Here is a 57,671-nt window from a genome sequence, read left to right as displayed (position 1 = left end):
CCGCCGCGCGCAGTTCGCCGCGTACGAGCGTGTTGTGCATGTTGTTGAGACGCTCGTCGTGCCGGTGCACCAGCAGGGAGGCGGGGCCCGGTACGGCCGCGCAGTCGGTCGGCACGTCCACGGCGAAGCCGCCGTCCGCGGGCACGGGCCGAGTGCGTGCCAGCACCGGCGCGCCCGTGGCGTCACGGGCGGCGAGCACCGCCCTCGGGTACCGAGCGAGCAGCCCGGCGCCGGGCAGCGGACTGTCCCCCTTGGCCGGCGACTGTGCCGCGGCCGGCATCGGCGGCCGCACCACGACCTGGTCGGGGGTCACGGTGATCAGCAACCGCAGGTAGTACCAGTCCATCACGCGGCGCAGTGGAGGAAGGAAGTACGCCCGGCTGTGCGGCTGCCGTTCGAACAGCATCCGCCAGTAGTCTTCGGTGTCCTGAGGACCCGTCATGATCTCGTCGGAGGACACTCGGCGTGTCCTCCGACGAAGATCTGCTGGGGCTCCTTCAGACCGCTGCCGGTGGGTTCGGAGAAGAGCAGCGCGACGCGGCCGTTACGGCGGATGTTCAGCGCCTTCTGGGCGAACGCGAGGGACGTGCTCAGCAGCAGCGTCCCGTCCGGCCTGCGCCGCAAGGCCGTCGGCCAGGCGAGGGGGTGCCGTCCTGCCCAGGGTGGCGAACTCGCAGGTCCGGTAGGCGTCCAGGACGTAGAGCGGGGCGGAGTCGAGGAGAGGCATCGTGCCCCGGCCAGCGGGGCACGCATGGCGCGACGGTAGGCGGCGTACTGGCGCCGGGCGAGGGCCCGCCACAGCAGCCGGCCGATCAGCGGAACCCGGTCCAGGAAGGAGGCCTGTTCTTCGGGCGTCGCCTCCTCCAGGATCGTGCCGAGCGCTAGCATCCGCTTGTTCTTCGGTATGCCGTCCATGCCCCGCTCGCCGACCAAGTCCCATTCCGGGGCGGTCAGATGCTCGGCGACGAGCGGCAGGATCGACCGCTCCTCCTCGTCGAGGTGGACCAGCAGCGCCGTCCGGTGGGCGTCCAGCGCCAGGGCCAGTTCCTCCCCGGGGATCCGGTCGGCGGACCGCTCCCACACGGGGAGCCACTCGGCGACGGCCGCGAGCGTGCGGTCGATCTCCTCGTGCTGGAGCCGCATCCGGCCCACCAGTTCCTCGTCGTGCGGGGCACGGCGTTGCAGCAGCGGCCAGATCAACTCGTCCTCGGCGTGGTGATGGTGGTGCAGGCCCATGGGTGTAGTCCCGCAACGCCCCGGCGATCCGCGCCGCGCGGGCCGTGTCCCCGTCGGGCACGGCCCGCACCAGCCGGGGCAGCCGCGTCAGCATCCGCAGTGCGGACGAGCGGGAGATCGCGATACGCCTGCCGTTCAGGCGTCAGCCCACCACCCTGCGGATATCTCACACAACCGGCATACCGCGACGATCACACATCGTCAGCCCCCGGCGACAACACGCCTCAAAGGTCAGTAACTGCGTGACAACGCCAACGAACAACGGCGGATGGGAACGCACTCCTGTGGAGGATCGCAGCAGCTCAGGCGCATACCAACTCAAGGCCGAGCACCCATCCAAGTCGCTCCGGGACGAAGAGGTCGTGGGTTCAAACCCCACCGCTCCGACGCAGCTCTCAGGTGGAACAGGCGACGAGCTGCCCGACGACGGAGAAGCGCTGCTCACACTCCGGGCAGGTCGCCTCACCGAAGGCGTAAGTCAGGGCGCGCGCGACTTCCTCATGGCCGTCGGCTAGGGCGAGGTCGTAGAGGCGCCGGCCGAGACCTTCCAGGGTGCGGGGATCGGCCGGATGGAGAGGGAAGGTCTCGACGTCGTCGGAGAGGGCGTAGTCCTCTGCCGTGCTGAAGAAGCCGCGCTCGCCGAGAATCACCCACATCGACGCGCACCCGTCGGGATCGGGGCACTCGATCTCGTATTCTTCGCTGACGACGCCCCAGAACAAGTCCTCCGCCCAGTGGATGTCGCCCTCCAGGTGCAGGACGGCCTCAACCAGATAGCAATAGTCGTTCCGGTCGGCGGTGACCTGCCGCCACCGGTTTGCGGCGTCCAGTAGGCGTGCGACTTCCGATGCATACTCGTGCCGCAGGCTTCGGGTCTCGTACCGTTGGTCGGCCTGTGTGAGAAGGGCGCCGGCCAGGTGGAGGGCGGAGGGTGCCGTGTCGGCTTTGTCAGCCTCTGCTATGTCGGCCAGCGTGCGCAGCACCATCGGATGGGCGGCATCCAGAGAGCCGTTGTGGTAGAGCTCCGTCCAGAGGTCGCTCCAAGCCTGACTGTCCCGGCCTGTGGCTGCACGTTCCAGTAGGGCCTTCAGGCGGTCGAGATCGGCGTTGCCTGCACGGGGAACAGGAGAACTCGTCGTCATTGCCGTATCCAAGCAGGCTGCCGCAAGCGCACTTTCGCCGGTGGGCCGACCGGCCGGGCGAGCCGTTGCAAGTCTGCCCGGTGCCGGAGCTGTTCCGGTGACATCCAACATTGACATCAACGACCACGGACAGTGGTGGCGGCCAGCAGTCATGTGCGGCGCTCGTGCGCACAAGGGGCTGCCATTGCATCGGGCCCTGCCCGAACTTGCGTGTCGGTGTTCGGTGTTGTCCTTCTCCTGCTCGCGCGGGAGGGGCTGTCCGGTTCTTGTGCGGTGCGGGGTGATCAGCGCGGTGCCTGGGTGGGCGCCGTCCGCGATCAGGGTCGTTCCGGTCGCTGCGGCGGGCAGGTCCGATTCGCGTCAGGTGTGGGCGTCGGTCTTGTTGCCCGGCGCGGGCCGGGCCGGGGCGATGGCCGGGCGCGTGTCGGCGTCGGTGATGGCCTGCGTGTTCGCCGGGGACCGGTGGTTGCGGCTCGAGGCGCCGGTCTTCCGGTCACGGACCGGGATCGGGGTGTTGTCCGCGATCCACAGGTGTTCGATGTCTGGCGTCGGCCGTGGCGCGGGCTCCGGGGCGAGCAGCGGGCCAAGCCGCTGGACGGCCCGGCAGACCGTTGCTGAGGAGGTGTCGAACGGTGAGGCGGACTGGCGTGTCGTGGGGTTGGTGCGGTGGTGGGCGGCCACCGGCAGGACCCGGTCCGCCGGCGGGTCGGCGACTGAGAACTCGCCCTGTCTGGCCGGGGGATGGTAGCCGGGCTTGCGGATCGACCATCGGGTTCGCAGGCTTCGCTTCGTACCAGCAGGAAGGAATGTCAGCCATGATCCTCCCGAAGGTCAGGGACCCTCGCTTCGTGACGATCCGCCGCGGTGGGACCCTCACTGATTCGGATCACCATCTCCTCGCCCTTTGGGCGGCAGCTTGCGCGGAGCACGTCCTTGACCTCTTCGAGTCGGCTCAGCCTGAGGACCCACGGCCGCGCCAGGCGATCGAGCATGTCCGCGCCTGGGTGCGTGGCGAGGTCAAGATGATGCAGGCCCGCGCGGCGGGCGGCCATGCGATGGGCGCGGCTCGCGACCTGCGTGGCGCAGCACGGCATGCTGCCTACGCCGCCGGCCAGGCCGCAGTCGTCGCACACGTCGCCGCGCACGAACTCGGTGCGGCCGCCTATGCGGTCAAGGCCGCACGCGCTGCCGTACCAAAAGCCGAGAGTGAGGCCGCAGGGCGACTCGAGTGCCGGTGGCAGCGCGGCCAGCTCCCGGAGGCGATTCGTGAGCTCGTACTTGACGACCAGCGATTGCGCAACGAGATCTGCTGGTCGGTGTTTGACTGCTGAGCGCGCGTCGGGCGCCGGCACCGTCCACACGAAACTGATCGCCGCCGGCGCCGCTCGGTCTCCGGGCTGTCGCAGCTGCGGGAGGTTGGTTGCTGATCCACCGGCACCTTGCCGAAGAAAACGACACCTCACCGACGACGGCCCCGCCGGAACACCTACCGGCGGGGCCTCGCCGTCAGAGTCCGTCGGCATCGTGAACGCCGCCTTCGTCGGCATTTTCAACGCCGCGCAACACCCGCTCCGTTCCCGCATCACCTTGACCGGCTTCGCGAACCGCTCTGCTCGGCTTGCAGGGTCAGCGACTCGGACCCTGTTGATCATGTCCGCAGGGCTTGGGGGTGGTTGGGGGAGTGGTTGGTGGTGTTAGTGGTTGGTGGTGTTAGTGGTTAGTGGTGGTGGGGGTTGGTGATGGGGATGGTGGTGAGGTATTCGGGGGGGAGGTCGAAGGCGTCGGTGAGGGTGGTGAGGTGGGGGGCGAGGTTTTCGGTGAGGTTTTCGGTGAGGGTGGGGAGTTGGTGGAGGTGGGTGGGGGTGAGGTGGTTGTGGGCGAGGAGGTCGCCGGTGTGGGGGCGGAGTTGTTGGAGGAGGAAGAGGTGGCAGAGGGTGGTGATGAGGTGGTGGGTTGGGGGGTGGGTTGTTTGTTGGGTGGCGTTCAGGAAGGCGTCGGCGGCTTGGAGGGTGGCGTGGGCGGAGACCATTTCGAGGGCGGGGGTGGAGGCGTTGTTCCAGCGGCCGATGGGGTTGGTGGCGGGTTGGTTGCGTAGTGCGGTGTGTGCTCGTGTGTGCCAGATGGTTTGGGTGTGGGCGAGCAGGGTGCGTAGGAAGTGGGGGTTGGTGAGTTCTTGGGGGCCGTGGGGGGTGGGGGGTGGGGGGGTGGTGGGGTTGAGGAGGAGTTCGGCGGCGGCTTTGGCCCAGATGACGAGGTTGTCGCCTTCGGCGGTGATGGTGCCTTCGATGTAGTCGGGGAGGTGGGCGAGGTGGTTGGCGGTGAACAGGCCTTGGGCGCCGCAGCGTTCGCGGCATTGGGTGGTGATGGTGCGGGCCTGCCAGGTGATCCATCCTTTGGTGATGGCGGCGAGGCGTTCGGCTTGTTCGCGGGTGTCGTGGGTGTGGGTGGTCCAGGTGTCGAGGGCGGTGCGGTGCAGGAAGGTCATGGCGTAGGCGGTGGCCAGTGAGGTGAGCAGGGGGGCGTGGTGGGTGCGGTGGGTGTTGATGGTGATGCGTTCGCCGGCTTTGGGGCCTTGGATGCGGCGGTGTTCGCCGTAGCGGACGGCGATGGCCAGGGCGGCTCTGGAGGCGCCGACGGCGGCGCCGCTCATGCACAGTTTGCCGGTGGTGACGCGGCCGATGGAGCGCAGGAAGCGTTTGCGGCGGTTGCCGAGGGTGCTGGTGAGGGTGCCTTCGTCGGTGAGTTGTCCGTGGTCGGACTGCAGGAGTGCCTCGCGTGGCAGTTGCACGTGGTCGAAGGCGGTCAGGCAGTGGTCGACGGGGGCGGTGGGGCGCATCGGCAGCCGGCGTACGCGGATTCCGGGCAGTAGCCCGTTTTCGTCGCTGAGCGGGGTCAGGAACAGGTAGACGCCCTCGTCGCGGCCGTTGATCAGCAGGCGGGCGGCGACCACGGCGGTCTTGGGGCCGCCGGTGAGGCTGGTGTTGGGCATGAACTTCTGGGCGCCGGGGTGCGGGGTGTTCAGGACGAATCCGCCGCTGTCGGGGTCGTGGCGGGCGGTGGTCTCCATCGCGGCGCTGTCGTTGCCGTGTTCGACCTCGGTGCACAGGAAGGTGCCGATGCGCTGCATGGAGGTGAAGGGGGACAGGTCGCGCTCTTGGGCCGCCTGGTGGTCCAGGAGGCTGCCGAGGAAGAGGTTGTAGTGGATGCCGGCCACCGTGCACAGGCTTCCGCCGCCGTCCACGATGGCCGTCCATTCGTGCAGGCTCGCCAGCAGGCGGGGGTCGGTGGCCAGGGCTCGGGGTTCCTCGAGGGTGTCGTTGACCAGCCGCAGCCAGTCGTAGGCCAGGGCCGCCTGGTCGGCGGGGGTGCGGCCCGGGCGGTGGCGGAACGTCTGGTTGCGGATCAGTGTCCGCCAGCGGTCGTGGACGCGTGCGCGGTCCTCGCCGAACAGGAGCCGGGCGAGGTCCTGCGCGGGGGAGAGGGCGGGGGCGGGGGCGGCGCTCTTGATCCCCTCGAGGGTGAGTTCCTCGATCGCGCGCAGTTCGCGCAGGCGGTCGGCGTCCAGCCGGCCCCGCGTTCCCGGTTTCGGCGGCACCTCCGCCGTGGGGCCGGCTGTGCCGTCTTGCACGTTCGGCTGGGTTGTCAGAAGGGCCATGACCCTATCCCCCGTCGGTCGCAGATCCGGATGTGGACGTGCTGGACTCCCCAGAAGATACGGACCTACCGGTTTTGTTATCAAGTCAAATGACGGTAAAGCGCGAGCCGTTCCGGAGGATCTTCGAACGCCGTCCGGGGGATCCGTAACGGAATATCCGATTCTGTATCCGTGCGGGCGCGCCGCTATACCGCATGCAAGGTTTTCTTCAGGTCCGGGTCGTCCGCCGGACCGTCCCGGGAATGCCGGTAAACGGGGCATTCCGGGGCGGGTGAGGGGTGTGGTTGATCGGGCGGACGGGGGGTGGCACGATACGAACCTGTCGGTTTATTTTTACTGGAGGCCGACCGGAGCCGATGCGGAGGTGAAGGCCGTGGCGCTGCAGGAGCGGGCCATCAGGACGAGGCGGGCCATCCTTGTCGCCGCCGCCGGGGTCTTCGCCGAGGTGGGCTACGAGGCGGCGACGATCTCGGAGATCCTCCAGCGGGCCGGTGTCACCAAGGGCGCGCTGTACTTCCACTTCCCTTCCAAGGACCGGCTGGCGCAGGCGGTGCTGGCGGGCCAGCTGGAGTCGATCCCGCCTCCGCCGCCGCAGGAGCTGATGCTCCAGCAGGGCATCGACGAGGCCTTCCTGCTCGCGTATCTGCTGTCGGTGGGGGATCCGATGGTCCGGGGCAGCATCCGTTTGACGGTCGATCAGGGGGCTCCGTCCGACGGTCTTGACCGGCAGGTGCCGATGAGCGGGTGGATCGAGCACAACATCGACATCCTGGGCCGGGCGAAGGAGAACGGGGAGCTGCTCCCGCACGTCCGTGTCCCCGAGGCCGCGCGGATGTTCGTGGGGGCGTTCACCGGGGTGCAGGTGCTCTCCAAGATCATGTCCGATCATGCCGATCTGCCGGAGCGGGTCTCGGACCTGCAGCGGCACCTGATGGCGAGCATCGCCGTCCCGGCGGTCCTCATGCAGCTCGACACGGCCGCGGACCGGGGGGAGCGGGTGCACGGCGCGGCGCTGCGGCTGCGCGCGACGGGCGGGCAGGTCCCGGCCGCGGGCTGACACCGGCCGCCGGTGCGGACCGGACCGGGCCGGCCGGGGGCTGACGCCGGCCGCCGGTGCGGACCGGGCCGGGCCGGCCGGAGGTGCGGGCCGGCCGGAGGTGCGGGCCGGCCGGAGGTGCGGGCCGGCCGGGGGCGGGCCGGCCGGGTGCCGGTGGGGACACAACTGAACAGTCGTCGGGGGCGTGGTCGTGGGCGCCCCCGGAGGGGGAGGGCGGGGGACCCCTCCCCTGGGCACGTGCCGTTGGTGCAACACCGACCCAGGGAGAGACGACGTGAGCACGACTGCTGTATGCCCGTACGTCCTGGACGTGAGCGGGCGGGATCTGCCGGGAGAGGCCGCGGTGCTGCGGGCCAAGGGGCCCGCCGTCCGGGTCCAGCTGCCCGGGGGGGTGATCGCCTGGGCGGTGGTGGGGCAGCGGCATGTGGAGCGGCTGCTGACCGACGCGCGGGTCTCCAAGGACGCCCGCCGGCACTGGCCCGCCTTCATCGAGGGCCGCATCACCGAGGACTGGCCGCTGTATCCGTGGGTGGCCAACGAGAACATGCTCTTCGCCTACGGGCAGAGCCACACGCGGCTGCGCCGGCTGGTGGCGGGAGCCTTCACCGCGCGGCGCACCGAGGCCCTGCGCCCCCGTGTCGCCGTGATCACCGCCGAGCTCGTGGCCGCCCTGGCCGCTTTGCCGGCCGGTGGTGAGGTCGATCTGCGGACCGCCTTCGCGGAGGTCCTGCCCATGCGGGTGATCTGCGAGCTGTTCGGGGTCCCGCAGGGCGGGCCGACCGCCGCCCTGTGTGCGGCGCTGCACAAGGTCTTCAGCACCACCCTGTCCGGCCGGGAGATGGAGGCGGCCCGCCTGCAGTCCTTCGGGCTGCTGTCGCAGCTGGTGCAGGACAAGCGGGAGCGGCCCGGGGACGATCTGACCAGTTCGCTCATCGAGGCCCGGGACCAGGACGACCGGCTGAGCGAGGCGGAGCTGCTCGGCACGCTCTTCTTGATGATCGCCGGAGGGCAGGACACGACCGCCGCGCTGATCACCAACGCCGTGGGCGCGCTGCTGAGCCACCCCGACCAGCTCGGGCACGTGCGGGCGGGCAGGGCCGGCTGGCAGGACGTGTCGGCCGAGACGATGCGCGTGCACACCCCCGGCGCCTACTCGCCGATGCGGTTCGCCGTGGAGGACATCGACCTGGACGGGGTCCTCATCCGCAAGGGCGACGCGATCCTGGTCAACTTCGCCGCCGGCGGCCGCGATCCCGAGCGCCACGGCCCGGACGCCGACCGCTTCGACGTGCTGCGCACCGACCGCGACCTGCTCGGCTTCGGGCACGGCACCCACCGCTGCATGGGCGTCCCGCTCGCGGAGGCGGAGGCCGCCGGCGCCTTCGCCGCGCTTTTTGGGCGCTTTCCCCGGATGCGGCTGGCCTGCCGTCCGCAGGAGCTGGAGCCCATGCCCAGCTTCCTGATGAACTCCTACCGCGCCCTGCCGGTGATCCTGGAGCCGCAGGACTGACACGCGCGCGCGAGCGGCGGGACCGCGTCCGCCCCCGGCCGGGGGCGGACGCGATCCCGCCGTTTTCCGTCTCCCGGCCCCCGCCGCCGCAGGGCCGGGGGTTCGTCTCGTCCTGACCGGGGCAACGTCCTCTACAATAAACGTACCAAGCGCGCGGTTTGATATTGTTCTGCGGGTTGAGGTTCCGGATGTGGGGGGCGGGCGGAGCGGAAGCGGATTTCGCGCGTGCCCCGGAGGAGGGTGGAATGGTCAAGCAGGTGAGGGCGGCGCGGACGCGCCAGTCCCTGATCCACGCCGCGGCCGAGGTGTTCGCCGCCGACGGCTACGCCCTCGCTTCCCTGCCCGTGATCAGCAGACGGGCGGGGGTCAGTGCGGGCGCCCTGCACTTCCACTTCGCCAGCAAGGACGCCCTGGCCGCCGAGGTGGAGTCCGCGGCCGCGGACTCGGTGGAGAAACTGGCCGAACGCTGCCGCGAGGGGGCCGGCGCCTCGCTGCAGCTGCTCATGCGCACGATGTCCGGCCTGCTGCTGGCCGTCGCCGACGACCCGGTGGTCAGGGCCGGCTTCAAGCTCAGCGGCGACCCCTCCCGCAAGAGCGGCGCCACCCTGCTGGTCCTGTGGCACCGGTGCGTGCGTGAACTGGTGCTGCAGGCGCAGAGCGCGGGCGAACTCGCCGACGGGGTCTCGCCGGACGGCGCGGCGACCGCGATCGTGGCGGCCACCGTGGGCCTGGAGGTGGCCGGCGAGGTGGGCGAGGGCTGGCTGCCGGCCGAGCCCGTGGAGCAGTTCTGGTCCTTGATCCTGCCGGGGCTGGCGGCCTGCCCCGAGCGGGCTCTGGACTGGGTGTCGCAGGAGGTCTAGGTCCTGGCGTCCGGGCCGTGCGGCGCCGCGGGGCAGGGCGTACGTACCCGGCTCCGCGGGCAGGGGGGCCAGATGCCCGGCGGCGCCGTGGCCGGTCCGCGGCGTCCCCCCGGCCGGGAGGTGCCCCCGCCGCGTCGCCTTGTCTCCTGCGTGCCGTGTCGCCGTGTCGCCGTGTCGCCGTGTCGCCTTGTCTCCTGCGCCGCGCGCCCGCACGCACCCTGCCCCGCCTGCACGCACCCTGCCCCGCCCGCCCGTCCGCACCCTGCCCCGCCCGGTCCGGCCGGCGCCACCCGATCCCGGGCGCCACCCGATCCCGGGCGCCACCCGGTCCCGGCGCCGGGCCCCGGCCGCCAGGTGCGCGCCGCCGGGAGTGTGCCGCGGCCCGGGCCCGGGCCGCTCCCGCGGCGCGCCGGAGAACGGGCGGGGTTTCCGGTTCCCATTGACATACCGCGCGCGCTGTTTTTTACTCGGGGTGCAGGGAAACCCTGCCGACTGCGTCAGAAACGGGGAGACGGCGTGGACATCGACGTACTGGGCGCACTCGCCGTACGGCACAACAGCGTGTCCATCACGCCCACGGCACCCAAGCCCCGCCAGGTGCTCGCCCTGCTGGCGCTGCGGGCCGGGCAGGTCGTCCCGGTGGGGGTCCTGGCCGAGGAGCTGTGGGGAGCCGGGCCCCCGCGCAGCGCCCGCGCCACCCTGCAGACCTACATCCTGCAGCTGCGCGAGCTCATCCGCGCCGCCCTGGAGGGCGGCGGGCACGGCGGGGGCGGCGGGGGTGGCGGGCGCGGCCGGGCCAAGGACGTGCTGCTGACCGTCCCCGGCGGCTACCTGCTCAAGAGCGGCGACGGCGTCAGCGACGTACGGGAGTTCGAGCGGCTGGCCGGCTGCGGGTACCGGGCCATGGACGCCGAGGACTATCCCCAGGCCGCCCGGCTGCTGCGCCAGGCCCTGGAGCTGTGGACCGGCCCCGCCCTGGCCGACGTCCGCACCGGCCCCCAGCTGCGCACCGAGGCCAGACGGCTGGAGGAGAGCCGGCTGTGCGCCCTGGACCAGCGCGTCGAGGCGGACCTGCGCCTGGGGCGCCACCGCGAACTGCTCGCCGAACTCACCGTGCTGATCAACCAGTACCCCATGCACGAGAGCCTGCACGCCCAGTACATGCTCGCGCTGCACCGCTCCGGGCGCCGCGGCGAGGCGCTCGACGCCTACCAGCGGCTGCGCGCCACCCTGGTGCGCGCCATGGGCCTGGAGCCCTCGCCCGCCCTGGCCAAGCTGCAGCGCTCCATCCTGATGTCCGGCCCCGGCACCCTCGCACCCCGCCCGGCGGCCGGCCCCGCCGTGGCCCGCGTGGGCTGACCCGCACCGTGTCCCGGGCCCTGCTGTCCACCAGGAATCGAGCACCGCTCAGCCCCGGCCGTGCAGCGTTGATCACACCTGGAGGAGGGGACCGCGCATGCCGTCGCAGCGAAAGCACCCCGCCCGGCACACCGCGCCGGCCGCGGCCCCCGCGGGCGTCGTCTACGGCCTGCTCGCCGACGCCCCCCGCTGGCCCGTCCTGCTGCCCTCCTACGTCCACGTCGAACGCGTCGACTTCGACGGCGCCCAGGACAGCCTGCGGCTGTGGCACCTGCGCCACGGCCAGGTCCGCTGCGTACTGGCCCGCCGCGTGCTGCACCCGCGCGAGCGCCGCATCGACTTCGAACTGACCGACCCCCTGCTGCCCGGCGCGCCGACGCACGGCAGCTGGAACGTGTCACCCCAGGGCGGCGGCCGCTGCCTGGTGACCCTGTGCCAGGACGCTGCGGCCGCATCCGGACAGGGGCCCGACATGCTCGAGGCACAGGTGCGGGCGCAGCTGGCGGCCGTCGTCGAGGCGGCCGAACGCTGGGACCGTCTCGACGAACTGCTGCTCTCCTTCGAGGACAGCCTCCACGTCACCGGCTCCCCGGAGATCGTCTACGACTTCCTCTACCGCATCGCGGACTGGGCCGACCTGGTTCCCCACGTCGAGCGCGCCGAGGTCACCGAGGACGTCCCCGGGGTGCAAAGGGCCGTCCTGCACACCAGCGATCCCGGCACCGGGGACACCGGCGTGGTGGAGTCCGTCCGGCTGTGTTTCCCGGCCGCCGGGCGGATCGTCCACAAGCAGACCGTGACCCCCGATCCTGTCGCCGCCCACTACGGCGAGTGGTCCCTGGAGCCCGACGCCTCGGGTGTGCGGGTCGCCTGCACGCACCAGGTGATGCTCCGCGAGGCCACGCCCGCCCCGGGCGCCGGCGCCCGCCCGGCCGACGCCCGCCGGCACGTGCGCGAGTGGCTGGGACGCACGAGCACCGAAGCCCTGACCCTGGCGCGGTGGCACGCCGAGAGCGCCCTGCGCCGGCTGCGATGAGCCCGCCCGGCGACGGCGCCGCGGCGATGGTCACCACGACGACGAGGAGATCGGCGATGGCCCCGATCCGGCCGCACCGGCATGCCGGACACCCCCCGGCCCCGCCCCAAACGCCCCCCGGCCCCGCCCCGGCGCCCCCCGGCGCGGCACGGCACGCGGCGCGCCTGGAGGCACTGCTCGGCGACCCCCGCGACCCCGCCAACCCCTACGGCCGCTCCGCCGTGCGGGCCGCGGCGCCCGGCGCCCTGCCCGCCCCGCCACCGGGCCTGCCCGGCCCCGACGACGTGCCGGGCGCCGACCAGCTCGCCCGCGCCCTGCGCCCGCTCCTGCGCCGCGACCTGGCCCTCGCCCACGCCTGGAGCATCCGCCCGCTGCTCGACACCCCGGTGCCGCACCCGGCGGCCGCGCTGCTGGGCCCGGCCGCGCTGCTCGCGGCGGCGGGCAACGTCCTGGGCGGCGCGACCCGCATCGTGGACGGCCTGAGCCGCCACGAAGCCGCCGCCCGGCAGTGGCGTCCGGTCCTGGCCACCGTCTTCGCCGACCTGCTGGCCTGCGAGAGCCTGACCGACGCGGCCCTGCGCGCCTGCCCGGCCCCGGGCCGGGACGCCCCCGCGGCCCCGCGGCACGGCGAGGAGGAGCAAGAACTGCTCGCCGCCGTCACGGCGTATCTCGTGCCGCAGCTCGCCCTCGAACTGCTCGGCGATCTCGAACTGGTGCTGAACGAGTGCGGTTTCGACGGCCGCACCCCCGAACGGCGCACCCTGGCCCGGCTGGTGCGGGACCGGGCGTTCGCCGGGGCCCACCGGGCGGACACCGGTGCTGCCCAGGCCCGCATCGTGCACGGGCTGTTCGCGGCCGGCAGCCCCGGACAGGACGACGGCACACGGCTTGAGGCCCTGCTCCGCGCCCCCCGCACCACCGAGCCACCCGGCACCGGCGCCCCCCGCACCACCACGCCACCGCCCGGTGCCGACGACACCGGCACCGCCGCGCCACCCGACACCGGCACCGCCGCGCCACCCGACACCGGCACCGCCGCGCCACCCGACACCGGCACCGCCGCGCCACCCGACACCGGCACCGCCGCGCCACCCGACACCGGCACCGCCGCGCCACCCGGCACCGGCGCCCCGCGGGCCGCCGCGCCGCCGTCCGGTGCCGACGACGCCGGCGCCGCCGCCGCCGCGCTCGCCCGCCTGGGCCGCCGTCTGGCCGCCGAGCAGCGGGCGCTGCGCACCGCCTGCGCGGTGGCCGCCGTGCACGACAGCGCCGACCCGGCGGCGCGCGCCCTGGCGGACCGCCGGGCCCTGCTGGTGCTGGCCGCCGCGACGACAGCCGCGCGGGAGACGGCCGCCGCGGCCGATCTCCCCTTCCTCGGCGACGCCGGCTGGGCGCTGTCGGCGCTCGGGCGGATCACCGTACGGCTCGGGCTGCCGCTGCCCGCCGGCATGCCCGACACACACCCAGGCGTGTGGGAGGAACTGGCCCGGCGCGCCGCCGACGGCGTGGACTGCGACCTGCACGCGACGAGGCCGGCGTGGTGAGCGCCGGCGGCGCGCCGCACCGGCGCACACCGGCGCCGCCGTTCCCCGCGCCGTTCCCTGCGCCGTGCTACGTGCCCGGCCCCGACGGGCCCTGGGAGCAGGTCCAGGAGCGATTCGAGGACACGGGCCGGGCGGTGGTGCACGCCACCTGGGGGCAGTGGCTGACACCGGCCCTGCTCGACCCCGCACTGCGCACCCTGCTCGGCCGCGACTGGCCCCGCTTTCGCCGGCATCCGGCCCCGGCCGGACGGCTGATCCTCGCCGTCTCCCGCACCGTGCTCAAGCACACGGCCGCCGCGGCCCTCCAGGTCCCCGCCGAACGGCTCGACCTCGCCTGTCTGCCGGGCGGACGCCCCGTGCTGCGCGGCCTGGGCACGGATCTCCAGGTCAGCCTCGCGCACACCGACGAGCTCATCGTGGTCGGCGTCAGCCGCGCCGGAGCGGTCGGCGTGGACGCCGAACCCGCCACACGCCGGATCTCCTTCGACGCCCTGCGCGACCACGTGTGCACCGCCGAGGAGGCCCGGCTGCTCACGGCCCTGCCCGAGGAGGAACGCACCCAGGCCTTCCTGCGCCTGTGGACCCTCAAGGAGGCGTACGCCAAGGCGCTCGGGCACGGCATGCGGCGCCGGTTCTCGGCCATCGGTTTCGAGTGGAATACGACCGGAACCGCCCGGCTCGCCGGGGACACGGCCGGGGAATGGGCCTTTGCCACCCATCTCGTCGAGGAACGCTACCTGGTGAGCGAGGCGCACCGCCCGGGCGAGGCGCACCCCCGCCGGGCCGCGCGGGCGCGGCCGCAGGGGCCGCGCACCCCGCCCGCCACAAACACGCCGAACGGGCCGCCCGGGGCACAGCCGCCGGACGGCGGGCGGGTCCTCGACTTCCCCGCTCACCGCGGCCTTGGACCGCGGTGAGCGGACACACCCGATGGGGGCCGCGGCCGGCCGGCCGGCCGTGCAGAAACGATTCGAAAAGGAGGTCGGGGTGATCGGCAGGGCTGCTGCGGCACAGCTGTCCGGTGTCCCGGGGACCGGATGAGCAGTCATCACCGCCGCCCCGGCGCCGTTCTCGCCGTCGTGCACGAACCGCCGGGCGCCCACGACGGGGCACCGCTCGTCCTCGAACTGTGCGGACCCGACCGCACGGACGCCGAGGCCATCGCCGCCCGCGTCGCGAGGTCTCATCGGGCCTACGACGTCGAACTGGACGCACCGCAGGACGGCACGGCAAAGGCCGGGCGCCCGGACCGCCACCTCCTGCGGCTCACCCCCCGCTCCCCGGCCGCGGCCGGCGCGCCGCTCACCGACGACCTGCTGGCCGACCTGCTGGCACCGCCGGCCGCGGGCACGGTCGCCGTGAGCGGGTATCGGCGGGCGCTGCTGGAGGCGGCGCTCGCCGCCCCGGGCGGCCCCGGCCACTTCGTGGAGCAGGTCTACTGGGACTGGACCGGGCCGCTGGAGCGCACCCGGTTCATCACCGCCTGGCAGTCCCTCACCGAGCGGGAGGCGGTGCTGCGCGCGTCCTTCGACTGGGCCGGCGCCCCGCGCCTGGTGCTGCACGACAGCGCGGGGATCGAGGTCGTCGAGGCCGTCCGCGATGCGCACACCGGCGCCGGCTGGGACGAACTGCTGCGCCGCGACCGCGACCGCGGCTTCGAGCCGTACCGGCCGGGCCTGCTGCGGGTGTCCCTGCTCGATTTGCCGCCGGACGCGGGCGGCGCCGGACAGGTGCCCACCCGCCTGCTGGTGACCTACCACCGGGCGCTGCTCGACGAGCGCGGGGCGCGTCTGCTGGTGCGGCAGTTCTACCGTTCCTACCTCGCCGGCGGCACGCTGCCCGGCGCGGACCGCCGGCCCGACATCCGCGACCACGCCCGCTGGCTGAGGCGCCAGGATCCGGCCGCGGCACGGGAGTTGTGGGCGGCTGCCGCACCGCCCGCCGGCGCCGCCGTCAGCCCCGCCCGTCCCGGCGGGCCGCCTTGCCGGGGCGGGGGGACGGGCAGGATCCAGCGCCGGCTCGGGCCGCCGCAGAGCGCACGGCTGCGTTCCTGGGCCGTCGGCCGGGGCGCGGGGGAGAGCAGCGCCCTGCACGTGGTGTGGGCCCTGCTGCTGTACCGGGCGGCCGGGACCCGGGGGCCGCTGCCGGTGGCCTTCGGCGTGCACGTCCCGGGACGGGACCTGCCGCTGCGGGCCGCCTCAGGCATCCCCGGACTGCTGGGCGACCCGCTGCCGATGACGGTCACCGTGGACCCGGCGGCCCCGCTGGCGGACCTGCTGCTGCAGGTGCGGGACGCGGCGCTCGACCTGACCGCCTACGCATGGGTCTGCACCGACCAGGTCCGCGAGTGGAGCGGGCGCGCCCCGGGATCCCGCCTCACCGAGACGACCGTCCGCTTCGACAGCCACCCCGAACTGCCGGCGAACCTGCGGTCCGAACTCGCGGCGCAGGGCATCAAGGTGGGCGCGCCGCGGAGCGCCGGGGGCGCCACGACCCTGCCCATCACGCTCGTCGCGCACCACGACGCCGAGGACGCCCTGGTGCTGGGCGCCCTGTACGACCGGGCCAGGTTCACCGACACCGAGGCCTCCGGTGTCCTCGCGCAGTGCCTGCAGCTGCTGCGCAGCCTGCCCGACCACCCCGATGCGCGGTTCACCGTCGGTGACGCCCTGCGTCTGCTGGGCACCTGCGCGGTGCCCGTCATGACCGTGCCGGGAGCCGGCGCCGCCGGGCCGGCGCCGGCGGTGCTGCGGGCCGGGGAACCCGGGGCGGACCTCGTGTGCCTGGTCACCGTCCCCGGCGTCACACCCGGTGTCTACGACCTGCTCCTGCGCCGGTACGAGGGGCCCGAACGCATCGTCTCGCTCACCGTCACCGGCGGGCAGGTGCCGTCCGCCGTCCTGGGGGAACTGATCGGTGACGCAGGGCGGCTGACGGTGTGCGGCGCCGGCCCGGCCGGCCGGGCCGCCCACGAGATCGCCCGCCGTGCGGCGCGCTGGACGCGGCAGGCGCCGGCCGTGGTCATGACCGGGGTCGGCGGCGCCGCCGAGAGCGCGCAGGCGCTGTCCCGGGCCCTGCTGGCGGTGCGGGCGCGCAGCGCCTGACCGGCGGCGGCCGCGGCGTCCAGCGGGCCGAGAGCGTTTCTTGAGCACCGTGGCCCAGGGTGGCGCCAGAGGAGGAGGCCCCATGGGCGACCGGGACCGTGGACAGCCGGCTCTGCGCGTCGAGCGCGGCACCGCGACCGAGGAGGAACTGGCCGCGCTGGCCGTCGTCCTGCTGGCCCTGCGCGGCCGGCGGACACCGGTGCGGCCGGCCGGCGGCTCGTGCTGGTGGCTGCGCGGCGAGGACCGCCGCGGGGTGCGCGGCCGGCGGTGAGGTGACCGCCGCAGAGACGAAACGAGAAGACTGGCCGGTCTGTTTGAGGGGAGCGCAGGCCCGGGATCGGGTCCGATCTCTCGGCCCGCACCACGGCCCCGGACGGCGTGTGCCGGTCTGCGGGTGGGTGTACGGGGCGGTAACACGGCCGTCTTTCCAGGGGAGTTGCCCGGTGAACGGCCGTCTTCGAGGGTTGCTGCACTGATGCTGGAAGGTTGTTAAAAACAGGACGATCGGTCTCGTATTGACATACCGTCTGTGCTGTTTTTTAATGTTGGAGTGTCAGCAGCGCACGTGGACAGGGGAGACGGCGTGGACATCGACGTATTAGGTGCTCTGGACGTGAGGGAGAACGGGGTGTCCGTCGCCCCGACGGCGCCCAAGCCCCGCCAGGTGCTGGCGCTGCTGGCGGTGCACGCGGACCGGGTGGTGCCGGTCGCCTCGCTCATCGAGGAACTGTGGTCGGGCCGGCCGCCGCGCAGCGCACGCACCACCCTGCAGACCTACGTGCTGCAGCTGCGCGAACTGATCGGGGCGGCGCTGGAGCACGGCGCCGCACAGGAACCCGCCGCCGGGCCGCAACGCCGCACCGCCAAGGACGTCCTGGTCACCCTGCCGGGCGGCTACCTGCTGGCCGCCGCGGGCGGCACCAGCGACGTCCGCGAGTTCGACCGCCTGGCCGGACTGGGCTACCGGGCCATGGACGCCGGCGACTTCGCGGGCGCCTCCCGCACCCTTGCCGCCGCCCTGGACCTGTGGTCGGGATCCGCCTTCGCGGACGTGCAGACCGGGGCCCAGCTCGCCATGGAGGCCAGGCGCCTGGACGAGAGCCGGCTGTGCGCGATGGACCAGCGCATCGAGGCGGACCTGCGGCTGGGCCGGCACCGCGAAGTCCTCGCCGAGCTCACGGTTTTGACCAGCCGTTACCGCAGCCACGAGAACCTGCACGCCCAGTTCATGATCGCGCTGCACCGCTCGGGGCGGCGCGGCGAGGCGCTCAACGCCTACACCCACCTGCGCACCACCCTCGGCCGCGACCTGGGCCTGGAACCCTCCCCGCGGCTGCGCCGGCTCCAGCACACGATCCTGATGGACGCGCCCGAGAGCGGCCCGGTCCCGGCCCGGGCCGTGCACCACCCGGACGCCGGGGCCCAGATCGCCGGCCGGTAGCCGGCCGCCCCGGCGGCGCCGCGGACCTTCCTGCCCCGCTGCGCCACAGCCTCGTCCTCCCCCGCACGCGGGAGGCACCCCCACCCCCGCCCGAAGGCCGGGGCATCCACGAAGGGACGACCCTGTGACCAGCGAGCCGACGGCAGCGTCCGATGGCCACGCAGACATCCTCGCCGAGCTCACCGCCGTGCTGGCCCATGTCGTGCACGCCGACCCCGACCGGGTCGACCCCGGACAGCCCTTTTCCGTCCTCGGCCTGGACTCCCTGCTCACCGTCGAGTTCGTCTCGGCCATCGAGGGGCACTTCGGCGTCCGGATCGCCGGCGCGGACCTCTACGAGTACGCCACCCCCGCCCTCCTGGCCCGCCACCTGGCGGCCCTGCGCCGCGGCACCGGTGAGGCCCCCGCGGCCCAGGACTCCGGCGCCGCGGCCGCGGTGCTGCAGGTACTGCGCCACCAGCTGGCACAGATCCTGCACTGCGACCCCTGGGAGATCGAAGGCGGCGCCGCCTTCGCCGAGCTGGGCATCGACTCCATCCTGGCGGCGGACTTCGCCGCCGGCGTCAACCGCGCCTACGGCCTGAGCGAACGCCCCGTCACCGTCCACGAGCATCCCAGCCTCGCCGCGATGGCCGCCTACATCGCCTCCCGCACCCGGGGCACACCGGCCCCCGACACTCCCGACACCCCCGACACCCCCGACACCCCCGGCGGCGCACCGGCCGCGCCCGGGCAGCCGCCGGCCCCTGTGGCGCGGACGCGGCCCGCGCTGTCCCGGCAGGAGGTGCTCGCGCTCCTGGACGCGGTGCGCGGCGAGCGGATCGGCGTCGACGAGGCCGCCGCACTCCTGGCCGACCGTCCGGCCTGAACGGGGGCCACCACCCGCGCAGCACCGACAGCCCGCGCCTGCTTCGGCCCCGGCGGCCCCCGCGCCGCCGCCTCGCTGCGTCCGCAGCAGGCGGCGAACCGAGACGGACTGAAACGACACGATGACCATCACCGCACCGGAGCCCCCCGCCACCGGGCCCGCCCCGCACCACGAGACGGTGCCCCCGGTGAAGCTGTGGCTGTGCCCCAACGACGCCCTCCCGCCCGCCATCGCCGCCGTCCTGGCCCCGCACTGGCTCGACGAGCGCGAGAACGAGACCGCGGCCCGGTTCCTCTTCGAACGCGACCGCCGGCAGTACCTCGTCGCCCACACCCTGGTCCGCCGGGCTCTGGCGCTGGAGGTCGGCCTCGGCGAGGCCGAGCTGGTCATCTGGCGCTCCTCCCGCGGGCGGCCCTTCCTGCAGCCGCTGCCCGGCGGCCTGCCCAGAGGCGGCGGCCATCTCGACTTCAACCTCTCCCACGCGGGCGGCTACAGCCTGCTCGGCATCGTCCGCACCCAGCGCGTCGGCGTCGACGTCGAGTGCCTGGACCGGGAGGCGGGCGCCCTGGACACCATCCTGACCACCTTCACCCCCCAGGAGCAGCACTGGGCGTCCCAGGTATCCCCGGGACGCCGGCGCGACCGCCGGGTGCTCAGACTGTGGACGCTGAAGGAGGCCTACTCCAAGGCCCGCGGACTGGGACTCGGGCTGCCCTTCGACGAGTTCGCCTTCACCCTGGACGACGACCGGGGAGTCCTCGCCTTCCAGCCGCCCGCCGACGACCCGAGCGGACGGTGGCGGTTTGTGGAACTGGAACCGGTGCCCGGCGTGCTGGCCGCGGTGGCCCTGCCCGCGGACGAAAGCCCCGCCCCGCACCTGGAACTGCACCAGGGATTCCCCTGGGACCGGGCCGCCCCGCACACCATCACCCTGCCGCAGCCCGTGGGCGCACCGCACGACCAGGTCCGCGGGGGGACCGCCGCGCCGCCCTGACCCGGCGCGCCGCCGCCCCGCAAGCCGGACGGGGAACCCGCAGTCCATCGGATCCGATGAACCCGCAGTCCACCGGATCCATCGGATCCCTCCGTGGAGATCCCCCTCCTCCAGGAGGGGGCGAAAGCCCGGTTCCGGAGCCGGTCCCGGCATGCGTACGGGTGGTCTCGGGCACCGCGCGCATGCGGCGCACCACCTGACGTGGAGCACCGCTGGAGGACCGCTACAGGAAAACGCTCGGGGGGCACGGACACGGCTAGCGTGCCTAGCGGCGGAGATTTCCGGCCACACAAGGAACTGGACAGGGAACTCGACGAGGTGGGGAGGCCACCATGGAGATTCAGGTTCTGGGTCCGTTGAGTGCCGAGGTCAACGGGGGATCCATCGTTCCGACGGCGGGCAAGCCGCGACAGATCCTGTCGCTGCTGGCGCTCTATCCGGGACGGGTCATGCCTGTTCCCACGCTCATGGAGGAACTCTGGGGAACCGAGCCTCCGGCGAGCGCACTGACGACCCTTCAGACATACATACTCCAACTGCGCAGGCGGCTCGGCACGGCCATGGGCCCGGGCGCACCGTCCGGCGCGAAGGACGTTTTGGCCACACGGCACGGCGGATACCTGCTCCAGATCGACAAGAGCTGTGTCGACGTGCACGCCTACGAGGAACTGATCCGGCAGGGACAGTCGGCGTTCGTGGAAGGCGACGACGAGGTGTCCGCAGCGCGGTTCTGCGCGGCACTGGACCTGTGGACCGGCGCACCCCTGGTCGACGTGAAACTCGGTCCCGTCCTGGAGATCGAGGTGATGCGGCTGCAGGAGAGCCGGCTGGTCACCGTCGAGCGGCGCATCGACGCCGATCTGCGGCTCGGCCGCCACGCGCAGCTGATCGCCGAGCTGACCGAGCTGACCGCCCGCCACCCGCACCACGAGGGACTGCACTCCCAGGTGATGGTGGCGATGTACCGCTCGGGCCGGCAGGCCACCGCGCTGGAGGTCTACCGCAGGCTGCGCATCCGGCTCATCGACGAGCTGGGTGTGGAACCCTCCCCGCAGCTGCAGCGCATGCACCAGGCCATGCTGGCCGTGGACCCGCAGCTGGACATGCTGGCGGGACCGCGCCACGGCTCGACGTTCGACCTGTTCGCGGCGTGAGCAACGACGCCGCCCGGCCCCGGCCGGGCGGCCGTTGCGCCCCGGCCCACCGCACGGCCACCGGCCCGTCGCCGGACGGCCGGACCGGCATCCGGTCCGGCCGTCCGGCATTTCTGGTACGGGTACTCAGAGGGCTCGGACGGCCGCCTGCAGCCGGGTCGGCGTTGCCCGCAGGGCCCCCGGTGCGGCGAAGGTGCCCAGGCAGAGAGCATCGTCCACTCGTCCTGCATCCCCGCTCCAGCACGGACGGCCACGATCTACGGGCCGGCCCTGTGGCCGTACCCATGACGGATCGCGAGGAAGGGTCTCTCGTCGTGACGCTGACGCTGACCGAGCCCCTCAGCGGGGCACTGCATGAACTCCTCGCCGCGCGCAGCTTGCGCGAGCGCAACAGGGAACTCGTCCTCGCGCTGGTCGCGGCGGGCAACCGGGGCGAGGTCAACTGTCTCACCCGCCACTGGGCGGGCGCCGCCGCAACGGGCGGACGCACACTGCCCGACGGGCTGGGGCTCACGCTCGAGAGCGTCGTCGCCGACAACGGCGTCGTCGCCCTGCGCGCCACCGCCCGTGCCGAAGGGGCGGTCTGGTCGCTGGCCGCGGAGCTCCGCTTCGATGCCGCGGGCCGGATCCAGCAGTGCCACGACCTGCTCGTGCCGAACACGCCGGCGAGCTGACGCAGTCCCGGACAGGGACCGGCCTGCCTGCCGTGCGGGCGGCTTCGGGCCGTCACCGGCCGCTGCCCGGGCACCGCAAGCGGCAGGCCGGGGCTGGGCCGGGGGCTTGCGGGGCGGGTTGACCGCGGCACCGTCGGCGAAACGGCCGACACCGGTGAACAGCAGGGCATCCGGCCCGCCGAGGACATCCGGGCGCGCCGCCGGCCGGCTCCCGCCTGCCCGAACGGTCCTTGCTCCCGGCGTGCTGCCCGAACCGAGGACCGTTCGGGGGCCGCTGGAGAAAACGGACGGCCCGCACGCGCCGGAGCTAGCGTGAACAGACCGGGGCTCCGGCCTTGCCGGCGCGTGCCCGCCCGCCAGGGCCCGCACGCCGCCCCCCCGAGCCCAGGGGGCAGTTGCTCGTTCCGTACGGGGGTGTCCGGAAAGGGGAAGGCGATGAACGGTGACCGGCCCGCCGGTGTGTGCGCGGTGATCGACCCCGAACAAGGTGAGCACAACACCATGGAACTGCACGGGACACTGGACACCGCCTTTTTCCACCGCGCCCTGCACCGCGTCGCGGAGATCCGCCCCGGTGCCCGGCACGGGGGATTCCGGCTGCTGCGGCACCAGCCCGACCTGCACACCGTCGAACTGTCCGGCACCGAGGCGGCCCCCGCGCCCGCCGCCGTGGGCCTGCTCGCCGACCTGCTCACCGCCGCCCCCGAGCCCTGCCCCGACGGCGGACCGGCCGCCGGATCGGCGGGCCCGCCCTGCCGGACGCTGCCGCGCACCGAACCGCTCACCCCCCTGCAGCAGCAGCGGCTCGCCGACGCCCTGGCCCGGCCCGGCCACCAGGCCGAGCAGATCCTCTGGCGCTGGCACGGCCCCCTGGACACCGCACGCTTCGAAGCGGCCTGGCACGCCGTCGGCGAGCGGGAGAGCGTGCTGCGCACCGCCTTCGTATGGGACCCCCGGCCCCGCGCCGTCGTCTTCGACCGCGCCATCACCGACATCGTCCGCCACCTGGGCACCACGGTGATCCGGCGCACGGCACTGGCGGCCCGCGAACGCGCCCGCGCCTTCGACCTGCGACGCCCACCAGCGGTACGCCTGGCCCTGCTGGACAGCGGCCCCCACGACGCGGCGGCACCCTTCACCGACGTCCTGGTCACCTACCACCGTGCCCTGCTGGACAGCTGGAGCGTGCGGCTGCTGATGCGCGAGTGCTGCCGCGCCTACCTCGCCGGCGGGACCCTGCCCGGCGGCCCGCGCCGTCCCGACCTCGGCGACTGCGCCCGCCTGCTCGGCGCCCAGGACCCCGGCCCCGCCCACGATTTTTGGCGCGGCCCCGCCCACCGGCCCCCCACACCTGCGCCCGGCCCCGCCCGGCCCACGGACAACGGCACCGGCACCGGCACTGGCACCGGCACCGGCGTGCTGCGCGCCGCCCTGTCCCCGGCCCGCAGCACCCGCCTGGCCCACTGGGCGGCACGCTGGGGCGTCGCGGAGAGCAGCGTCCTCCAGGCCGTGTGGACCCTGCTCCTCTACCGCGCCCGCCAGAGCGCGCCCGCCCCCGCGACCATCGAATTCGGCCTGGACTTCCCCGGCCGCGGACTGCTCCTGGAAGGCATCGAGGGCGTCCCCGGCCCGTTCGAGAACGCGCTGCCCCTCACCGTCGCCCTCGACCCGGCACTGCGACTGCCCCGGCTGCTGCGCACCCTGCGCGACCAGGTGATGGACCTGTCCGCCTACGAATGGGCCACCGCCGGCAGAGCGGCCACCGGCACCGGTGCGCCGACGCGGGCCGGCGGTCTGCTCGCCTTCGACTGCGGCCCGCGCCCCGAAACCGCCTACGGCGACGAACTCGCCGCCCACGGCATCCGCCTGGAGGAACAGCAAGCAGCCGCAACGCCCGCCGGATACGCCCTGCGCCTGCGCGCCGGCCACGACACCCACCGCGCGCTCGTCCTGACCTGCGCCTACGACCGCGACCTCATCGACACCGGCACCGCCCGCACCCTGCTGGCACACACCGTGCGCCTGCTGCGTCTGCTGCCCGCCACGGCGAGCGCGGCCACCACCGTCGCCGACGTGCTGGCCTGGATGCCGAAGACGGCCACGCCCCCGGTACCGGACGGCCCCGCCGCCTGGGACACCGCCCCCCTGGTGCTGCTGCGCGGCGCGTCAACACCCACGGCGGCCACCGTGTGCCTGCTCGACGTCCCGGGCGCCCCGCACACCGGGCACCGCGAACTGGTACGGCACTACCGGGGACCCGAAGCCCTGACCGCGCTGCGGCTCACCGCCGGCCGGCAGGCCGCCCAGGCCGACGTCCTCACCCGCCTCGCCCGCTCGGCGGGCCGGCTGGTCCTCGGCGGGTACTCCGGCACCGGCGTTCTGGCCTGCGAACTGGCCAGGCAGGTCACCGCACCCGGAGTGCGCACACCGCTGGTCGTGGTCGGCGGCGCCGGCCACCACCCGGGCGGCCCCCGGAGCCTGGCACGCGCCCTGCAGCGGGCCGGCGCGTCAGCCGCCCGGCCCTGAGCCATCACGCACCCCTGCACCCGTCATGCCCGCACCACCACGGGGAAAGACCGCGAGGGAAAGACCACCACGGGGGGGAAGACCGCTACGGTGAAGACCGCTTCTAGGGCCAGTTGATGTCGTCGTCGGACGACGTGTCACGCATCGGCGCCGGCCGGCCGGCCGGGCCCATGCGGACGGCGCGGCGGGCAGGAACCGCGTGTTTCATCAGACCCTCCGTGGACGCGGACGAGGACAGCTCCCGTGAGCGAGGACGGACCGGTGCGCAGGTACCGGCCCCGGCGCTTGAGACATTGCCTGCAACCGCTCAAGAACCGCTCGAGGAACGCCAGACGAATCCCTGAGGTTCGCACGAACTCCGAGGCACGGCATCTGGCAAAACATTGCCCCGCCCTTGCCCGGCCCCCTAGGCTCGTTGCGGCCCCCGGTGCACCGGGGTGGCACGCCCCGCCCCGCCCCACCGGCCACCCCCCACCCGTCCGTCCCAGGGAATGGTCACATGCTGCGTCAGCCCGCGTTCGGCCGTCGTCTCCGCAAACTGCGACAGGCCCGCGGGCTGTCCCAGACCGCCCTGGCCGGTGACGGCATGTCCACCGGATACCTCTCCCGCCTGGAGTCCGGCGCACGCCAGCCCACCGAACGGGCCGTCGCCCACCTCGCCGAACGGCTCGGCCTGGACGCGGCCGACTTCGAGGAACCCGCCGGCGGCTCACTGGCCCACGCCCTGTCGCTGGTCTCCTCCACCGGCTCCGGCACGGCGATGGAAACGCTGCGCGAAGCCCTGGCGGCCGAGGGACACGAGGCACCGGTGCTGCGCTGGCAGGCCCTGTGGCAGCTCGCCGGGCAGCGGCGCCTCCAGGGCGACCACGCCGGAGAGCGGGAGTACCTGCAGGAACTGGTCCGCCTCGGCGACGCGGTCGGGCTGGTCGCCCTGCGGGTCCGCGGCCTGACCCGCCTCGCCCGCTGCCTGCGCGCGCTGGGCGAGATCACCGCCGCCCTCGACGCCGCGACCGCGGCCCACCACCTCGCCCGCGAGGACGACCTCGACGCGGAGGACCGCGCCGCGGTGCTGCTGGCACTGATCTCGGTGGAGGCCGAAGCGGGCCGGATGCCCGACGCGCGGGCCCACGCCGACGAACTGGTCGAACTCGTCGCGGGCCGCAGCGACGCACTGTGGGCGGAGTCCATGTGGACCGCCGCGGTGGTACGCCTGCGCCAGGGCGACCACACCGCCGCGCAGATCTACCTGGAAGAGGCCCTGGAGAAGTTCAGCAGCCAGGACGACCTCGTTCTGTGGCTGCGCCTGCGGTTCACGGCCAGCCGCCTGTACCTGCAAAAACAGCCGCCGAACGCCCAGGCCGCCGAGCGGTGCCTCACCGACGCCGAACCCGCACTCGCCTTCGTCGGCACCCCCGGCCTGCGCCAGGACCTGCTCGCGCTCAAGGCGGACGTCGCCTTCTTCCGCGCCCGCTACGACGAGGTCCACGCCCTGCTCGGCGAACTCGCCGAGATGGAGCTGAGGATGAGCTACCGCGACCGGGTACGCCTGGACATCCTGCGCAACCAGCTGCGCATCCGCTCCGGTGACCCAAGCGGCATCCAGGGACTGCGGGACCTGGCCGAACAGGCCCAGGCCGGCGCCAACATCGACCTGGCCGCGGACATCTGGCGCATCCTCGCCGAATCCCTGGCGGGCCCCGCCGAACAAAGCGGCCCGGCCCCCTCCGGGACCTGAGCACCCGCTCCGAAAGACTCCCTCACCGCTCGTACAGATCCTCCGCACGCGCCTCGTACCAGCCCTGGGGCACCGCGGCCGCCGCCGGCCACAGGGCCCGGTGGCCGGTGGCGTCGGCCAGCACCACGAAGGCGGCGGACGCGTCGTCGAACGGATCGTCGTGGGCCGCACCGTCCAGCACCCGCAGATTGCCGTACTCGTCCAGCCGGGCGGCCCGGCCGGTACGCCACATCCGGGCGGTGGTGCCCTCCGGGCCGCCGAACGGGTCGGGCAAGAACCGCTCACCGCCCGCCGCGCCCGCCCCCGTGTAGCCGCGGGCCACGCCCGCGCCCGCGATGTAGAGGGATCCGGTCCGGCCCGGGCCCACCGGACACAGCCGCGCGTCCAGGAGATAGGCGCGATGGCCGGGAGCGGGCCGGGCCGGGGCGCCCGGCGTGTGCTCGACCACCAGCCTGGCCTCGGCCCAGCCGCCGCTCACGGTCAGCTCCGCGCCCTCGGTCCGGGCGAGCGAGACCAGCGCGCTCAGCACGTCGTCGGCGCCGCCCAGCACCACCCGCGCCCCCTGCCGGCCAAGCCACCCCAGCACCTCGTGCGGCACATCGCAGGTCAGCGAACCGTCCGGGACGTGCACCCGCGCCCCGCCCACCAGAGCGCCCAGCAGCCCGATCGCCGCGTCCCCGTCCGGGTAGCCGCGCACCAGCCAGGCCGCGTCGGCCCGCGCCGCGACGGTGAGGGCCTCACCGCCCACCGCGACGGTGCCGCCTTCACCGGGCAGCAGCAGGAGCGGGTCCCCGCCGCGCCACGGCCGGGTCCGGTCGGCCTGCGTCACCGGCCAGTGCCCGGCCGGCGCCTGCCGGCCGGCCACGTCCTCACGCACCAGCCGGGCCGCGCCGGGCACGGCCGGCAGCAGCAGGTCCGCGGTCTCGTCGAGCAGCAGCACCACCGGATGCAGCGACTCGGCCAGGTCCAGCGACGGGTCGACCGGCACCAGCGCGGCCCCGGTCTTCACCACCGCCATCGCGGCCACCGCGAACCCCGCCGGTGAGGACAGCGCGGTCAGCACACAGCTGCCGGGACCGGCCCGGTGCTCGATCAGGGCGTGCGCCAACAGGTCGGAACGGGCGTCGAGTTCGGCATAGTCCAGGCCCTCCAGCGCGAGCGCCCCAGGAGCCCGCGCGACCTGCGCCGCGAACAGCGACGCCACGTCCTGGCGCACGAGCGGCACCTGCGCACCGGCCCACACCCCGCTCCCGGCCACCGCTCCGGGCAGCAGCCGCAGCCGGCTCAGCCGCGTGGCGGGTGCCTCGAGGACCGAACACAGGACGGCGGTGAGCTGGTCGGCAAGGGCGGCCGCCGCCTTCTCGCCGAGCGTCTCGTGACGAAAGGAGACGCTGACGGCGATACCGGCCGCCTCGCCCGCAGGACTCTGCCGTTCCGTCAGCGTCAGCCCCCAGTCCGCGGCCGGCACCGCGGGCGTGCACTGCTCGGCCTGCACACACAGCCCACCCGCCTCGAACCGGCCCACGCACTCCTGCACCACCGCCAGCGCGACCCCGCCGGGCAGCGCCGCCAGCGCCGCCTCACCGTCCCGGTAGGCGGCCAGGTCCCGCTCGCGGACCCGGCGCAGCAGCTCGGTGAAGGCCGGATCCCCGCAGGTGTCGACCGTCAGCGCCAGCACCCGCCCGTAGGGGCCCACCGCCTCGCGCAGCGCGGCCGTGTCCCGCGCCGGGACGGGCGCGGCCACGGTGACCGGGTCCTGCGCGCCGAGCCGGCTGAGCAGCGCCACCAGCGCGGCGTGCACCACCATGAACAAGGTGGCGCCCTGCCCGGCGGCCAGCCGGGTGAGCCGCGCGTGCAGTTCCGCGTCCAGGCCCCTGTCCAGGGTGCCGTAGGAGGCAGGCCCGGACCGCGGCCCGCTGCCCGGCAGCACGGCCGGCGGCCGGTCGCCGAAGACCGCGCGGGGCGCCGCGTCCAGCCCGGCGGGACGGCGGTGCGGGCTGCCCCCGCCGGCCCGCGCCCCATAAGCCCGGGCCAGGTCGGCGGCCAGCGGCACATGCGACCACAGGTCCACCGAGTCGGCGGGCAGGGCCAGTTCCAGCAGATGGTCCTCGGCGGCCAGCGCCCGCAGCCGGGTACCGGCCGAGCCCAGCCGGGAGTTGCGCAGCGCCTCATGGCGCCGCCCCAGATCCTCCAGGGCCGCCTCCAGGGCACGCCCGTCCAGCGGACCGCGCAGCCGCAGCGAGAACGCGCGGCTGTCGCCGGCCGTGTCGCCCGGCCCGGTCACCGCCGCCGGCGCGTCGCCGACAAGCAGGGCGAACGCGGCCGGGGTCGGCGCCTCGTACAGCGCCCGGCTGCCCGGGTCGACGCCCAGAACCTCGCGGACCCGGGACAGCAGCCGGGCCGCCGCCAGGGAATGGCCGCCGATACGGAAGAAGTCGGACTCGGCCTGCACCCGGTGCCGGGGCAGACCCACCACCTCGGCGAACAGATCACGCACGATCTCCTGGACCGGCGTGCCGGGCTGGGTGCCCCCGCGGCCGGCCGCGGGGGCGGGCACCGGCAGCGCCGCACGGTCCACCGCACCGGCCCCGTCCAGCGGCAGGGCCTGCAGGACCATCAGCGCGGACGGCACCATGTGCTCCGGCAGCCGCTCCTGCAGATGGGCGCGCAGGACCACCTCCAGATCCACGGTGTCCTCGAAGGCGGCCGGAGTGCCGGCCCAGCCCTCCACCCCGGCACCGGGCGCCGCGCAGGTGCCCGTCACCACACCCGCGGGCACCCGCGCGGGATCGAGGAGGACGATGTCGAGGAGCTCGGGGCTCTCCCCCCAGGTGGGCAGAGCCCGGTAGCCCAGACGCTCGGCCCTCTCGCACAGTGCCTCCGGGCCGGGTGCGGGCGCGTCCTGCGGCGCCAGATCGATGCTCTCCAGCGGATCGAAGAGGGACCGCATCGCCGCGTACTCGTCGTGCACCCGCCGGTTGGGCACCCCGGCCAGGCGCAGCACGGCAGGACGCGCCGCCGCCGCCCGGTCCACAGCCTCCAGCCCGCCGGCGACATCCGCGCCCCAGCGCACCACGGGCGCACCGCGCAGGTCGGCGACCGGCTCGGCGGTGGAGAGCACCACGTCGTAGCGGTAGCGGGTCAGCTCGTTGTGGTGCACACCCCGCTTGATGCGCACGTCGACCGCGCGCACGGCGGGCAGGTCCCGGGCGAGCGCGCCGAACAGGGCGGGGGAGAGGAGCAGTTCGCTCTCCGTGGCCACCTGGCGGCCGATGGCACGGCGCAGCGCCTCCCGGTCGCCCTCGGCGGCGCCCGGCCGGGCCAGCGCGATCCCGGTCTGCAGACAGCGGGCGAGGTCGAGGCTGCGCACATCGCCGAGAAGGAGCGAGCCGCCCGGGGCGAGCAGCGCCAGTACCCGCTCGACGACGGTACGCAGACGGGCCAGGCCCGGGAAGTACTGGATCACCGAGTTGACGACGATCAGGTCGAAGTGGCCGGCGGGCAGCCCGCCGGTGTCCTCGGCACCGCGGCAGTCCAGCCGCACCTTGTCCTTCAGCAACGGGTCCGCCTCCACCCCCGCGGTGAGCGCGGCGACGGCGGCGGGGGAGAAGTCGGTGGCCCAGTACTCGTGGACCTCCTCGTCGCGGGCCAGGTCGGCCAGCAGCAGCCCGGTGCCCACACCGATCTCCAAAACCCTGCGGCGCGGCAGCTCCCGGATCCGGTCGAGGGTGGCGTACTGCCACTCCCGCAGCTCCTCCGGCGGGATCGGCAGGGCGTCGTAACTGCTGTTCCAGCCGGTGAAGTCGTCACCCGGCCCACGGGCCGTGGCACCGGCGTGGAGCGCTTCGTGGATCTCCTTCCACCGGGCGGTCTGCGCGTCCTCCTCGGCGGCCGCCGGAACCACGACGGCCGGCACCACATGCGCCACCAGCCGCCTGCCGCCGTCCGCGCCCTCGTGCAGGGACACCGCGGCGGCGGACACCGCCGGGTGCGCGCTCAGCACCGACTCGACCTCACCGAGCCCGAAGCTCCGGCCGCACAGCTCGACCCGGTCCTGCACCTGCCCGGCCGCCTCCCGCCCACCGCCGTCCCCGTCCGTCCGGCCGTCCGGCCCGGCACCCGACGTCAGGACGGTCCACACCGCGAAGGCGACCGCGTCGAAGGCCGGCCCCGCGCCGTCAGGGCCCGGCCGCACAGGGCCGGCGGAGCGTACGAGGTCCAGCACCGCGCGCTGCGGTACGACGACCCCCTCGACGGCACCGGTGGTGGCGGAGGGGTAGCAGACACACAGGGCGTCGTCCGGGCCGGTTCTCTGCTCGGGCAGAGCGTCGCAGCGCCGGGCGATCTCGGGCGCCTCGGCGTCCAGCGCGAGGACCACCGTGTCCAGACCCGCGTACTCCGCGGCGCCCGCGCTTTCGGTCAGCACCGCGACAGCCGCACTGTCGCGCACGATCAGCCGCCGCCGCTGCGCACGGTCGGCGGGGTCGAGGGGGACACAGACCGCTCCGGCCCGCACGATCCCGAGGAACGCCGTCACCGTCTCCGGGCCCGGCCGCAGCGAGGTCGCCACCCGGTCGCCGCGGCCGATGCCGCGGGCCCGCAGATGGGCGGCGAGACGGTTGGCCGCGCGGCCCAGCTCCCGGTAGGTGAGGCGGCCGCCGGGGCCGTCGTCCTGCCCGGGACGGCGCACCGCGACCGCGTCGGGACGCTCCTGGACCTGCTGCTCGATGAGGTCGGAGATGGACATCGGTACCCGCTCCCTTGTGACAGCGCCTTCCGGCTTGGCAAAACGTTGCCTGAATATTGGCAAGTGCGACCTGAGGTGGCGTCCTGAAGTGGTAGAGCGGCACTGGAGTCGCTGGTGGCGAGGGGCGTTGCCGCCAGGGCCGGGGGTGCGAGGTTGCCAAGGCGCCCGGAGCCGGGGGAGTACCCGGTGATCACCCGGGGGTCCCGCACGCGACGACGTCGCCCCGAAAACGCCGAAGCCCCCGCGCGGCATGGCTGCCTGCGGGGGCGTCACGGGGCGGGCACGGATGCCCGGACGCGGATCAGACGCTGGCGACGGCGGGGGCGACGGGCCAGTCGATGTTGCCGGTCTGGAGGGCGGCGGGGGCGACGGGCCAGTCGATGTTGCCGGTCTGGAGGGCGGCGGGGGCGACGGGCCAGTCGATGTTGCCGGTCTGGAGGGCGGCGGGGGCGACGGGCCAGTCGATGTTGCCGGTCTGGAGGGCGGCGGGGGCGACGGGCCAGTCGATGTTGCCGGTCTGGAGGGCGGCGGGGGCGACCGGCCAGTCGATGCCGTCGGCCTGGACCGCGGAGACCGTCTTCGCCGTCGTCGGCCAGTCGATCGCGTCCGCGGCGGTGGTGCCGGCGGCGGAGAAGGCGGTCAGGGCGGTGGCGGCGATGACGATGCGGGCGATGCGGTTCATGGCGGGCTCCTCGGTGTCAATTTCGTTTTCGTTGCTTGGCAACCTTCTGCCAAGAAGATTGGCAAGCAAAGCTCGCAAATTGGTCGGGAATGGGTCGATTCGGACTCAAGGTGCACGCCAGGAACACTTCAGGAGGCGGTTCCGCGCCATGGATTTGCCTAGAAAAAGCCGCCTTGAGCTGCGGAAATGAGAATTCTTGGCAGAGCCGGAAATGCTCTGGCAACGCTTGGCAATTCCTGGAGAACCGGGCTGGACGCGGCCGGGATCCCCGCCGTCGACCCCGCACTAGAGCCGCACCTGAGCCGCTGCTGCCCGAGGTTGCCAAACTTCCGACACTCAAGGCAAGGTGTTGCCATTAAGTAGGCAATCATTTGCCTCACCTGTGGGGGGAGGCCCCTGAAGTGAACGAGAAATCCCACGGTGACCGCAGGATCCACCTCAATGCGGCCGGTGCCGGACGCATGCCCGCGGCCGTACGGGAGGTCCTCACCGAGTGGACGCGTTTCGAGGACCGCTACGGGCCCTACGAGCTGGACGAACGTCTCGAGGACGTCCTGCACCGGCAGATCCACGAGCACCTGGCCGCCCTGCTCGGCGCGCCGCCCGGGGACACCTTCCTGTGCACCGGTGCCGCCGACGCGTTCGCCGCCGTGCTGTCCCGGCTGCCGCTGGGCCCGCGCGACCGCGTCTGGGCGACTCCCTACGAGTCGGCCGCCAACCTCAGCGCCGTCTTCGCGCTGCGCGCGCGCACCGGCTGTCGGCTGGAGGTCGTACCGCTGGGTCCCGACGGCGACCTCGACCTGGAGTGGATGGCACGGCACATCGGCGACGACGTCGCCCTGGTCTGCGTCCCCTACGTGCCCTCGGGCTGCGGCATCGTCCATCCCGTCGAGGACATCGGGCGCATCCTCGCCCCGCACCGGTGCCTGTACGCCGTCGACGCCTCGTACGCGGCAGGGCAACTGCCCGTGGACGTCGCCCGCATCGGCTGCCACCTGCTGACCGGGGACGGCTGGAGGTTCCTGCGCGGCCCGTACGCGGCCGGATTCGCCGGCGTGGCACCGCGGTTGCGTGAGGCCCTGGCCCCGCACGGCGGCCTGCCGCTTCTGCCGCCGCACGGCGCCGCGGCCGCCGCGCTGAACGAGGCCCTGGTCCTGAACGCGGCCGTGTCCGCGCGCACCGACCTCGCTCCCGGCCTGCGCGCCGCCGTCGAGGACACGGCCGGCACCGAACTGATCGCCCCCGGACGCCTCCAGAGCGGCATCGTCACCTTCCGGCACGAGGACGTGCCGGCCGCACTGGTGCGCCGCCGGCTCGCGGACCGCGGCGTGGTCGTGTGGAAGACGGTCGCCGAGGAGGTCCCGCTGTACCTGCCGAAGCGGGGTGTCGTCACGGCCGTACGCGCATCCGTCCACCACGACAACTCGGCGAAGGACATCGAGGTGTTCGCCGACGCCCTCAAGGACGCCGTGACCGGGACGCGCCCGCTCCCCGCGCCCGCCCGGCACCCGCAGCCGCCCGCACCGGCACCGCACACGGTGGTGTCCCGGCCGGCCGCGGCCGGGATCCCGCGCGCGCGGGCGGCAGGCCGCAGGCACCTGACCCTGGTGACGGGCCGGCCGCCGGACACCGGCCCGCTCCGGCCCGGCGCGTGAGCGGCACGCACACCGGCCGGCCGGGCCGGCCGGCGGCGGACGCGAGCGCCCTTCGGCGTCCGCACCCGCCGCCGGCCTCGGGCACACGCACCACCCGGTGCGGGGCGACCTCGCCGTGCCGTGCCGTGCCGTCCGCCGGCGGGAACATCCAGGGCGGCCGCCGGCCGAGCCGCCGCACCAGGCCCGGCAGGAGGACTCCCGGGCCTCGTCGTAGTTCAGGCGGCCGTGGCCCGATGTTCGAGCAAGGTGCGAGCAGTCTCCAGGCGCATCCCGAGTCCGGTCGTGTTCCCTCCAGGTGCGGTCACTGAACGGCAGCGGCCCCGAAGGAGGTTTCGGATGGCTCTGCGCGACGTTTTCCCGTCCCTCGACGAGACCGACGCCGTCGCTTCGCCGGCCGCGTCCCGCCCGGCGGGCGAGGGCGTCCTCGACCCGGGGAAGGCCGCGGTCCTCAACACCGACGAGGAGGCCGCCGACGCCCCATGACCGTCCTCAGCCAGATCGACGAGGCCTGAGCAGCACGGCAGGCGGCCGCCCGCCGCAGCCTCCCGGCACTGCCCCCCAAACGGCAGCAGCCCCCGAGCCCACACCCCAACCGCAGACGGCGGCCCGAACAGCGGACACGAGCGGAGGCTTGAGACCATGACCGTCGAGCTTGTGGGCACCGCCGAACACGCCCTGCCCGGCCCGGAGTTCGCCACCCTGTACGCACAGGCGCAGCGGTTCTACGCGCACCAGATGCGGCTCCTGGACGCGCACGACACCCAGCGCTGGGCCGAGACCTTCACCGAGGACGCCCTTTTGCACCCGCTGTCGCTGCCCGAGCCGGTACGGGCGCGCACCGCGCTGGACCGCTATGTGCGCACCGGCGCCGCCCGGCAGCGGCGGGCCGGCAGCCGCCTCGACCACTGGGTCGGCATGCTCGACGTGCAGCCGCAGACGGACGGGTCGCTGCACACCCGCTGCTCGGCCCTGGTGTACGTCACGCCGAACCAGGACGGCCCCAAGGGCAAGGTGCTGTACGTCTGCGTCATGCAGGACGTCCTGGTCCGCTCCCGGGGCGAGTGGCGCATCGCGCACCGCCGGGTGACCCGCGACGACCTGGCCTGAACCGGGGCCGGCGAACACCACTGCAGCCGAGCTCGAAGTTCCCTACGGCCAAAGGGACGTGAGGCCGAAGGCCGCCTGGAGTCGGGCAGGTACATCCCCTCCCCGTCCGCGCCCGCCCGCCGTCCTCGATAAGGACGGGCGCGTCGACGTGCAAGGGATCGGTCCAGGAGGACTCGAGAGCGGTTCGAGGTCCGCTCATGACGGCGGCCGCCACGGGCCACACGCCGCTATCGTCGGCATTCCCTGGTCCGGGCCCCCGGGTCGCAGGACCGGACGCCGGAGCGTCTCGTAAGGGAGTGCCCCATGCACAAGGCGGAAGAACCGAAGATGCGCCTGTTCGTGTTCCACCACTCCGGCGGTTCGCATCTGGCGTACCGCGGCTGGTCCTCCGGCTTCCCCGCCCACTGGGACGTGCAGATCCCCGACGCACCGGGCCGCGGCCCCCGCGACCGGCGCCCCGCACTGAGCGACGCGGGCGCCCTGCTCGACCACTTCCTGCACGAGCTGGACACCCGACTGACGGGCCACTACGCCTTCTTCGGACACAGCATGGGCGGACTCGTCGCCTACGAACTGACCCGCCGCCTCCTGGACACGGGCCGCACACCGCCCCTGTGGCTCGGCATCTCCGCACGCGGCACACTGCACCCCGACGGCGACCCGGTGCGCCGGCACCTGCTGACCGACGCCGAACTGCGTCACGAGCTGGCGACGATGGGCGGCACACCCTCCGAGGTCATGGACCACGACGAACTGTGGGAGCTGTTCGAGCCGACCATCCGCGCCGACCTGCGCATGAGCGAGACCTGGCGCACCCCGCCCCTGACCGCGCCGCTGCCGGTGCCCCTCTCGGTGTTCGGCGGCACCCGGGACCAGGTGGCGCCGCCGCACCGCCTGGACGGCTGGGCCGAGACCAGCGAGCACTTCCTTGGCCAACACCTGTTCGACGGCGGCCACTTCTACTTCCAGGACCACCTCCCCGAGGTCGCCCGGCAGATCCAGGACGACGTGCGCCGCGCCCTGCTGACCACCCGCGCCCCCTCCGCGACGCCGCGATGACCCTCCACGGCCTCGCCGCACCGGCCCCGGCCCGCACCGAGACGGCCAAGACGACGGCCAGGACGACCGAGGCGACCGAGTTCCGGCTGCTCGGCCCCGTGGCCGTGTACGACCGGCAGACCGGGACGGGCATCACGCCCTCCGGCCCCAAACAGCGGGCCCTGCTCGCCACGCTGGTCGTCCACGCGGGCGAACAGCTCTCCGTGGACCGCCTGGTGGAGGAGCTGTGGGGCGACCGGCCCCCCGCCAACGCGCCGAGCGCCCTGCACACCCACGTCGCCCGGCTGCGCCGGCTGCTGCCCGCCCCGGGCCACGAGTGGATCAGCACCCTGCCCACCGGATACCTGCTGAGCCTGGGCAGGGCCTCGACCGACGTGGCCCGCTTCACCCGCCTGTCCGGCCAGGGCCGGGCGGCCGCCCCCCAGGACCCCCGGCACGCGACCCGACTCCTCGGCCAGGCACTCGCGCTGTGGCAGGGCGCGGCCCTGCAGGACAGCTCGCACGGCCCCCTGTGCACGGCCGAGGCGGACCGCCTGGAGGAGCAGCGCCTGACCACCCTGGAAGCCCTGTACGAGGCGAGCCTGAACTGCGGCAGACACACCGAGATCGTCGGCGACCTGGAACGCCTCACCACCGCCCACCCGCTGCGCGAGCGCCCCTACGACCTGCTGATGGTCGCCCTGTACCGGTGCGGCCGGCAGTCGGAGGCCCTCGGCGTCTACGAACGCGCGCGCCGCCGTCTGGTCGGCGCGCTCGGCGTGGAACCGGGCCCCGCGCTGCGGTGCCGCCTGGAGGCGATCCTCAACCACTGCCCCACCCTGACCCCCTCGCGTCCGCACCATCCGGACCTGGCCACGGAGGCCGCGCGCCTCCAGGCCCGGATCGACCAACTGGTCAGGGAACAGGCGGACTTGATGCGCAGAATCCAGGAACAGGACGCGGGCCGCTGACACCGCGGCCGGCGCCGCCCGGTGCTCCGGGCCGGCAGCGATTCCCCCAGGGGGTCAGAGCAGTCCGGTGAACGCGGCGAAGACGTCGTCGAGTTCGCTGGTGTGCACGGTGAGCGACTCGGGCGTGAGCGCTGCCGCGTCGAGGACCGCGAGCACGGAGCGCAGCGTCTGGACGCCGGCGTCCGCGGGGACCTGGAGGGTGCGTGTCTCGGGGTCGCTCCACGCGCCGCCGAAGCAGGCGCCGGCACGCTCCAGCGCGATCGCGTCGGCGAACCGCAGGCGGATGACGGCGGCGGGCGGCTCGTCGAGGGGCTCGGGCCACAACCCGCCGTCACCGGGCTCACCCTCGCCAGGCTCGCGGTCGCCGTCACCGGGCTCGCCGTCGCCGGACCCGGACCCGGACCCGGGGTCGGCGGCCGGCCGGTCCGGCCCGGGCGCCCGGTAGGCCGGCAGGAGGCTCAGGGCGGAACGGGCCGGTGGCGCCGTGTACTCGGGCCCGTCGAAGGAGAGCTCGCCACCGGTTGCGTACCCGCCGACGTCATCGTCGTCGTGCCAGGGTTCCGCCTCGGTCAGGGCGTCCAGCAGGACGGACCTGGCCTCGGGCGGCAGGCAGGCGGCGAGCCGGCGCGCGCACTGCCGGGCCTGGTCCCCGTCCGCCTTGGCCACGGTGACCAACTCGTGGACGAGGACCGCCGGTTGCGGGGCGCGCCCGGAGTGCGCCGGCTGCCAAGGGGTGCCGGCCGGCCCGTCGGCGTGCGGTTGCTGTCGCTGTTGCCACTGCTCGTTCATGGCAGGACCTCCTCCTCGTCCGGGTCCGGCACGATCACCGTCCCGATCCCGTCGTCGGTGAACATCTCCAGCAGGACCGAGTGCGGGATCCGCCCGTCGATCACCCGGGCCGCGCCCACCCCGCCCCGTACGGCCTTCAGGCAGCCGGCCATCTTGGGCACCATGCCCTCGCTCAGCTCCGGCAGGAGTTTCTCCAGTTCGCCGGCCGTCAGCCGCGGGATGACCTCGGCACTGTGCGGCCAGCCCGCGCACAGCCCCGCCACGTCCGTCAGCATGACCAGTGTCTCGGCCCGCAGCGCGGTCGCCAGCGCCGCCGCCACGGTGTCGGCGTTGACGTTGTAGACCAGGCCGTCCTCGGCGCTGCGGGCGAGCGGCGAGACCACCGGGATCCGGCCGCCGGCCAGCAGGCCGTCCAGGGTGGTGGTGTCCACGCCGGTGATGTCGCCGACCCTGCCGACGTCGACGGGCGCCCCGCCGATCCACGGCACGTGCCGCACCGCGGTCAGGGTGTCGGCGTCCTCGCCGGTCATGCCGACGGCGAGCGGGCCGTGACGGTTGATCAGCCCGACCAGCTCGCGCTGCACCTGGCCGGCGAGGACCATGCGCACCACGTCCATCGCCGCCGGCGAGGTGACGCGCAGGCCCGCCGCGAACTCGCGCTTCATGCCGCGCCGTTCGAGCTCGGCGTCGATCTGGGGGCCGCCTCCGTGCACCACCACGGGCCGCAGCCCGGCGTAGCGCAGGAAGACGACGTCGCGGGCGAAGGCCGCCGTGAGGTTCTCGTCGACCATGGCGTGTCCGCCCAGTTTGAGGACGACCGTGCGGCCCTGGTGGCGGGCCAGCCACGGCAGGGCGTCGCCGAGGGACCGGGCCTTGACCTGGGCCTGGTGCACGCTGACGGTCATGAGACCCTCGCCCGCCGAACGAGCCCGCCGACCGGGGAATTGGCGCTCATGGGGTCACGACTCCTTCTGTGGGGGCCCCGGTCACGGGCTGGACCCCATGACCGGTGGACATGCGCTGGAAAGCTGCATGAAAGGACTTGGCTGTGCTGCGGGTTCTTGGGACGGTGAACGCCGGCCGGCCCGAGGAGGTGGCGCCGCGGTCGTCGCGCGCGGGTTCTCGAGTGTCCTGCCGCGGGGTCACGTCCTGTCAACGGGACAGTGGCTCGGCCTGCCGCTTCAGGCGGCCGAGCGCGCGGCCCGCGCGGTGCCGGTACGGCTCAGCTCCTGCCCGGTGCGCCGCAGCACGATCGAATCGGCGATCTCGCCGCTGCGCACCGCGATGTTCGACAGCAGGGCCGAGGACAGGCCGTGGGTGTGCTCGGTGCCGCCCTGGAGGTAGACCCCGCTGGTCAGCCCTGACGCGCTGACGAGGCGGTAGTCGCGTTCCACCTGGTGCCGGCCCGCCGTGTCGCGCAGGAAGTGCCGGTCGAAGTCGCCGAGCAGGCGGGCGGGGTCCAGACCGTCGTAGCCGGTGGCGAACACCAGGGCGTCGACGGCGAGTTCCTCCGTCCGGTCGTCGAGCAGCGAGCGCAGGCTCACCCGTGTCTCGCTCCCGGCGCGCTTGACGTCGGTGACCCGGGTGAGGTTGCGAAAGTGCAGGCGCCGGCTGTCGCGCACCCGCTCGTCGTAGGAACGCCGGTACAGGTCCCGGATGACGTCGGAGTCGACCACCGAGTAGTTGGTGTTGCGGTGGTAGCGCCAGAAGGCGTCCCGTGCCTGCTCGGTGCCGAAGTAGTGGTCGTCGACCGCGCCGGGGTCGAACACCTGGTTGGCGAAGGGCGTGTCGTCGGCGATGGCGTAGCCGTAGGAGGGTACGACCGCGGAGACCTGGGCGTGCGGCAGTTCGTCGTGGAAGAACCGGGTGATCTCGGCCGCGCTCTGGCCGGCGCCGACCACCGCCACGCTCTTGAGGTCCCTCGGGTCCTGCGCGTCGAACCGGCTGAGGAACTCCGAGCTGTGCCACACCCGTTCGTCGGACGTCACGTTGTCCGGCAGGCGCGGCACCAGGCCGGTGGAGATGACCACGTTGCGTGCGGCGACCACCCGGGTGGTGCCGTCGCCGCTGCGCACCTCGATCTCCAGGAGGTCGCAGGCCGGTGCTCCGGCCTCGGGGACGGACCGGATCGAGGTGACCTCGGCGCCGTAGGTGACCCGGTCGCTCAGATCGGCGGCCGCCCACTCCAGGTACTGGTGGAACTCCTGGCGGGTGGGGAAGAAATCCTGGTTGTTCACGAACTGCACCAGCCGGTTCGAGGCGTGCAGGTAGGAGACGAAGCTGTAGCGCGACAGCGGATTCCTGTACGTCGCCAGGTCCTTGAGGAACGAGATCTGCATGGTCGTCGACGGCAGCAGCATGTTCCGGTGCCAGCCGAAGGCGGGCTGCCGCTCGAAGAAGTGGGCTGTGACCGGATGCTGGGGAGTGCTGGCCCCGTGTTCTTCCAGAGCGATTGCGAGCGACAGGTTGGACGGGCCGAACCCGATACCGACCACGTCGTAGACCTCTTCGCTCTGCCTGCCCGTTGTCTCCATGTGAATGCTCCCGATGCGTCTGGAAGTCAACCGGTGGCCCACAACGCCTTCCGGCCTGGCAAAACCTTGCCATGATGTTGGCAACTCGATCCTGAGGTCTGGTCTCGTGACGCTGGAGTGGTGGCGGAGTCGCTGGTGAGAGAGGTGAGTTCGCCGTACGGCGGCGGGAAGACCATTGCCGGGAGCCCGCCACACGGAGGCTGTCCGCCGGCCCGCGGTGCCGAGAGGACGAAGGCGCCGGGGGCGGACCGCGTACTCGGGGGCGGGCGGGGAAAAGGGGAAAGCGGCGTGTTTCCCGAGCGTTTCTCGAAGAGGAATCGAAGACCGCTGGAAGACCCCTTTAGGCCTTCTCCAGGCCCTCGGCATGTGGAAGCATTGTCCTGTCGGCGGGACGGCCGTACGGTCCTGGGAATCCTCGACACAGGCCGATTTCCGAAAAGGAGAATGCGAATGTTCGTGCCCAGCTTTTATCGCGAGCCGAATAATTCCTGGATGGCGGATCTGATCCGTGACAACCCGCTGGCTCTCGCGGTGACGAACGGCAGTCCCGAGGACGGTCCCTTCGCCACGCACCTGCCGGTCATCTTCGACCCCGACGCGTCCGGCCACGCCGGCGGCGAGCTGACGGGGACCACCCTGCTCGGGCACATGAACCGGGCCAACCCGCACTGGGCGGCGCTGCGGTCAGGCGACGTGCTGCTGCTGACGTTCACCGGCCCGCACGCGTACGTGTCACCCACGGTGTACGAGAAGACTCCGGCCGCCCCGACGTGGAACTTCACCGCGGTGCACGTCCGGGGCGTGGTGGAGAGGATCGACTCGACCGAGGAGACGCTGGGCGTGGTGCAGTCCACCGTGCGCGCCTTCGAGGGGGCCTTCGGCGACGGCTGGGACATGACCGAGTCGCTCGGCTACTTCCGCCAGATCGTGCCCGCCGTCGGGGCCTTCCGGTTCACGGTCACGGGGGCCTCGGGCATGTTCAAGCTCAGCCAGGAGCAGCCGGGCGAGGTGCGCGAGCGGGTACAGGCGTCGTTCGGGCAGAGCGGGTGCACCTACAAGCGCGAGGTCGCCGGGCTGATGAACCGGCTGCCGTGAGACGCCGGTGGCCCCGGCGCCGAAGACTTCAGGCGCTGATGGCCACCGGCCGGCTCCGCTGCTCGGCGAGCCCCTTCACGTCCTGCACGCCCCTGTCCTGCACGCCCTTGAGCCCGGCGGCCTCGGGGCGCTCCGCCGGTGTGCCGGGCGCCTCCAGGGCGGTCGCGGCCGCGCTGTCCAGCGTGGTCATCACCCACTGCTCGAAGTCGATGCCCAGCTGCTGGGCGGCCTGGTGCCACCACTCCAGACGGCTGCCGGGAACCTCCAGGCGGCGGCCCGGCCGGGCGGGAGCGGCCGGCTGCTGATCGCCCTGGCGTGCGGCGCGCAGGGCGCCGCGCAGCTGCTTGGTGGTCCACTGCCGCTGTTCGGCGCGGTCGAGCCAGAGCTCCTGGTCCGTGACCGGCATGGAGGCCAGTTCGGCGTGGTGCTGGAAGCTCAGGGCGGGGCGGCGCCGGCCGAGGTCGAAACGCCGTGAGACCCACGCGTAGTTGCGCAGAGTCTGGTACGACAGGTTGGCGGCGCGTATCCCGCGCTGGTAGCGGTCGGTGTAGTGGTCCTTGCCGTACACCATCCAGTCGCCCAGCCACCAGGAGGAGGAGTCGACGACGTCGGCGAGCTGCCGGCCGGCCCGCTCCCACTCGTCGTAGGCCATCTTGGCGGGCATCTGCAGGCCCACCTTGGTCGTCAGCACCGGCACCCGGCGCGGCGCGGACGCCGTGGCGCGTGCCTGCCGCGGCGTCACCTGCGAGGCGGTGGTCGCGGTGCCGCCGTGCGGCCCCGCGGTCTGACCGGCCTGATGCGCCATCATGCCTCCTGAGAACGGTGCATATAACCGTCGATAAGCGTCGCAGGACAGCCTGGGGTGGCACCGGAGCGGCACTCGAACGGTTGCACATCGAACCTTTTTTGCCGAATAGTGCCCGCCTTTCTCACCGGGAAATGCGGCAATCTCGCCGGGAAATGCGGCGGTCGCGGATCGGCCGCACGAACGCCGGAAGACCGGAAGATCGGAAGACCGGAAAGAAGACCGGCAAGGGGGGCGGTGGACGGGTGTTTTCCGAACGGAAGAGGCGGCGTACTCCGGCCCGGTGCCGGTGTACGCCGCCCTGGGCGGAACGAGGGTGCGGACGTCGCCCGCCGCGCGGGGTGTCAGTTCGCGTCCCTGTCGAACGTCGAAGCCGACCAGAAGTAGCCGAGCACCGCGAGGCCCAGGCACCAGGCCAGGGCGATCCACCCGTTGTTGCCGATCTCGGTGCCCAGGAGGAGACCGCGCAGCGTCTCGATGGCGGGGGTGAAGGGCTGGTACTGGGCGATCGGCTGGAACCAGCCGGGCATGGAGTGCAGCGGGACGAAGGCGCTGGACAGCAGCGGCAGCAGGATCAGCGGCATGGCGTTGTTGCTGGCGGCCTCCGCGGTCGGGCTGACCAGGCCCATGCCGACCGCGATCCAGGTGAGCGCCAGGGCGAACAGGACGATCAGGCCGAACGCCGCCAGCCATTCCAGGACGCCGGCGCCGCTGGAGCGGAAGCCGATGGCCACGCCGACGGCGGCGACCAGGACCACGCTCATCACCGACTGCAGGACGCTGCCGATCACATGCCCGATGAGGATGGAGCCCCTGTGGATGGCCATGGTGCGGAAGCGGGCGATGATGCCCTCGCTCATGTCGGTGGAGACGGACACCGCGGTGCCGATCACCGTGGAGCCGATCGTCATCAGCAGGATGCCGGGCACGATGTAGGCGATGTAGGCGGAGCGGCCCGCGCCGCCGCTCATCGCGTTGCCGAAGATGTAGACGAACAGCAGCAGGAGCATCACGGGGGTGAGCAGCAGGTTCAGGGTGAGCGAGGGGTAGCGGCGGGCGTGCAGCAGGTTGCGGCGCAGCATCGTGGACGAGTCGCGCACGGCGAGGGAGAAGGAACTCATCGCAGGGTCTCCTTGGGCTGGTTGGGCAGCTTGCCGCTGTCGGTGAGGGCGAAGAAGACGTCGTCGAGGTCGGGGGTGTGCACGGTCAGTTCGTCGGCCTCGACGCCGGCCGCGTCCAGGCGGTCGAGGACGGCGCGCAGTTCACGCTGGCTGCCGTCGCTGGGCAGGTGCAGGGCCAGTGCCTCGTCGTCACGGGATACGTCTCCCAGCGTGGCGGCGGCGGACCGGTAGGCGGCCGGGTCGGTGAAGCGCAGCCGGACGTGTCCGCCCGGGATCAGCCGCTTGAGCTCCTCCGCGGTGCCCTCGGCTGCGATCTTTCCGTTGTTCAGCACGGCGATGCGGTCGGCGAGCTGGTCGGCCTCCTCCAGGTACTGGGTGGTGAGGAAGACGGTGACGCCGTCGGCGACGAGTTCGCGGATTATGCCCCACATGGTGTGGCGGGAGCGGGGGTCCAGGCCGGTGGTCGGTTCGTCGAGGAAGATGATGCGGGGGCTGCCGACCAGGGTCATGGCGATGTCCAGGCGACGCTTCATGCCGCCGGAGTAGGTGGAGGCGGGCTTCCTCGCGGCCTCGATGAGGTCGAAGCGCTCCAGGAGTTCGGCACTGACGCGCCGGCCCTCACTCTTGGGCAGGTGGTGCAGGTCCGCCATGAGGAGCATGTTCTCCTCGCCGGTGATCAGGCCGTCGACGGCGGAGAACTGGCCGGTGACCCCGATCGCGGCACGTGCCGCCTGTGCCTGGGTGGCGAGGTCGTGGCCGCCGACGTGGATCGGGCCGGAGCCGGGGTCGGGGGAGATCAGCGTGGAGAGGATCTTGACGGCGGTGGTCTTGCCGGCGCCGTTCGGGCCGAGCAGGGAGAAGACCGTTCCTTGCGGGACGGTCAGATCGATGCCGTCGAGAACGGTCTTGTCGCCGTAGGACTTGCGCAGCCCGTTCGCCGCGATGGCCACAGTGCTCATGAGGGGTGCTCCTTCGGGGGTGCGGGCGGTCACAGGCCGCGGGCGGTGATGTCGCCGTAGACGGTGGTGGCGTACACGTCCAGGTCGCACGTGCCGGTGTTGCGCAGGGAGTTGTCGATGCGGCCGTAGCCGGTCTCGGCGTCCAGGGAGGCGGAGACGCCGGGGGCGGCGCCCACCGTGATGTCGCCGTGCTGGACGGCGAGGGTGACCGTGCCGCGCACGGCCTCGCCGATCCGGATGCCGCCCTTGTGGACGCTGATCTCGGCGGGGCCGCCGAGGCGGCCGACCGAGACCTCGCCCTCGTGGACGGTGAGGTGGGTGCTTGCGGCCTCGTCGATCTGGACCGAGCGGTGGCCGCCCTCGAAGGCGACGTCGCCGAGGCGTCCGACGCCGCGGAACTCGGCGGCGACCGCCTTCGCCTCGACCCGGGAGCCGGCCGGAAGCTGCACGGTCACCTCGACGGACCCGGAGTGCCCGAGGAACGGGTGGGGCGCCTCGGTGGCCGCGATGCGCAGGACACCGTCGCCGAAGACGGTCCTGATCTCCTCGACCGCCTTCACGTCGCGCTTCTTGGCCGGGTCGGCGGGCCGGACCTCGACCACGGTGTCGGCCCGGTCGGCGGCGACGAACCGGATGCGTCCGGCGGGGATGTCCACCTCGGCGCGGATGGGGGCGGGGGTGTCGAACTTCTGCGTCGCGTACGCGGTCTTCTGCATCGGGGGCTCCTTGGACTCGTGTTTTCCGATGCAGAAAACGCTACGTTGCATTCAATGATGTGGCAACAAGTCTGTTGCGCACTGTATCCATCACTGCAGCTCAACGCTGTTTAATTGTTGCAATGGATGTGAATATAATGCAACGTCACCAACCTGGTTAGTTGCAATGGAGTGAGAGTGAACGCTCCGCGGTGGCATCGGCCCCGGCACGGACGTCGCCGCGCACCCCGGCACGGACGTCGCCGCGGACCTCGGACAGCGCCGCCCCGAACCCCTCGAGGAAGGTGTCCACCTCGCGGTCCGACACGATCAGCGGCGGGGCGAGCCGGATGACGTCCGGCACCGCCGCGTTCACCAGCAGACCCCTGTCCTGGGCGGCCTGCTGCACGCGTGCCGCCAGGTTCCCCTCCAGCACGACGCCCACCAGCAGGCCGGCGCCGCGGACTTCACGCACCAGCGGATGGTCCAGGTCCCGAAGGCCACGCCGCAGCCGCCGCCCGGCCCGGACCACCCGCTCGAGGATGCCGTCCCGCTCGATGGTGTCCAGGACGGCGAGGGCGGCCGCGCACACCACGGGGTTGCCGCTGAAGGTGGAGCCGTGCGTGCCGGGCGTCAGCAGATGCGCGGCGGCGCCGAAGGCGAGCGTCGCGCCGATGGGCAGACCGCCGCCCAGGCCCTTGGCGAGGGTGACGACGTCCGCCTCGACGCCTTCGGCCTGGGCCGCGAACCAGTGGCCCGTGCGCCCGATGCCGGTCTGCACCTCGTCCAGGACCAGGAGGGTCCCGGTCGCCGCCGTGATCTCGCGGGCCGCCCGCAGATAGCCGGGCGGCGGCACGACCACGCCGTTCTCCCCCTGCACGGGCTCCAGCACCAGCAGCGCGGTGTCCTCGGTGACGGCGGCACGCAGGGCCACGGCGTCCCCGAAGGGCACATGGGCGACCTCGCCCGGCAGCGGCAGGAAGGGGCGCTGTTTGGCACTCTGACCGGTCAGCGCCAGGGCGCCCATGGTGCGGCCGTGGAAGCCGCCGGTCGTCGACACCATGTGCGTGCGGCCGGTGAGCCTGCCGATCTTGAAGGCCGCCTCGGTGGCCTCGGCGCCGGAGTTGGAGAAGTACACCCGGCCCTCGCGGCCGGCGAGGGCCAGCAGGCGTTCGGCCAGGCGCACGGTCGGCTCGGCGACGAACAGGTTCGAGACGTGCCCGAGGGAGGCGATCTGCGCGCAGACGGCCCCTACGACCGCGGGATGGGCGTGGCCGAGCGCGTTGACCGCGATGCCGCCGAAGAAGTCGAGGTACTCGTTGCCCTCCGCGTCCCGGACCCGGCAGCCCCGGCCCTCGACGAGAGGCAGCCGGGGGGTGCCGAAGTTGTCCATCATGACGCCCTGCCAGCGGCCGGTCAGCGCCGCGTTGGCCGCCCCGCCGCTCTCCGCACCCGCACCCGAACCGGTGCCGGTGCTGTTGCCCGCGGCGGTGCCGCCGTCCGGCACGACCGCCGTGCCCGCGCGTTCGGAAAGGCTCATCGAGGCTCCTTCGTGGATACCCCTGGCTTCAGCCGGGGGAGGAAACGAAGCTCCTGCGGAGCAGGGCAGGGAAAGCCGGTTCGCCCTCTGGGCGCAACGGCGTTGTCAGTGGCGGCCAGTACGTTGGCCACGTGTATCTGAGGTATTCCTTCCGGATCGACCCGACGCCGGGTCAGCGCACTGCGCTGGCCCGTACGTTCGGCTGCGCCCGGGTGGTCTACAACGATGCGCTGGCCGCCAGGAAGTCCGCCTATGCGGTGGACAAGTCGCGTATTGCGACGGGTGTTCTGGCACGGCGGGTGATCACGGAGGCGAAGCGGACGCCCGAGCGGGCGTGGCTGGCCGAGGTGTCCGTGGACGCTTTGCAGTCCTCCCTGCGGGACCTGGATACGGCGTATGCGAACTTTTTCGCGTCGGTGTCGGGGAAGCGGAGTCGCCGTGTGGGCCTGCCCCGGTTCAAGTCGAAGCGGGAGGCACGGCAGTCGGTCCGGTTCTCGAAGAACGGGTTCCGGTTGCGGGACAACGGCCGTTTGAACCTCGCGAAGATCGGTGATGTGCGGGTGCGCTGGTCGCGTCCGCTGCCGTCGGCTCCGGCGTCGGTGACCGTGATCAAGGATCCGTCGGGCCGGTACTTCGCGAGTTTCGTCGTTCAGGTCGAGTTCGAACCGCTTGTGCCCGTCACGGCCGAGGTCGGCGTCGACCTCGGCCTGACCCACTACGCCGTTCTCTCCGACGGCAAGGTGATCGACAATCCGCGCTTCCTGCGCCGCGCCGAGCGGAGGCTGAGGAAGGCGCAGCAGACCTTGAGCCGCAAGGTGAGGGGATCCGCGAACCGGGCCAAGGCCCGCATCCGCGTCGCCCGTGCTCACGTCCGGGTGGCCGACGCGCGCAGAAACTGGTGCCATCAGAGTGCTTCGAGGCTGGTCCGCGATAACCAAGCGGTCTACCTCGAAGACCTGGCGGTCTCTGGCCTCGCACGCACCCGCATGGCCAAGTCCGTCCACGATGCCGCGTGGGGCACGTTCCGCCGCGTGCTGGAGGACAAGGCCGCTCGAGCCGGCCGTCACGTCGGTGTCGTCTCCCGCTGGCTGCCGTCGTCCCAGACGTGTTCGGTGTGCTGGGCCGTGGACGGGAAGAAGCCGCTGTACGTACGCACCTGGCGGTGCAGCGGCTGCGGTACTGAGCATGATCGTGACCTCAATGCGTCGCGTGTGATCCTCGCCGCCGGACAGGCGGAGAGGCTAAACGCCCCTGGAGGGCCGGTCAGTCCTGGTGCGGAAAACCCGCGCCAGGCACGGCCCGTTGAACGGGGAACCCACCCGAAGCCCCAGCCGGTGACCACCGGCAGGCAGGCGGGAATCCCTCTCCTTTAGGAAGGGGAGGATGTCAAGAGGCGTACTCGCTGTTCTCGTGGACGTAGTCGGCGGTGAGGTCGTTGGTCCAGATGACCGCGCGGTCCGTGCCGGCGGCGAGGTCCACGGTGATGTGGACGTCGCGGCCGCTCATGTCCACCAGCGCGCGGTCCTCGCCGATGCCGCCGCTTCGGCACACCCGCACGCCGTTGATGGCGACGCCGAGCCGGTCGGGTTCGAAGGCGGCGGAGGTGGTGCCGATGGCGGACAGGACCCGGCCCCAGTTGGGGTCCTCGCCGTGGATCGCGCACTTGAGGAGGTTGTTGCGGGCGATGGAGCGGCCCACCTCGACCGCGTCGTCCTCGCTCGCGGCGCCCGTGACCTCGATACGGATCTCCTTGCTCGCGCCCTCCGCGTCCCCGGTCAGCTGCCGGGCCAGGTCGGCGCAGACCGCGTGGACGGCCTGCGCGAACTCGCCGTACGCGGGAGCGATTCCGGCGGCACCGGAGGCGAGCAGCAGCACGGTGTCGTTGGTGGACATGCAGCCGTCGGAGTCGACCCGGTCGAAGGTGACGCGGGTGGCGTCCCGCAGCGCCCTGTCCAGGCAGGCACCGTCCAGGTCGGCGTCCGTGGTGAGCACGGCCAGCATGGTGGCGAGCCCGGGGGCGAGCATGCCCGCGCCCTTGGCCATGCCGCCCACCGTCCACCCGTCCCGGGTGACGGCGGCCGTCTTGTGCACCGTGTCGGTGGTCATGATCGCGCGCGCCGCGTCCTGGCCGCCGACCGCGGACAGCAGCGCGACGGCGCTCTCGACGCCGGGCAGGAGACGCTCCATCGGCAGCGGCACGCCGATGAGCCCGGTGGAACACACCGCCACCTCACCGGAGTCCAGGCCGAGCAGGCCGGCGGCCCGCTCGGCGGTGGCCTGCGTGTCCTTCAGGCCCTGCGCTCCGGTACAGGCGTTGGCGCCGCCGGAGTTGAGGACGACCGCGCGGATCCCGCCGTCCGCCAGGATGTGCCGGGACCACTGGACGGGGGCCGCCTGCACACGGTTGGAGGTGAAGACACCGGCCGCGGCACAGCACGGCCCGTCGTTGACCACCAGCGCCAGATCCGGGCTGCCGTTGTTCTTGATTCCCGCGGCGGTGCCCGCCGCCCTGAAGCCTCGTGCTGCGGTGACGCTCACTGCATCTCCTCAATCGGCGCGCCGCGTCAGCGGCTGATGTCCGTGCCGCCCCGGATCACGGTGCGACTCCGGTCGTGGAAAGCCCCAGCTCCTCGGGAAGACCCAGGGCGATGTTCATGCTCTGCACGGCGCCGCCCGCGGTGCCCTTGGTGAGGTTGTCGACGGCGCTGACCGCGATGATCCGGCCGACCGCCGGATCGAGGGCCACCTGGACCTGGACGGCGTTCGACCCGTACACGGCCCCGGTACTGGGCCACTGTCCCTGCGGCAGCAGCCGGACGAACGGCTCGTCGGCCAGCGCCTTCTCGTACGCGGCCCGCACGTCCTGGACGCCGGTGCCGGGCCGGGCCGCGGCGGAGCAGGTGGCCAGGATGCCGCGCGGCATGGGGGCCAGGGTCGGGGTGAAGGAGACGGCGATTCGGTGGCCCGCCACGGCGCTGAGGTTCTGCACCATCTCCGGGGTGTGCCGGTGGCCGCCGCCCACGCCGTAGGGCCGCATGGACCCCATGACCTCACTGCCGAGCAGGTCCGCCCGGGGTGACTTCCCGGCCCCCGACGTGCCCGACGCCGCGACGACCACCGCCTCCGGCCCGGCGATACGGGCCGCGTAGGCGGGAAAGAGCGCCAGGGACACCGCCGTCGGATAGCAGCCCGGCACCGCGATGCGCCGGGCACCCGCCAACTTCTCGCGGGCGCCCGGCAGTTCGGGCAGTCCGTAGGGCCAGGTGCCCGCGTGCGGGGAGCCGTAGAACCTCTCCCAGTCGGCCGCGTCCGCGAGACGGAAGTCCGCCCCGCAGTCGACGACGAGCGTGTTCTCGTCCAACTCCCGTGCCACGGCGGCGGACTGGCCGTGCGGCAGGGCGAGGAAGACGACGTCGTGTCCCCGAAGGGCCTCGGCGGTGGTGGGCCCCACCTCCCGTCCGGCCAGCGCGGCCAGGTGCGGCTGGAGGGTGCCCAGCCGCTGCCCCGCGCTGGAGTGCCCGGTCAGGGCGCCGATCCGCACCTCGGGGTGGGAAAGGAGCAGACGCAGGAGTTCGCCCCCCGCGTACCCGCTCGCTCCGGCCACGGCTGCTCGCACTGTCATCTGCTCTCCTGGTGGGACGCGGTCGGGTTGCCTCGTGGCGTCAGCCGGACGTCTGCTCGCAGAACTCGGCGTTCAGGATGGGCAGGATCGCCGACGCGTCCCAGTCGCCGTTGTAGTTGAAGGTGAGTTCATGACGGCCGTCCTCGGTGAAGGCGGCCAGCGTCAGCGACCCCACCACACCCCCGTCGTGGTACCAGATGTCGCCGCAGCTCATCGTGAGCTTCTCGATGCCCAGCCCGTAGGACGTGATCGGCAGGTCGGGGTTGACGACGGTCGTCTTCAGCTCCTTCAGCTGCTGCGCCGGCAGCAGCTTTTTGCCCAGCAGGGCCCGGTAGAACAGGTTCAGGTCGTGGGCGCTGGAGATGATGTCGCCGTCGCCCCAGTTCTGGGAGCCGTTCAGCTCGGTGACGTCGTCGATCCGCTCCGGCTGGGTGCTGTAGAAGAGCTTGGAGTAGCCGCGGCCGCTGGGCCGGGGCAGGTCGCTGCCGGTGCCGGGGTTGGACGTCGACGTCAGCCCCAGCGGCTCGATGATGCGCTGGCGCACCTCGTCCTCGTACGGCCTGCCGCCGACCTTCTGGACGATCAGTGCCGCCAGGACGTCGTTGGTGTGGGAGAACGCGTGCCGGGCGCCGGGCTGGAACAGCGGCGCGTGGGAGAAGGCCACCTGCAGACGCTGCTGGGCCGTCAGGGTGTCGTAGCGGTGCTGCAGGAAGCTGTCGCCCATGGTGTACGTCTGGTAGTACGGCACGTCGGCGAGGTAGTCGAACAGCCCGCTGGTGTGGTTCAGCAGCTGCCGGACGGTGATCAGGGCGCCGTCGTTGCCGTTGCCGCTCACCACGCCGGGCAGGTAGCGCTCGACCGGGTCGTCGAGGCCGATCTTCCTCTCCGCCTCCATCTGGAGCAGGACCGTCGCCACGAAGGTGTTGGTGATGCTGCCGGTGCGGAACCGGTCGTTCTTGCCGCGCGGCGCGCCCGTCTCCCGGTTGCCGACGCCCGCCGCGGTCTTCCAGACACCGGCGGCGTCCCGCGCCTCGGCGCTCACGCCGGGGACACCGGCCGCGACGGCCGCCTCGATCGCCGCCTGCGTGCTCTGGTGGCCGGCCGCCCCCGCGGCCGTGTCACCCGATGCCCGGGCGGGACCCGTGAGGACGGTGGCCGTCAGGGCCACCGCCGCCAGGCCGACCACGCCGGCTCTTGGCCTGTTCCGCATCGTCATCGTCGTTTCCCCGTCTCTTCGTCTCGTCCGCACATTGGCTGGATCCGTACAGGTGCGGTTCGTGGCGGCACCGTAGGTCACCTGGCTCGCGGGCAACTCGTGCGGCGCCACCACGGCCGGGAAGGCGCAGGTGCACTGCCCTCCGACCGCCCGCCGCCCTGCCCCGCCGACGGCCGGAATTGATCGTTCTACCGGTGCGCGCAAGGGAGTTCGGCGCACCCCGGGTGTGGCCGGGTCGTACGTCCGTCGCCGCGCGCCGCGCGGCGCGGGGGAGGGGCGAAGGGCTGCGCCCGGCCCGCGTCCGGCGCCGGGGCCGCGTCCCGTGCCATCCGCGGCCTCAAACGGGCCCGGGGCGAGTCCGCGGGCACGCCGTCGCCCGGTGCCCGGCCGACTCCGGTGCCAGGGCGTCGCCGGGTGCCCGGCCGAGTCCGGGATCAAGGCGTCGCGGGGGCCCGGTCGAGTCCGGGCGGGGCGTCGTCGGCTGCCCGGCCGGGTCCGGGGCGGGGTGCTGCGGGCTGCCCGGCCGGTCCGCGGACCGGCATCACCCGGTGCCCGGCGGCTCCGTGGGCGCGGCATCGTGGCACACGAAACCGGCCCGGTACAGAGGATCACCGCGGGGCGCGGGTGCGGGCGGACGGCAGGGGGCCGACGGGGCCGCCGCCCTTGTAGCGCCGACGGCGTGCTCCCTACGGTTTTGAGGCATCGCCGGGGCCGCCACCGGCGCCGGCTGTCCTGTCGACCGGACAGCGCGGGTGTCCCGTCGACCGGACGGGCACCGGCCGGCGGACCCGCGCCCGGTGCCCCGCGCACCCGGCCAGGCGATTTCCCATCCCGAGTCACCCCCTGACCGACAAGGACGGTGCCCAGTTGAGCACGAACCCCTTCGATGACGCGGACGGCCGTTTCTACGTGGTCGTCAACGACGAGGAGCAGCACTCCCTGTGGCCGGTGTTCGCCGAGGTGCCCGCGGGCTGGCGTGTGGTCTTCGGTGAGGCGGCCAAGGCCGAGTGCCTGGAGTACGTCGAGCAGAACTGGACCGACCTGCGGCCCAAGAGCCTTCAGGAGGCCATGGCGGCGGACTGACCGCCGCCGCTCCCGCGACCCGGCCGGCACGACGCTGCCGTCCGCCCCGGACCGGTCCGCGCCCAGGAAGACACTTCGAGTGGGGAGTTGAAGGTTGTGACGGGGGCTGTGAGAACCGCGGGCAGGCACCGGCCGGGGCCCGTGGACGCCGGCCGTGCGCCGGCGCAGGGCGACGTCCTGTCCTTCGTGGGGTCGCAGGCCACGGTGCAGAAGTCGGGGATGGTCTTCCCCCCCAACCTGCCGGAGCGGTCCTGGGAGCGGATCGGCGCCAACCTGCGCGAGCTCGTGAACTCCTCCGCGTGGTGGCTCGCCGACTGGCTGCTCTACGGTGAGGCCACCTACGGGTGGCGGCGCTACAAGGAGGCGATCGAGCGCACCGGGCTCGACTACCAGACCCTGCGCAACTACGCGTGGGTGGCCCGGCGGTTCGAGCACCACCGCAGGCACGACGGCCTCAGCTTCGCCCACCACGCCGAGGTCACCCGCCTCTCGCCGCCGGAGCAGGACTACTGGCTGCGCAGGGCCGAACAGCAGAAGTGGTCGCGCAACGAACTGCGCAGGGCGCTCCGCGCCGGCCTGGCCGCGCAGAGCGACGAGGCCGGCGACTCCCCGGGCACGGACACCGGGAAGCGGGAGGTGCCCCGGCCCGTCGAGCCGGCCGCCACCGAGCAGCACCGGCAGGTCACCACGCTCACCATCGAGCTGTCCGCCGACCAGCTGGAGCACTACTCCCGGCAGGCCGCCGCACACGGCCTGCCCGTCGGCCGGTGGGTCACCCAGACGCTCGACACCACCGACCGGCACGACGCCGACCGGCGCACCACCGACCGGCGCACCGCCTGAACAAGCAGCGCGCACCGACGCACCGCCCGAAGCCGCCCCGCACCGCCCGAAGGCGCCGGCACACCCCTACCGCGCGGCGGGCCGGCGGCTCGTCCGACCGGACACCCCTCTGGACACCCCTCATATCGGAGTCAGTTGATGATCCTTCAGGGAAAACGGGTCGCCCTTCCCCCGGCGCCCGTCGTCCACCAGCAGTTCGAGGCGCACGCGCAGGCCACCCCCGACGCCGTCGCCGTCGTCTGGGCCGGCCGGCAGGTGACGTACGCCGAACTGGACGCGAGGGCGAACCGGTTCGCGCACTTCCTCACTGCGCGCGGACACGGCCGGGGCGCGAAGGTCGGCGTCTGCCTCGACTACTCCATCGACCTGCTCGTCGCCATCCTCGGCACACTGAAGGCGGGCGCGGCCTACGTGCCGTTCGACCCGGCCTACCCGGCCGCCAGGCTCCAGCTGCTGCTGGGCCAGGTCCCCGGCCTCGCCCTGATCGTGGCCTCCCCGGCGACGGCCGCCATGGTCGCCTCGGCGGCCGTCGACGTCGTCGACCTCGACGAACTCGGCGAGCACCTGGCGGACCTGCCGGAGACCTCTCCCGGCGTCCCCGTCACGGGCGACGACATCTGCTACGCCGTCTTCACCTCCGGCTCCACCGGTACGCCGAAGCTGACCGCGGTGCGCCACGAGGGCTGGTTCAACCTGATGAACTGGCTGAAGCTCGAGTACGGCCTGCACAGCGGCTCGGACAACCTCGTCGTCAGCGCGTTCGGCTTCGACCTCTCCCAACGCGCGCTGATGACACCGCTGTTCTGCGGCGCCACCCAGTACCTGCTGGCCAGCCGCAACTTCGACGCCATGCTGGCCTACCGCGTCCTGCGCGAGCACGACATCCGCGTGGTGCACTGCGCCTCCAGCACCCTGTACGTACTGATCGACTGGGAGAACGCGCGCGGCGGCGACGCCCTCACCCGTCTCGACTACGTCCTGTTCGGCGGGGAGGCGCTCAAGCCCGAGCGGCTCACCGACTGGATGCGGCGCGAGGGCAACACCTGCACCCTGCTGCACCAGTACGGCGTGGCCGAGTGCACGGACGTGGCGACGTCGTTCGACCTCGCCGGGTACCGGACGGGCGAGCACGACATCGCCCCGGTCGGCCGGCCGGCGTACAACACCGACATCCACCTCCTCGACGAGCGACTGCGCGGTGTCGAAGCGGGGGAGGAGGGCGAGATCTGCATCGCCGGGGCCGGTGTCGGCGCCGGCTACCTGGGCGCCGCCGGCCCCGAGAACGCCAGGTTCACGACGGTCGAGGTCGACGGCGCGCCGGTCAGGCTGTACCGCACCGGCGACCGCGGCCGGGTGAGCGAGGCCGGTGACCTCGTCGTCGCCGGGCGGATGGACGCACAGGTGAAGGTGCGCGGCATGCGCATCGATCCCACCGACATCGAACGCGCGCTCGGCAGGCTGGCCGAGGTGCGGGAGGCCGCCGTGGCGGTCACCCACACCGACGCCGGCGAGGCCGAGCTGACCGCGTTCGTGGTACCGGAGGCGGGCGCTCTCGCCGAGGACGCCGTGCGCGCCCGCCTCCTTCAGGCGCTGCCGCGGAACATGGTCCCGGCCAGGTTCATCGACATCGCGGCGATCCCTTTGAGCCCGCACGGGAAAGTCGACCGCGCGGCGCTGGTCGACGCCCTCAAGAACCGAGGACAGTGATGACTGCCGACAGCGTGCACGCCATCTGGCGCCGGGAACTGAAGCGCGAGGACATAGCGGCCGACGACGACTTCTTCGCCCTCGGCGGCCAGTCCGTGATCATGGTCAGGATCCAGGGCGCCTTCCTGGAGGAACTGGGCGCCGAGGTCCCCATGGACCAGATGTTCCTCCACCCCACGGTGGCGTCGATCTCCGCCTACATCGAATCCCTGCCGCCGCATCGATAGCCGGCCGGCCCCACGAGGATCTCCCGGCCCGCGGGCCGCGTTGCGTGCAAAAAACTATCTGGTCAGAGAGGCGCGCCATGTACGACGTGATTGTCATCGGTGCCCGTTGTGCGGGTTCGCCGACGGCCATGCTCTTCGCCCGGCAGGGCTACCGGGTCCTGCTGCTGGAGAAGGCACGGTTCCCGCAGGACACGCTGTCCTCGCACTACATCCACATGCAGGGCATGGGACTGCTGAACCGGTGGGGACTGCTCGGCAAGCTCCGCGACGCGGGCTGCCGGCCCATCACCCGCCAGAGCTACCAGGGCCCCGGGGTGCGCATCGAGGGCTTCTCCCTGCCGGTCGACGGCCTGGACCACACCTACGCCCCCCGGCGCTACGTCCTGGACCCGCTGCTCGCCGAGGGGGCCGTCGAGGCCGGCGTGGACTTCCGGGAGGGCTGCGCGGTCAAGGACCTGGTGTGGCAGGACGACCGGGTCACCGGCGTGCGCTACACGACACCCGAAGGCACCGAGACCACGGAGCGGGCACGCCTGGTCGTCGGAGCGGACGGCATGCGCTCCCTGGTGGCCCGCAAGACGGGCGCGCGCAACGTCATCGAGCACCCGCGGGTGAGCTGCACCTACTACAGCTACTGGGAGAACGTCCCCTCGCACTTCGAGCTGTACGAGCGGCCCGGCCGCTGGATCGGCGTCATCCCCACCAACGACGACCTCACGCTGCTGATGACCTACTTCCCGCAGGACCTCTACAACGAGGTCCGCAAGGGAGTGGAGCCCTTCTACCTCGACTCCTTCCGCACGACCGCGCCCGAACTGTACGAGCGGATGCGGGCGGGCCGGCGGGTGGAGCAGATCTACGGCACGGGCCACCAGGAGAACTACTTCCGCAAGGCCTACGGCCCCGGCTGGGTGCTGGTCGGCGACGCGGTCAACCACAAGGACTCCATCACCGCCCGCGGCATCACCGAGGCCTTCGCCCAGGCCCAGTCCCTCATCGACCACGTCGGCACGCAGCTGCACGACGACGCCGCGCTGCGCACCGCGCTCAAGCGCTACGAGAACGACCTGAGCGGCGAGGCCCTCAGCCACTACCAGGGCGCCCTGAACGTGGCCGAGCTCAAGCCCGAGGGCCGCGTGGAGATGCTGCAGCAACTGGTCGGCCACCAGGAGCACATCGACCGCTACTTCTCGACCCTGTCGGGGGCGTGCTCCATCGACGACTTCTACAACGACGAACTTCTGGACCTGCTCGACCTGAGCTGAGTCGCGGCCCGCTCCCTCCTGGTTCTGCCGATTTGGAGAAACACAATGATCCCGTTGTCGTTCGCGCAGCGCCGGCTGTGGTTCGTGGACCGGTTCGAAGGCCCCTCGCCGACCTACAACGGCGCCTTCGCCCTGCGGCTGACCGGTGAACTGGACGCCGGCGCGCTGCAGGCGGCGCTCGGTGACGTCGTCGACCGGCACGAGGTCCTGCGCACCGTGATCGTCGAGGGCGACGACGGCGTCCCGCACCAGCAGGTGCTGGCGTCGGGGGAGAAGCCCTTCGACCTGAGGGTCCTCGACGTCACCGAGCAGGACCGGGCGGCGGCCGTCGAGGAGGCGGCCACCGCCACCTTCGACCTGGCCGCCGACACCCCGATCCGCGCCCGGCTGCTGCGGTGCGCACCCGACGAGCACACCCTGGTCGTCGTCGCGCACCACATCGCCGTGGACGGGGAGTCCTTCGGGCCGCTGTTCCGCGATCTCACCACCGCCTACGCGCTCCGCGCCGAGGGCAGGGCACCCGAGTGGGAGCCGCTTCCGGTGCAGTACGCGGACTACACGCTGTGGCAGCGCGACGTGCTCGGCGACGAGTCCGACCCGGACAGCCTCTCCGCCCGCCAACTGGCCTACTGGGGCAAGGCGCTGGCCGACCTCCCGCAGCCGCTGGCCCTGCCGACGGACCGCCCGCGCCCGCGGGTGATGAGCCCCGACGGCGACCGGATCCCGTTCACCATCGACCCCGACCTGCTCGGCGCCGTGGAGAAGCTGGCCACCGGGGCGGACACCACGGTGTCGATGGTCATGCACGCGGCGCTGGCGGTCCTGCTGCATCACCTGGGATGCGGCGACGACCTGTCCATCGGCGCCCCGATCACCGACCGCACCGACGAGGAACTGCGCGACCTCGTCGGCTTCTTCGTCAACACCTGGGTACTGCGCGTCGACCTCTCCGCCAACCCGACCTTCCGCGCCCTGCTGGAGCAGGTCCGCGACCGCTCGCTGGCCGCCTACGACAACCAGGACATGCCCTTCGAGCGGCTGGTGGAGCTCCTCAACCCCGACCGCTCCACCGCCTACAACCCCTTCTTCCAGGTCATGCTCTCCTGGCAGCCGCCCGTGCCGCCGCTCGAGCTGCCCGGCCTCGGCGTCCAGGTCGAACGGCTGGAGACCGGCACCGCCAAGTTCGACCTGTTCTTCGACCTCCTCCCGGACAGCTCCGGCGGCGCCCGGTGCCGGCTGGAGTACGCCACCAGCCTCTTCGACCAGGACACCGCCGACGCCATCGCACAGCGGTTCGTCCGCGTGCTGGGCCGGCTCGTGGCCGACCCCGAGCGCGTGATCGGCACCGTCGACGTCCTCGACACCACCGAGCGCGAGCACCTGCTCGCCCGCACCGACGACACCCTCGCGGCGGCGCCCGCGGCGACGATCCCGCAGCTGTTCGAGAACCAGGCCGCCCGCACCCCCGACGCCCCCGCGCTCGCGTGCGACGGCCGGATGCTGACCTACCGGGAACTGGACGAACGGGCCGACGCGCTCGCCCGGGAACTCATCCGGCGCGGCGCCGGCCCCGAGGACCTGGTGGTCCTCGCGCTGCCGCGCACCGAGGACCTGGTGATCGGCCTGCTCGGCATCCTCAAGTCCGGTGCGGGCTATCTGCCGCTGGACCCGCAGTACGCCCAGGGACGGGCCCACAGCGTGCTGTCCGAGGCGGCCCCGCGCTTCGCGGTCACCGACACCGCGACCTGGCAGGAGATCCCCGCCAACACCATCGACACCGTCGTCCGCCTCGACCGGCACGCCGACTGGGAGCCCGCCACGGGCGCCCCCGACGACACGGCCCGCCGCGCGCCGCTCGGCCCGGACAACCTCGCGTACGTGATGTACACCTCCGGCTCCACCGGCAAGCCCAAGGGCGCGGCCATCACCCACCGGGGCGTCGTCGACGGCGTACGGGAACTGGTGGACGTCCTCGGCACACCGCCCGGGTGGCGGATGCTGGCCGGCACCTCCGTCAACTTCGACGTCTCCGTCTTCGAGCTGCTGACCACCCTGACCACCGGCGGCACGGCCGA

Annotated in this window: 48 protein-coding genes (2 of these 48 running past the window's edge); 30 read left to right on the top strand and 18 right to left on the bottom strand. The window is 73.0% G+C overall.

Annotated features, from left to right (window positions below):
• From OG780_RS01065 to OG780_RS01050, 4 genes are all read right to left on the bottom strand, one after another.
• On the bottom strand, window positions 1-460 hold the 5' portion of the coding sequence (locus tag OG780_RS01065; protein ID WP_328443699.1) for a hypothetical protein. The gene continues 200 nt to the left of window position 1, outside the view; the window shows 460 of its 660 coding nt (coding positions 1-460); it begins with the start codon at window positions 458-460; the stop codon falls past the left edge of the window.
• The gene (locus OG780_RS01060) at window positions 439-1,236 is read right to left on the bottom strand and encodes a hemerythrin domain-containing protein (RefSeq protein ID WP_328443697.1); all 798 of its coding nucleotides are present in this window, start codon (window positions 1,234-1,236) and stop codon (window positions 439-441) included. The genes OG780_RS01065 and OG780_RS01060 overlap by 22 nt, the downstream gene beginning before the upstream one ends.
• 395 nt (window positions 1,237-1,631) lie before the next feature.
• On the bottom strand, window positions 1,632-2,378 hold the full coding sequence (locus tag OG780_RS01055) for a hypothetical protein (RefSeq protein ID WP_328443696.1): 747 nt from the start codon (window positions 2,376-2,378) through the stop codon (window positions 1,632-1,634).
• Between the two features lie 360 nt (window positions 2,379-2,738).
• On the bottom strand, window positions 2,739-3,059 hold the full coding sequence (locus OG780_RS01050; protein ID WP_328443694.1) for a hypothetical protein: 321 nt from the start codon (window positions 3,057-3,059) through the stop codon (window positions 2,739-2,741).
• A gap of 134 nt (window positions 3,060-3,193) precedes the next feature.
• On the opposite strand from OG780_RS01050, the gene OG780_RS01045 reads away from it, so the two are divergent.
• Window positions 3,194-3,709 carry a putative immunity protein gene (locus OG780_RS01045; RefSeq protein ID WP_328443692.1) on the top strand — a complete coding sequence of 172 codons (516 nt, stop codon included), beginning with the start codon at window positions 3,194-3,196 and terminating at the stop codon, window positions 3,707-3,709.
• A gap of 386 nt (window positions 3,710-4,095) precedes the next feature.
• Here the strand turns inward: OG780_RS01045 and OG780_RS01040 are convergent, their stop codons facing one another.
• On the bottom strand, window positions 4,096-6,033 hold the full coding sequence (locus OG780_RS01040; RefSeq protein ID WP_328443690.1) for an acyl-CoA dehydrogenase family protein: 1,938 nt from the start codon (window positions 6,031-6,033) through the stop codon (window positions 4,096-4,098).
• A 373-nt stretch (window positions 6,034-6,406) separates the two neighbouring features.
• Between OG780_RS01040 and OG780_RS01035 the strand changes: the two genes are divergently transcribed.
• The 16 genes from OG780_RS01035 (at window position 6,407) to OG780_RS00960 (ending at window position 25,895) form a co-directional block, all read left to right on the top strand.
• Window positions 6,407-7,090: a ScbR family autoregulator-binding transcription factor gene (locus tag OG780_RS01035; protein WP_328443688.1), complete on the top strand. Its 684-nt coding sequence runs from the start codon at window positions 6,407-6,409 to the stop codon at window positions 7,088-7,090.
• A 274-nt stretch (window positions 7,091-7,364) separates the two neighbouring features.
• Window positions 7,365-8,600: a cytochrome P450 family protein gene (locus OG780_RS01030; RefSeq protein ID WP_328443686.1), complete on the top strand. Its 1,236-nt coding sequence runs from the start codon at window positions 7,365-7,367 to the stop codon at window positions 8,598-8,600.
• Window positions 8,601-8,845: 245 nt separating this feature from the next.
• A complete protein-coding gene (locus OG780_RS01025; protein ID WP_328443684.1) occupies window positions 8,846-9,460 on the top strand; it encodes a ScbR family autoregulator-binding transcription factor in 615 nt (204 codons plus the stop codon).
• 516 nt (window positions 9,461-9,976) lie between these two features.
• The gene (locus tag OG780_RS01020; RefSeq protein WP_328443682.1) at window positions 9,977-10,819 is read left to right on the top strand and encodes an AfsR/SARP family transcriptional regulator; all 843 of its coding nucleotides are present in this window, start codon (window positions 9,977-9,979) and stop codon (window positions 10,817-10,819) included.
• A 97-nt stretch (window positions 10,820-10,916) separates the two neighbouring features.
• A complete protein-coding gene (locus OG780_RS01015) occupies window positions 10,917-11,855 on the top strand; it encodes an SRPBCC family protein (protein ID WP_328443680.1) in 939 nt (312 codons plus the stop codon).
• Between the two features lie 56 nt (window positions 11,856-11,911).
• Window positions 11,912-13,399, top strand: coding sequence for a hypothetical protein (locus OG780_RS01010; RefSeq protein WP_328443678.1), 1,488 nt, complete (start codon window positions 11,912-11,914; stop codon window positions 13,397-13,399).
• Window positions 13,400-13,470: 71 nt separating this feature from the next.
• Entirely contained in the window at window positions 13,471-14,316 is an 846-nt protein-coding gene (locus tag OG780_RS01005) for a 4'-phosphopantetheinyl transferase family protein (protein WP_328443676.1), read from the top strand.
• Between the two features lie 120 nt (window positions 14,317-14,436).
• Window positions 14,437-16,503, top strand: coding sequence for a condensation domain-containing protein (locus tag OG780_RS01000; RefSeq protein WP_328443674.1), 2,067 nt, complete (start codon window positions 14,437-14,439; stop codon window positions 16,501-16,503).
• Between the two features lie 82 nt (window positions 16,504-16,585).
• Window positions 16,586-16,774: an acyl-CoA carboxylase epsilon subunit gene (locus OG780_RS00995; RefSeq protein WP_328443672.1), complete on the top strand. Its 189-nt coding sequence runs from the start codon at window positions 16,586-16,588 to the stop codon at window positions 16,772-16,774.
• 312 nt (window positions 16,775-17,086) lie between these two features.
• Entirely contained in the window at window positions 17,087-17,944 is an 858-nt protein-coding gene (locus OG780_RS00990; protein WP_328457812.1) for an AfsR/SARP family transcriptional regulator, read from the top strand.
• 124 nt (window positions 17,945-18,068) lie between these two features.
• Window positions 18,069-18,812, top strand: a complete 744-nt coding sequence (locus tag OG780_RS00985) for a phosphopantetheine-binding protein (protein WP_328443670.1) — start codon at window positions 18,069-18,071, stop codon at window positions 18,810-18,812.
• A 121-nt stretch (window positions 18,813-18,933) separates the two neighbouring features.
• The gene (locus tag OG780_RS00980; RefSeq protein WP_328443669.1) at window positions 18,934-19,806 is read left to right on the top strand and encodes a 4'-phosphopantetheinyl transferase family protein; all 873 of its coding nucleotides are present in this window, start codon (window positions 18,934-18,936) and stop codon (window positions 19,804-19,806) included.
• A gap of 332 nt (window positions 19,807-20,138) precedes the next feature.
• On the top strand, window positions 20,139-20,960 hold the full coding sequence (locus OG780_RS00975) for an AfsR/SARP family transcriptional regulator (protein WP_328443668.1): 822 nt from the start codon (window positions 20,139-20,141) through the stop codon (window positions 20,958-20,960).
• 314 nt (window positions 20,961-21,274) lie between these two features.
• Window positions 21,275-21,634 carry a hypothetical protein gene (locus OG780_RS00970; RefSeq protein ID WP_328443666.1) on the top strand — a complete coding sequence of 120 codons (360 nt, stop codon included), beginning with the start codon at window positions 21,275-21,277 and terminating at the stop codon, window positions 21,632-21,634.
• Between the two features lie 435 nt (window positions 21,635-22,069).
• Complete coding sequence (locus OG780_RS00965; RefSeq protein WP_328443664.1) at window positions 22,070-24,160, top strand: condensation domain-containing protein; 2,091 nt, start codon at window positions 22,070-22,072, stop codon at window positions 24,158-24,160.
• Between the two features lie 499 nt (window positions 24,161-24,659).
• The gene (locus OG780_RS00960) at window positions 24,660-25,895 is read left to right on the top strand and encodes a helix-turn-helix domain-containing protein (RefSeq protein ID WP_328443662.1); all 1,236 of its coding nucleotides are present in this window, start codon (window positions 24,660-24,662) and stop codon (window positions 25,893-25,895) included.
• Window positions 25,896-25,917: 22 nt separating this feature from the next.
• On the opposite strand, the gene OG780_RS00955 is transcribed toward OG780_RS00960, so the two are convergent.
• Window positions 25,918-30,642 (bottom strand): AMP-binding protein, encoded by a 4,725-nt coding sequence (locus OG780_RS00955; protein WP_328443661.1) that lies wholly within the window; start codon window positions 30,640-30,642, stop codon window positions 25,918-25,920.
• Between the two features lie 301 nt (window positions 30,643-30,943).
• Complete coding sequence (locus OG780_RS00950) at window positions 30,944-31,324, bottom strand: hypothetical protein (protein ID WP_328443659.1); 381 nt, start codon at window positions 31,322-31,324, stop codon at window positions 30,944-30,946.
• Between the two features lie 401 nt (window positions 31,325-31,725).
• On the opposite strand from OG780_RS00950, the gene OG780_RS00945 reads away from it, so the two are divergent.
• From OG780_RS00945 to OG780_RS00925, 5 genes are all read left to right on the top strand, one after another.
• Window positions 31,726-32,979 carry an aminotransferase class V-fold PLP-dependent enzyme gene (locus OG780_RS00945; protein WP_328443657.1) on the top strand — a complete coding sequence of 418 codons (1,254 nt, stop codon included), beginning with the start codon at window positions 31,726-31,728 and terminating at the stop codon, window positions 32,977-32,979.
• A 336-nt stretch (window positions 32,980-33,315) separates the two neighbouring features.
• Entirely contained in the window at window positions 33,316-33,462 is a 147-nt protein-coding gene (locus OG780_RS00940) for a hypothetical protein (protein ID WP_328443655.1), read from the top strand.
• A gap of 156 nt (window positions 33,463-33,618) precedes the next feature.
• Entirely contained in the window at window positions 33,619-34,086 is a 468-nt protein-coding gene (locus tag OG780_RS00935; protein WP_328443653.1) for a nuclear transport factor 2 family protein, read from the top strand.
• A gap of 303 nt (window positions 34,087-34,389) precedes the next feature.
• On the top strand, window positions 34,390-35,145 hold the full coding sequence (locus OG780_RS00930; protein WP_328443651.1) for a thioesterase II family protein: 756 nt from the start codon (window positions 34,390-34,392) through the stop codon (window positions 35,143-35,145).
• Entirely contained in the window at window positions 35,142-36,095 is a 954-nt protein-coding gene (locus OG780_RS00925) for an AfsR/SARP family transcriptional regulator (RefSeq protein ID WP_328443649.1), read from the top strand. Before OG780_RS00930 ends, OG780_RS00925 begins: the two co-directional genes overlap by 4 nt.
• Before the next feature lie 54 nt (window positions 36,096-36,149).
• On the opposite strand, the gene OG780_RS00920 is transcribed toward OG780_RS00925, so the two are convergent.
• The 3 genes from OG780_RS00920 to OG780_RS00910 form a co-directional block, all read right to left on the bottom strand.
• On the bottom strand, window positions 36,150-36,884 hold the full coding sequence (locus OG780_RS00920) for a hypothetical protein (protein ID WP_328443647.1): 735 nt from the start codon (window positions 36,882-36,884) through the stop codon (window positions 36,150-36,152).
• Window positions 36,881-37,789, bottom strand: coding sequence for an acetylglutamate kinase (gene argB / locus OG780_RS00915; RefSeq protein WP_328443645.1), 909 nt, complete (start codon window positions 37,787-37,789; stop codon window positions 36,881-36,883). Before argB ends, OG780_RS00920 begins: the two co-directional genes overlap by 4 nt.
• Before the next feature lie 276 nt (window positions 37,790-38,065).
• Window positions 38,066-39,418 carry a lysine N(6)-hydroxylase/L-ornithine N(5)-oxygenase family protein gene (locus tag OG780_RS00910; protein ID WP_328443643.1) on the bottom strand — a complete coding sequence of 451 codons (1,353 nt, stop codon included), beginning with the start codon at window positions 39,416-39,418 and terminating at the stop codon, window positions 38,066-38,068.
• Between the two features lie 450 nt (window positions 39,419-39,868).
• Here OG780_RS00910 and OG780_RS00905 point away from each other — a divergent pair, with 450 nt between their 5' ends.
• The gene (locus OG780_RS00905) at window positions 39,869-40,513 is read left to right on the top strand and encodes an FMN-binding negative transcriptional regulator (protein ID WP_328443641.1); all 645 of its coding nucleotides are present in this window, start codon (window positions 39,869-39,871) and stop codon (window positions 40,511-40,513) included.
• 28 nt (window positions 40,514-40,541) lie between these two features.
• Here the strand turns inward: OG780_RS00905 and OG780_RS00900 are convergent, their stop codons facing one another.
• The 5 genes from OG780_RS00900 to OG780_RS00880 all read right to left on the bottom strand — a co-directional run bounded on the left by OG780_RS00900 (window position 40,542) and on the right by OG780_RS00880 (window position 45,489).
• Window positions 40,542-41,321 (bottom strand): LmbU family transcriptional regulator, encoded by a 780-nt coding sequence (locus tag OG780_RS00900; RefSeq protein WP_328443639.1) that lies wholly within the window; start codon window positions 41,319-41,321, stop codon window positions 40,542-40,544.
• A 341-nt stretch (window positions 41,322-41,662) separates the two neighbouring features.
• Window positions 41,663-42,439 carry an ABC transporter permease gene (locus OG780_RS00895; RefSeq protein ID WP_328443637.1) on the bottom strand — a complete coding sequence of 259 codons (777 nt, stop codon included), beginning with the start codon at window positions 42,437-42,439 and terminating at the stop codon, window positions 41,663-41,665.
• Window positions 42,436-43,398: an ATP-binding cassette domain-containing protein gene (locus OG780_RS00890; RefSeq protein WP_328443635.1), complete on the bottom strand. Its 963-nt coding sequence runs from the start codon at window positions 43,396-43,398 to the stop codon at window positions 42,436-42,438. The genes OG780_RS00895 and OG780_RS00890 overlap by 4 nt, the downstream gene beginning before the upstream one ends.
• Before the next feature lie 29 nt (window positions 43,399-43,427).
• The gene (locus OG780_RS00885; RefSeq protein WP_328443633.1) at window positions 43,428-44,114 is read right to left on the bottom strand and encodes a hypothetical protein; all 687 of its coding nucleotides are present in this window, start codon (window positions 44,112-44,114) and stop codon (window positions 43,428-43,430) included.
• A gap of 157 nt (window positions 44,115-44,271) precedes the next feature.
• Complete coding sequence (locus OG780_RS00880; RefSeq protein ID WP_443062289.1) at window positions 44,272-45,489, bottom strand: acetylornithine transaminase; 1,218 nt, start codon at window positions 45,487-45,489, stop codon at window positions 44,272-44,274.
• Window positions 45,490-45,764: 275 nt separating this feature from the next.
• Here OG780_RS00880 and OG780_RS00875 point away from each other — a divergent pair, with 275 nt between their 5' ends.
• Window positions 45,765-47,006 carry an RNA-guided endonuclease InsQ/TnpB family protein gene (locus OG780_RS00875; protein WP_328443629.1) on the top strand — a complete coding sequence of 414 codons (1,242 nt, stop codon included), beginning with the start codon at window positions 45,765-45,767 and terminating at the stop codon, window positions 47,004-47,006.
• A 13-nt stretch (window positions 47,007-47,019) separates the two neighbouring features.
• Here OG780_RS00875 and argJ read toward each other — a convergent pair whose 3' ends face one another.
• From argJ to OG780_RS00860, 3 genes are read right to left on the bottom strand one after another with little or no spacing between them, the layout of a single operon-like run.
• Window positions 47,020-48,171 carry a bifunctional glutamate N-acetyltransferase/amino-acid acetyltransferase ArgJ gene (gene argJ, locus OG780_RS00870; protein WP_328443627.1) on the bottom strand — a complete coding sequence of 384 codons (1,152 nt, stop codon included), beginning with the start codon at window positions 48,169-48,171 and terminating at the stop codon, window positions 47,020-47,022.
• Window positions 48,172-48,226: 55 nt separating this feature from the next.
• Window positions 48,227-49,255 carry an N-acetyl-gamma-glutamyl-phosphate reductase gene (gene argC, locus OG780_RS00865; protein WP_328443625.1) on the bottom strand — a complete coding sequence of 343 codons (1,029 nt, stop codon included), beginning with the start codon at window positions 49,253-49,255 and terminating at the stop codon, window positions 48,227-48,229.
• A 40-nt stretch (window positions 49,256-49,295) separates the two neighbouring features.
• A complete protein-coding gene (locus tag OG780_RS00860; protein ID WP_328443623.1) occupies window positions 49,296-50,471 on the bottom strand; it encodes a serine hydrolase domain-containing protein in 1,176 nt (391 codons plus the stop codon).
• Between the two features lie 867 nt (window positions 50,472-51,338).
• Here OG780_RS00860 and OG780_RS00855 point away from each other — a divergent pair.
• The 6 genes from OG780_RS00855 to OG780_RS00830 all read left to right on the top strand — a co-directional run.
• On the top strand, window positions 51,339-51,554 hold the full coding sequence (locus OG780_RS00855; protein ID WP_328443621.1) for an MbtH family protein: 216 nt from the start codon (window positions 51,339-51,341) through the stop codon (window positions 51,552-51,554).
• 141 nt (window positions 51,555-51,695) lie between these two features.
• The gene (locus tag OG780_RS00850; protein WP_328443619.1) at window positions 51,696-52,397 is read left to right on the top strand and encodes an LmbU family transcriptional regulator; all 702 of its coding nucleotides are present in this window, start codon (window positions 51,696-51,698) and stop codon (window positions 52,395-52,397) included.
• Between the two features lie 138 nt (window positions 52,398-52,535).
• Window positions 52,536-54,104, top strand: a complete 1,569-nt coding sequence (locus OG780_RS00845) for an amino acid adenylation domain-containing protein (protein ID WP_328443617.1) — start codon at window positions 52,536-52,538, stop codon at window positions 54,102-54,104.
• On the top strand, window positions 54,104-54,331 hold the full coding sequence (locus tag OG780_RS00840) for a phosphopantetheine-binding protein (RefSeq protein WP_328443615.1): 228 nt from the start codon (window positions 54,104-54,106) through the stop codon (window positions 54,329-54,331). The genes OG780_RS00845 and OG780_RS00840 overlap by 1 nt, the downstream gene beginning before the upstream one ends.
• A 77-nt stretch (window positions 54,332-54,408) precedes the next feature.
• Entirely contained in the window at window positions 54,409-55,596 is a 1,188-nt protein-coding gene (locus OG780_RS00835; protein ID WP_328443613.1) for an NAD(P)/FAD-dependent oxidoreductase, read from the top strand.
• A 45-nt stretch (window positions 55,597-55,641) separates the two neighbouring features.
• Window positions 55,642-57,671, top strand: the 5' portion of a protein-coding gene (locus OG780_RS00830) for a non-ribosomal peptide synthetase (protein ID WP_328443611.1). The gene runs 5,737 nt beyond the window's last position; only the first 2,030 of its 7,767 coding nucleotides appear in the window; it begins with the start codon at window positions 55,642-55,644; the stop codon falls past the right edge of the window.

Source organism: Streptomyces sp. NBC_00386, assembly GCF_036063235.1.
GTDB lineage: Bacteria > Actinomycetota > Actinomycetes > Streptomycetales > Streptomycetaceae > Streptomyces.
The sequence above is the reverse complement of the archived record's forward strand: the minus strand, read 5'-3'. Positions and strand labels throughout refer to the sequence as shown.

Excerpts from the sequence above, each read along its gene's own strand:
- OG780_RS01060 (WP_328443697.1), bottom strand. The coding sequence starts at position 1,236 with ATGGGCCTGCACCACCATCACCACGCCGAGGACGAGTTGATCTGGCCG.
- OG780_RS01055 (WP_328443696.1), bottom strand. The coding sequence starts at position 2,378 with ATGACGACGAGTTCTCCTGTTCCCCGTGCAGGCAACGCCGATCTCGAC.
- OG780_RS01045 (WP_328443692.1), top strand. The coding sequence starts at position 3,194 with ATGATCCTCCCGAAGGTCAGGGACCCTCGCTTCGTGACGATCCGCCGC.
- OG780_RS01040 (WP_328443690.1), bottom strand. The coding sequence starts at position 6,033 with ATGGCCCTTCTGACAACCCAGCCGAACGTGCAAGACGGCACAGCCGGC.
- OG780_RS01025 (WP_328443684.1), top strand. The coding sequence starts at position 8,846 with ATGGTCAAGCAGGTGAGGGCGGCGCGGACGCGCCAGTCCCTGATCCAC.
- OG780_RS01015 (WP_328443680.1), top strand. The coding sequence starts at position 10,917 with ATGCCGTCGCAGCGAAAGCACCCCGCCCGGCACACCGCGCCGGCCGCG.
- OG780_RS01010 (WP_328443678.1), top strand. The coding sequence starts at position 11,912 with ATGGCCCCGATCCGGCCGCACCGGCATGCCGGACACCCCCCGGCCCCG.
- OG780_RS01000 (WP_328443674.1), top strand. The coding sequence starts at position 14,437 with ATGAGCAGTCATCACCGCCGCCCCGGCGCCGTTCTCGCCGTCGTGCAC.
- OG780_RS00995 (WP_328443672.1), top strand. The coding sequence starts at position 16,586 with ATGGGCGACCGGGACCGTGGACAGCCGGCTCTGCGCGTCGAGCGCGGC.
- OG780_RS00980 (WP_328443669.1), top strand. The coding sequence starts at position 18,934 with ATGACCATCACCGCACCGGAGCCCCCCGCCACCGGGCCCGCCCCGCAC.
- OG780_RS00975 (WP_328443668.1), top strand. The coding sequence starts at position 20,139 with ATGGAGATTCAGGTTCTGGGTCCGTTGAGTGCCGAGGTCAACGGGGGA.
- OG780_RS00965 (WP_328443664.1), top strand. The coding sequence starts at position 22,070 with ATGAACGGTGACCGGCCCGCCGGTGTGTGCGCGGTGATCGACCCCGAA.
- OG780_RS00960 (WP_328443662.1), top strand. The coding sequence starts at position 24,660 with ATGCTGCGTCAGCCCGCGTTCGGCCGTCGTCTCCGCAAACTGCGACAG.
- OG780_RS00955 (WP_328443661.1), bottom strand. The coding sequence starts at position 30,642 with ATGTCCATCTCCGACCTCATCGAGCAGCAGGTCCAGGAGCGTCCCGAC.
- OG780_RS00950 (WP_328443659.1), bottom strand. The coding sequence starts at position 31,324 with ATGAACCGCATCGCCCGCATCGTCATCGCCGCCACCGCCCTGACCGCC.
- OG780_RS00940 (WP_328443655.1), top strand. The coding sequence starts at position 33,316 with ATGGCTCTGCGCGACGTTTTCCCGTCCCTCGACGAGACCGACGCCGTC.
- OG780_RS00935 (WP_328443653.1), top strand. The coding sequence starts at position 33,619 with ATGACCGTCGAGCTTGTGGGCACCGCCGAACACGCCCTGCCCGGCCCG.
- OG780_RS00930 (WP_328443651.1), top strand. The coding sequence starts at position 34,390 with ATGCACAAGGCGGAAGAACCGAAGATGCGCCTGTTCGTGTTCCACCAC.
- OG780_RS00925 (WP_328443649.1), top strand. The coding sequence starts at position 35,142 with ATGACCCTCCACGGCCTCGCCGCACCGGCCCCGGCCCGCACCGAGACG.
- OG780_RS00920 (WP_328443647.1), bottom strand. The coding sequence starts at position 36,884 with ATGAACGAGCAGTGGCAACAGCGACAGCAACCGCACGCCGACGGGCCG.
- argB (WP_328443645.1), bottom strand. The coding sequence starts at position 37,789 with ATGACCGTCAGCGTGCACCAGGCCCAGGTCAAGGCCCGGTCCCTCGGC.
- OG780_RS00910 (WP_328443643.1), bottom strand. The coding sequence starts at position 39,418 with ATGGAGACAACGGGCAGGCAGAGCGAAGAGGTCTACGACGTGGTCGGT.
- OG780_RS00905 (WP_328443641.1), top strand. The coding sequence starts at position 39,869 with ATGTTCGTGCCCAGCTTTTATCGCGAGCCGAATAATTCCTGGATGGCG.
- OG780_RS00900 (WP_328443639.1), bottom strand. The coding sequence starts at position 41,321 with ATGATGGCGCATCAGGCCGGTCAGACCGCGGGGCCGCACGGCGGCACC.
- OG780_RS00895 (WP_328443637.1), bottom strand. The coding sequence starts at position 42,439 with ATGAGTTCCTTCTCCCTCGCCGTGCGCGACTCGTCCACGATGCTGCGC.
- OG780_RS00890 (WP_328443635.1), bottom strand. The coding sequence starts at position 43,398 with ATGAGCACTGTGGCCATCGCGGCGAACGGGCTGCGCAAGTCCTACGGC.
- OG780_RS00885 (WP_328443633.1), bottom strand. The coding sequence starts at position 44,114 with ATGCAGAAGACCGCGTACGCGACGCAGAAGTTCGACACCCCCGCCCCC.
- OG780_RS00880 (WP_443062289.1), bottom strand. The coding sequence starts at position 45,489 with ATGATGGACAACTTCGGCACCCCCCGGCTGCCTCTCGTCGAGGGCCGG.
- argC (WP_328443625.1), bottom strand. The coding sequence starts at position 49,255 with ATGACAGTGCGAGCAGCCGTGGCCGGAGCGAGCGGGTACGCGGGGGGC.
- OG780_RS00860 (WP_328443623.1), bottom strand. The coding sequence starts at position 50,471 with ATGACGATGCGGAACAGGCCAAGAGCCGGCGTGGTCGGCCTGGCGGCG.
- OG780_RS00845 (WP_328443617.1), top strand. The coding sequence starts at position 52,536 with ATGATCCTTCAGGGAAAACGGGTCGCCCTTCCCCCGGCGCCCGTCGTC.
- OG780_RS00840 (WP_328443615.1), top strand. The coding sequence starts at position 54,104 with ATGACTGCCGACAGCGTGCACGCCATCTGGCGCCGGGAACTGAAGCGC.
- OG780_RS00835 (WP_328443613.1), top strand. The coding sequence starts at position 54,409 with ATGTACGACGTGATTGTCATCGGTGCCCGTTGTGCGGGTTCGCCGACG.